57 protein-coding genes, 1 tRNA gene and 1 pseudogene (1 of these 59 cut by a window edge) are annotated in these 55,861 nt (G+C 58.8%); 37 read left to right on the top strand and 22 right to left on the bottom strand.

The annotated features are described in order from the left end of the window. A protein-coding gene (locus tag AC0V6L_RS00295) for a hypothetical protein (protein ID WP_486152077.1) crosses the window boundary here: on the top strand, positions 1-420 show its 3' portion. Its footprint begins 123 nt before the window's first position; only the last 420 of its 543 coding nucleotides appear in the window; the start codon falls outside the window, past its left edge; the stop codon is at positions 418-420. A 46-nt stretch (positions 421-466) separates the two neighbouring features. Here AC0V6L_RS00295 and AC0V6L_RS00290 read toward each other — a convergent pair whose 3' ends face one another. Then, positions 467-856, bottom strand: coding sequence for a DUF1489 family protein (locus AC0V6L_RS00290; RefSeq protein ID WP_486152075.1), 390 nt, complete (start codon positions 854-856; stop codon positions 467-469). Positions 857-928: 72 nt separating this feature from the next. Continuing rightward, a complete protein-coding gene (gene mgtE, locus AC0V6L_RS00285) occupies positions 929-2,371 on the bottom strand; it encodes a magnesium transporter (protein WP_486155024.1) in 1,443 nt (480 codons plus the stop codon). A gap of 231 nt (positions 2,372-2,602) precedes the next feature. Between mgtE and AC0V6L_RS00280 the strand changes: the two genes are divergently transcribed. From AC0V6L_RS00280 to AC0V6L_RS00245, 8 genes are all read left to right on the top strand, one after another. Continuing rightward, positions 2,603-3,064: a peptidylprolyl isomerase gene (locus AC0V6L_RS00280; RefSeq protein ID WP_486152073.1), complete on the top strand. Its 462-nt coding sequence runs from the start codon at positions 2,603-2,605 to the stop codon at positions 3,062-3,064. 70 nt (positions 3,065-3,134) lie between these two features. Next, positions 3,135-4,073, top strand: a complete 939-nt coding sequence (locus AC0V6L_RS00275; RefSeq protein ID WP_486152071.1) for a hypothetical protein — start codon at positions 3,135-3,137, stop codon at positions 4,071-4,073. Positions 4,074-4,107: 34 nt separating this feature from the next. Beyond that, positions 4,108-5,469 carry a tRNA (N6-isopentenyl adenosine(37)-C2)-methylthiotransferase MiaB gene (miaB, locus tag AC0V6L_RS00270; protein ID WP_486152069.1) on the top strand — a complete coding sequence of 454 codons (1,362 nt, stop codon included), beginning with the start codon at positions 4,108-4,110 and terminating at the stop codon, positions 5,467-5,469. 140 nt (positions 5,470-5,609) lie between these two features. Then, complete coding sequence (locus tag AC0V6L_RS00265; protein WP_486152067.1) at positions 5,610-6,668, top strand: PhoH family protein; 1,059 nt, start codon at positions 5,610-5,612, stop codon at positions 6,666-6,668. 291 nt (positions 6,669-6,959) lie between these two features. Further along, positions 6,960-7,943 carry a hypothetical protein gene (locus AC0V6L_RS00260; protein ID WP_486155023.1) on the top strand — a complete coding sequence of 328 codons (984 nt, stop codon included), beginning with the start codon at positions 6,960-6,962 and terminating at the stop codon, positions 7,941-7,943. Between the two features lie 292 nt (positions 7,944-8,235). Beyond that, positions 8,236-8,724 (top strand): rRNA maturation RNase YbeY, encoded by a 489-nt coding sequence (gene ybeY / locus AC0V6L_RS00255; RefSeq protein WP_486152065.1) that lies wholly within the window; start codon positions 8,236-8,238, stop codon positions 8,722-8,724. Between the two features lie 18 nt (positions 8,725-8,742). Beyond that, entirely contained in the window at positions 8,743-9,669 is a 927-nt protein-coding gene (locus AC0V6L_RS00250; RefSeq protein ID WP_486146968.1) for a hemolysin family protein, read from the top strand. A gap of 137 nt (positions 9,670-9,806) precedes the next feature. Further along, a complete protein-coding gene (locus AC0V6L_RS00245; protein WP_486146966.1) occupies positions 9,807-10,646 on the top strand; it encodes a LysR family transcriptional regulator in 840 nt (279 codons plus the stop codon). Positions 10,647-10,662: 16 nt separating this feature from the next. Here the strand turns inward: AC0V6L_RS00245 and AC0V6L_RS00240 are convergent, their stop codons facing one another. From AC0V6L_RS00240 to AC0V6L_RS00210, 7 genes are all read right to left on the bottom strand, one after another. Continuing rightward, positions 10,663-11,598, bottom strand: coding sequence for a lysophospholipid acyltransferase family protein (locus tag AC0V6L_RS00240; protein ID WP_486152063.1), 936 nt, complete (start codon positions 11,596-11,598; stop codon positions 10,663-10,665). Between the two features lie 3 nt (positions 11,599-11,601). After that, a complete protein-coding gene (locus tag AC0V6L_RS00235; RefSeq protein ID WP_486146963.1) occupies positions 11,602-12,024 on the bottom strand; it encodes a Fur family transcriptional regulator in 423 nt (140 codons plus the stop codon). 199 nt (positions 12,025-12,223) lie between these two features. Continuing rightward, positions 12,224-12,658 carry a Ros/MucR family transcriptional regulator gene (locus AC0V6L_RS00230; protein ID WP_486146961.1) on the bottom strand — a complete coding sequence of 145 codons (435 nt, stop codon included), beginning with the start codon at positions 12,656-12,658 and terminating at the stop codon, positions 12,224-12,226. A gap of 129 nt (positions 12,659-12,787) precedes the next feature. After that, positions 12,788-13,261, bottom strand: coding sequence for a GNAT family N-acetyltransferase (locus AC0V6L_RS00225; protein WP_486152061.1), 474 nt, complete (start codon positions 13,259-13,261; stop codon positions 12,788-12,790). Continuing rightward, a complete protein-coding gene (gene tsaB / locus AC0V6L_RS00220) occupies positions 13,258-13,926 on the bottom strand; it encodes a tRNA (adenosine(37)-N6)-threonylcarbamoyltransferase complex dimerization subunit type 1 TsaB (protein ID WP_486152059.1) in 669 nt (222 codons plus the stop codon). Before tsaB ends, AC0V6L_RS00225 begins: the two co-directional genes overlap by 4 nt. 72 nt (positions 13,927-13,998) lie before the next feature. Further along, positions 13,999-14,607: a malonic semialdehyde reductase gene (locus AC0V6L_RS00215; protein ID WP_486152057.1), complete on the bottom strand. Its 609-nt coding sequence runs from the start codon at positions 14,605-14,607 to the stop codon at positions 13,999-14,001. Positions 14,608-14,630: 23 nt separating this feature from the next. Further along, positions 14,631-15,212: a NifU family protein gene (locus tag AC0V6L_RS00210; protein ID WP_486146953.1), complete on the bottom strand. Its 582-nt coding sequence runs from the start codon at positions 15,210-15,212 to the stop codon at positions 14,631-14,633. Between the two features lie 109 nt (positions 15,213-15,321). On the opposite strand from AC0V6L_RS00210, the gene AC0V6L_RS00205 reads away from it, so the two are divergent. The 8 genes from AC0V6L_RS00205 to AC0V6L_RS00170 all read left to right on the top strand — a co-directional run bounded on the left by AC0V6L_RS00205 (position 15,322) and on the right by AC0V6L_RS00170 (position 25,507). Continuing rightward, a complete protein-coding gene (locus tag AC0V6L_RS00205) occupies positions 15,322-18,318 on the top strand; it encodes a M16 family metallopeptidase (protein ID WP_486155022.1) in 2,997 nt (998 codons plus the stop codon). Positions 18,319-18,473: 155 nt separating this feature from the next. Then, positions 18,474-19,859 (top strand): class II 3-deoxy-7-phosphoheptulonate synthase, encoded by a 1,386-nt coding sequence (locus tag AC0V6L_RS00200; RefSeq protein ID WP_486155021.1) that lies wholly within the window; start codon positions 18,474-18,476, stop codon positions 19,857-19,859. A gap of 101 nt (positions 19,860-19,960) precedes the next feature. Further along, entirely contained in the window at positions 19,961-21,031 is a 1,071-nt protein-coding gene (locus tag AC0V6L_RS00195; RefSeq protein ID WP_486152055.1) for a sensor domain-containing diguanylate cyclase, read from the top strand. Positions 21,032-21,201: 170 nt separating this feature from the next. Then, entirely contained in the window at positions 21,202-22,503 is a 1,302-nt protein-coding gene (gene egtB / locus AC0V6L_RS00190; RefSeq protein ID WP_486152053.1) for an ergothioneine biosynthesis protein EgtB, read from the top strand. A 4-nt stretch (positions 22,504-22,507) separates the two neighbouring features. Further along, positions 22,508-23,494, top strand: a complete 987-nt coding sequence (egtD, locus tag AC0V6L_RS00185) for an L-histidine N(alpha)-methyltransferase (RefSeq protein WP_486152051.1) — start codon at positions 22,508-22,510, stop codon at positions 23,492-23,494. A 10-nt stretch (positions 23,495-23,504) separates the two neighbouring features. Next, positions 23,505-24,458, top strand: coding sequence for an NAD(P)/FAD-dependent oxidoreductase (locus tag AC0V6L_RS00180; protein ID WP_486152049.1), 954 nt, complete (start codon positions 23,505-23,507; stop codon positions 24,456-24,458). 63 nt (positions 24,459-24,521) lie between these two features. Next, a complete protein-coding gene (locus AC0V6L_RS00175; RefSeq protein WP_486152047.1) occupies positions 24,522-25,283 on the top strand; it encodes an SDR family NAD(P)-dependent oxidoreductase in 762 nt (253 codons plus the stop codon). A gap of 47 nt (positions 25,284-25,330) precedes the next feature. Beyond that, positions 25,331-25,507 carry a C1orf53 family protein gene (locus AC0V6L_RS00170; RefSeq protein ID WP_486152045.1) on the top strand — a complete coding sequence of 59 codons (177 nt, stop codon included), beginning with the start codon at positions 25,331-25,333 and terminating at the stop codon, positions 25,505-25,507. A gap of 385 nt (positions 25,508-25,892) precedes the next feature. Here the strand turns inward: AC0V6L_RS00170 and AC0V6L_RS00165 are convergent. Next, a tRNA-Gln gene (locus AC0V6L_RS00165) sits at positions 25,893-25,967 on the bottom strand. 75 nt (positions 25,968-26,042) lie between these two features. Further along, entirely contained in the window at positions 26,043-26,900 is an 858-nt protein-coding gene (yghU, locus tag AC0V6L_RS00160; RefSeq protein ID WP_486152043.1) for a glutathione-dependent disulfide-bond oxidoreductase, read from the bottom strand. 173 nt (positions 26,901-27,073) lie between these two features. On the opposite strand from yghU, the gene AC0V6L_RS00155 reads away from it, so the two are divergent. Continuing rightward, positions 27,074-29,128: an NAD(+) synthase gene (locus AC0V6L_RS00155; RefSeq protein ID WP_486152041.1), complete on the top strand. Its 2,055-nt coding sequence runs from the start codon at positions 27,074-27,076 to the stop codon at positions 29,126-29,128. A gap of 29 nt (positions 29,129-29,157) precedes the next feature. Here the strand turns inward: AC0V6L_RS00155 and AC0V6L_RS00150 are convergent, their stop codons facing one another. From AC0V6L_RS00150 to AC0V6L_RS00135, 4 genes are all read right to left on the bottom strand, one after another. Further along, the gene (locus AC0V6L_RS00150; protein WP_486152039.1) at positions 29,158-29,586 is read right to left on the bottom strand and encodes a SpoIIAA family protein; all 429 of its coding nucleotides are present in this window, start codon (positions 29,584-29,586) and stop codon (positions 29,158-29,160) included. Between the two features lie 22 nt (positions 29,587-29,608). Beyond that, positions 29,609-29,986, bottom strand: a complete 378-nt coding sequence (locus tag AC0V6L_RS00145) for a SpoIIAA family protein (RefSeq protein ID WP_486152037.1) — start codon at positions 29,984-29,986, stop codon at positions 29,609-29,611. A 35-nt stretch (positions 29,987-30,021) separates the two neighbouring features. Next, the gene (locus AC0V6L_RS00140) at positions 30,022-31,101 is read right to left on the bottom strand and encodes a branched-chain amino acid aminotransferase (protein WP_486152035.1); all 1,080 of its coding nucleotides are present in this window, start codon (positions 31,099-31,101) and stop codon (positions 30,022-30,024) included. 625 nt (positions 31,102-31,726) lie between these two features. Beyond that, complete coding sequence (locus AC0V6L_RS00135; RefSeq protein ID WP_486152033.1) at positions 31,727-32,293, bottom strand: hypothetical protein; 567 nt, start codon at positions 32,291-32,293, stop codon at positions 31,727-31,729. A 34-nt stretch (positions 32,294-32,327) separates the two neighbouring features. Here AC0V6L_RS00135 and AC0V6L_RS00130 point away from each other — a divergent pair, with 34 nt between their 5' ends. Then, on the top strand, positions 32,328-33,101 hold the full coding sequence (locus tag AC0V6L_RS00130) for a TlyA family RNA methyltransferase (protein WP_486155020.1): 774 nt from the start codon (positions 32,328-32,330) through the stop codon (positions 33,099-33,101). Between the two features lie 108 nt (positions 33,102-33,209). Here the strand turns inward: AC0V6L_RS00130 and AC0V6L_RS00125 are convergent, their stop codons facing one another. Continuing rightward, positions 33,210-33,863 carry a DUF6969 family protein gene (locus tag AC0V6L_RS00125; protein WP_486152031.1) on the bottom strand — a complete coding sequence of 218 codons (654 nt, stop codon included), beginning with the start codon at positions 33,861-33,863 and terminating at the stop codon, positions 33,210-33,212. Between the two features lie 235 nt (positions 33,864-34,098). Here AC0V6L_RS00125 and AC0V6L_RS00120 point away from each other — a divergent pair. The 6 genes and pseudogenes from AC0V6L_RS00120 to AC0V6L_RS00095 form a co-directional block, all read left to right on the top strand. After that, positions 34,099-34,296: pseudogene (locus tag AC0V6L_RS00120) on the top strand (hypothetical protein); the annotation flags it as partial. 387 nt (positions 34,297-34,683) lie between these two features. Next, positions 34,684-35,232 (top strand): TspO/MBR family protein, encoded by a 549-nt coding sequence (locus AC0V6L_RS00115; protein ID WP_486152029.1) that lies wholly within the window; start codon positions 34,684-34,686, stop codon positions 35,230-35,232. A gap of 39 nt (positions 35,233-35,271) precedes the next feature. After that, positions 35,272-35,523 (top strand): accessory factor UbiK family protein, encoded by a 252-nt coding sequence (locus tag AC0V6L_RS00110; RefSeq protein ID WP_486146902.1) that lies wholly within the window; start codon positions 35,272-35,274, stop codon positions 35,521-35,523. A 15-nt stretch (positions 35,524-35,538) separates the two neighbouring features. Then, a complete protein-coding gene (recO, locus tag AC0V6L_RS00105) occupies positions 35,539-36,141 on the top strand; it encodes a DNA repair protein RecO (protein WP_486152027.1) in 603 nt (200 codons plus the stop codon). A gap of 7 nt (positions 36,142-36,148) precedes the next feature. Next, positions 36,149-37,207 carry a 3-isopropylmalate dehydrogenase gene (leuB, locus tag AC0V6L_RS00100; protein WP_486152025.1) on the top strand — a complete coding sequence of 353 codons (1,059 nt, stop codon included), beginning with the start codon at positions 36,149-36,151 and terminating at the stop codon, positions 37,205-37,207. Positions 37,208-37,216: 9 nt separating this feature from the next. After that, the gene (locus AC0V6L_RS00095) at positions 37,217-38,311 is read left to right on the top strand and encodes a glycosyltransferase (RefSeq protein WP_486152023.1); all 1,095 of its coding nucleotides are present in this window, start codon (positions 37,217-37,219) and stop codon (positions 38,309-38,311) included. Positions 38,312-38,447: 136 nt separating this feature from the next. On the opposite strand, the gene AC0V6L_RS00090 is transcribed toward AC0V6L_RS00095, so the two are convergent. Beyond that, positions 38,448-39,824, bottom strand: coding sequence for a phospholipid carrier-dependent glycosyltransferase (locus tag AC0V6L_RS00090; RefSeq protein ID WP_486152021.1), 1,377 nt, complete (start codon positions 39,822-39,824; stop codon positions 38,448-38,450). Positions 39,825-39,841: 17 nt separating this feature from the next. Beyond that, positions 39,842-40,240 (bottom strand): hypothetical protein, encoded by a 399-nt coding sequence (locus AC0V6L_RS00085; protein WP_486152019.1) that lies wholly within the window; start codon positions 40,238-40,240, stop codon positions 39,842-39,844. Between the two features lie 79 nt (positions 40,241-40,319). Between AC0V6L_RS00085 and AC0V6L_RS00080 the strand changes: the two genes are divergently transcribed. Further along, the gene (locus AC0V6L_RS00080) at positions 40,320-40,886 is read left to right on the top strand and encodes a TetR/AcrR family transcriptional regulator (RefSeq protein WP_486152017.1); all 567 of its coding nucleotides are present in this window, start codon (positions 40,320-40,322) and stop codon (positions 40,884-40,886) included. A 13-nt stretch (positions 40,887-40,899) separates the two neighbouring features. Next, on the top strand, positions 40,900-42,117 hold the full coding sequence (locus AC0V6L_RS00075; RefSeq protein ID WP_486152015.1) for a trans-sulfuration enzyme family protein: 1,218 nt from the start codon (positions 40,900-40,902) through the stop codon (positions 42,115-42,117). Positions 42,118-42,201: 84 nt separating this feature from the next. On the opposite strand, the gene AC0V6L_RS00070 is transcribed toward AC0V6L_RS00075, so the two are convergent. Further along, positions 42,202-45,567, bottom strand: a complete 3,366-nt coding sequence (locus AC0V6L_RS00070; RefSeq protein ID WP_486152013.1) for an amidohydrolase family protein — start codon at positions 45,565-45,567, stop codon at positions 42,202-42,204. A gap of 253 nt (positions 45,568-45,820) precedes the next feature. Between AC0V6L_RS00070 and AC0V6L_RS00065 the strand changes: the two genes are divergently transcribed. The 7 genes from AC0V6L_RS00065 to AC0V6L_RS00035 all read left to right on the top strand — a co-directional run bounded on the left by AC0V6L_RS00065 (position 45,821) and on the right by AC0V6L_RS00035 (position 51,970). After that, complete coding sequence (locus AC0V6L_RS00065) at positions 45,821-47,335, top strand: SulP family inorganic anion transporter (protein WP_486152011.1); 1,515 nt, start codon at positions 45,821-45,823, stop codon at positions 47,333-47,335. A gap of 65 nt (positions 47,336-47,400) precedes the next feature. Further along, the gene (locus tag AC0V6L_RS00060) at positions 47,401-48,021 is read left to right on the top strand and encodes a DsbA family protein (protein WP_486152009.1); all 621 of its coding nucleotides are present in this window, start codon (positions 47,401-47,403) and stop codon (positions 48,019-48,021) included. An 11-nt stretch (positions 48,022-48,032) separates the two neighbouring features. After that, entirely contained in the window at positions 48,033-48,803 is a 771-nt protein-coding gene (locus AC0V6L_RS00055) for a hypothetical protein (RefSeq protein WP_486152007.1), read from the top strand. Further along, positions 48,701-49,120 carry a phosphotransferase gene (locus AC0V6L_RS00050; RefSeq protein WP_486152005.1) on the top strand — a complete coding sequence of 140 codons (420 nt, stop codon included), beginning with the start codon at positions 48,701-48,703 and terminating at the stop codon, positions 49,118-49,120. Before AC0V6L_RS00055 ends, AC0V6L_RS00050 begins: the two co-directional genes overlap by 103 nt. A 1-nt stretch (position 49,121) precedes the next feature. After that, positions 49,122-50,207, top strand: a complete 1,086-nt coding sequence (locus tag AC0V6L_RS00045) for an Rv3169 family protein (protein WP_486152003.1) — start codon at positions 49,122-49,124, stop codon at positions 50,205-50,207. A gap of 183 nt (positions 50,208-50,390) precedes the next feature. Continuing rightward, a complete protein-coding gene (apaG, locus tag AC0V6L_RS00040) occupies positions 50,391-50,807 on the top strand; it encodes a Co2+/Mg2+ efflux protein ApaG (protein ID WP_486152001.1) in 417 nt (138 codons plus the stop codon). A 374-nt stretch (positions 50,808-51,181) separates the two neighbouring features. After that, positions 51,182-51,970, top strand: a complete 789-nt coding sequence (locus AC0V6L_RS00035) for a LysR family transcriptional regulator (RefSeq protein WP_486151999.1) — start codon at positions 51,182-51,184, stop codon at positions 51,968-51,970. A 19-nt stretch (positions 51,971-51,989) separates the two neighbouring features. Here AC0V6L_RS00035 and AC0V6L_RS00030 read toward each other — a convergent pair whose 3' ends face one another. Both AC0V6L_RS00030 and AC0V6L_RS00025 read right to left on the bottom strand, forming a co-directional pair. After that, entirely contained in the window at positions 51,990-52,751 is a 762-nt protein-coding gene (locus AC0V6L_RS00030; RefSeq protein WP_486151997.1) for a hypothetical protein, read from the bottom strand. Between the two features lie 15 nt (positions 52,752-52,766). Further along, complete coding sequence (locus AC0V6L_RS00025; protein WP_486151995.1) at positions 52,767-53,306, bottom strand: hypothetical protein; 540 nt, start codon at positions 53,304-53,306, stop codon at positions 52,767-52,769. Between the two features lie 109 nt (positions 53,307-53,415). On the opposite strand from AC0V6L_RS00025, the gene AC0V6L_RS00020 reads away from it, so the two are divergent. Continuing rightward, positions 53,416-54,249, top strand: coding sequence for a LysR family transcriptional regulator (locus AC0V6L_RS00020; protein ID WP_486151993.1), 834 nt, complete (start codon positions 53,416-53,418; stop codon positions 54,247-54,249). Between the two features lie 215 nt (positions 54,250-54,464). Here the strand turns inward: AC0V6L_RS00020 and AC0V6L_RS00015 are convergent, their stop codons facing one another. Continuing rightward, positions 54,465-54,905 (bottom strand): MerR family transcriptional regulator, encoded by a 441-nt coding sequence (locus tag AC0V6L_RS00015; RefSeq protein WP_486151991.1) that lies wholly within the window; start codon positions 54,903-54,905, stop codon positions 54,465-54,467. Positions 54,906-54,987: 82 nt separating this feature from the next. On the opposite strand from AC0V6L_RS00015, the gene AC0V6L_RS00010 reads away from it, so the two are divergent. Together AC0V6L_RS00010 and AC0V6L_RS00005 are read left to right on the top strand one after the other, a co-directional pair. Beyond that, positions 54,988-55,479: a methyltransferase family protein gene (locus tag AC0V6L_RS00010; RefSeq protein WP_486151989.1), complete on the top strand. Its 492-nt coding sequence runs from the start codon at positions 54,988-54,990 to the stop codon at positions 55,477-55,479. An 11-nt stretch (positions 55,480-55,490) separates the two neighbouring features. Beyond that, the coding region (locus tag AC0V6L_RS00005; RefSeq protein ID WP_486151987.1) for a hypothetical protein at positions 55,491-55,861 on the top strand (371 nt) is incomplete at its 3' end.

Below are 55,861 nucleotides of genomic sequence, written 5' to 3'. Positions count from 1 at the left end.
GAAATTCAGCGAGCCTCGGAACAAAGCACTTGTGAGAAGCAGTTTAATAACCGCGCCATAAGTGGTTGGGCCAAACGAATGGTTCAAGCTGACAGGGAGGGCACTGCCACTTTAACATATGTTGTGGACTTCCCTTTTGACGATCCGAAACGTCTGGAGAACGCTCTGGCCTTGCTACCCGGAGCCAGTCAGGAACTGAGTTTTCAGGACAATGGCTCAGTGCGTGCGGTCATAACCGGCATGAGCGTTCCAATTGCTGTTGTTTCATCGAATGATGGCAAAACCAATGCCGAAACACCGATCGCAAACACCCTCTGCGGGGCTGTCGCACAAGCAAAAGGATCGCTTGCTTTTGTGTCTGTCCATACGAAAGGCTACGAGATGGATACTGGCAAGCTTTGGCTTTCACCAGTTCCTTAGCTGCGCGAGTCTGGGATGACTGTAAGTGGCGACTGGTCCGTTGGCCCTAAATCAACCCCAACCGCTCCAACTTCCCCGCCAGTTTCCCCGGCAGCGCGTCGCCAATATCCTCGCCGGGGGCTAGATCGCGCGGCGGATCGCCTTTCAGGTATCGCCAGCCTTGGTGGGCGCGTTTGGGGCGGGGGTCTACTCGGATGAGTTCCGGCTCCAGCTCGATCAGCCAGCGCCCGCTATCGGTTTGCGAAAACCCGTTGATGACGGAGCGCGCGACAATGGCGTGCTGGTGGATCCAATAAAGCGATCCGCCAATGCAGTCCTCCCATTTGGTCGGGCGGTATTTGGTCGTCAGATAAGGACTGCGCGGCCCAGCATACCAGCTTTCAATATCGGCATAGCTGGTCGCGCCGAACGCGATCTTGGTCAGGTGAGTGGGCATGGGGCAAATGTAGCGATTGAATGAGTGCGGACAAGCAGATGCCCGTCAGGCTTGTCGATAAAATGCGCGCGCCTAAAGCGAAACCATACCGCTCAGCACCGCGAGCCCCAGAAACGCGAAAAAGCCCATGGAGTCGGTGATCATCGTCACAAACACGGAAGACGCAAGCGCCGGGTCTTGATCCAGCCGTTCAAACACCACCGGCACCAGCACGCCGGCGAGGCCCGCAACCGCGATGTTGATGACCATGGCAGCGGCAATCACCGCGCCCATCATCGGCGAATAAATCAGCCCCGCGGCAATCCCGATCAGAACCGCCACAGTAATGCCGTTGAGCACTGCAACGCGCAATTCGCGCCAGACCGTGCGCCAGGTGTTCGACCGGGTGAGCTGATTGGTCGCAATCGCGCGCACGGCCACGGCCATAGTCTGCGTGCCTGCATTGCCGCCAATGCTCGCAACAATCGGCATCAGCACGGCGAGCGCAACCAGCTGCTCAATCGCCGCGCCGAAAAACGCGATGATGGCAGAAGCGACGACGGCGGTGCCAAGGTTCGCGATCAGCCAGCGCACACGGCTGGAATAGGCTTCGCGGATCGGCTCGTTAATGTCGCCATCGCCCGCGCCCGAAAGCAAAAGCGCATCCTCGCCCGCTTCTTCGGAGATGATGTGGACGACATCATCCACTGTCATCTGCCCCACCAAACGCCCGCTTTCATCGACCACTGCGGCTGAAATCAGTGCGTATTTCTGGAACATCTTGGCGACTTCTTCCTGATCCATCGTGACAGGGATCAAGGTTTGGTCGCGTTTCATCACATCAGTAAGAGCGATGGTGCGCGGGGTGGTGAGTATCCAATTAAGCGAGCATGTGCCGACCGGATGATGGGCGGCATCAATCACGAAAACCTCAAAGAAATCGTGAGTTAGATCGCCTTCTTCGCGCAGGTAATCAATCAGATCGCCCACGGTGAGATGTTCGGGCACCGCCATCACATGGCGGTTCATCAACCGGCCAGCGGTTTCTTCCGGATAGGCGAGCGCGCTTTCCACGGCGGCCTGCGTTTCCGGCTCCAGTTCGGCGATGATGGCGCGCTGATCGACCTCGTCGAGATCTTCCAGCAGCTGCACCGCATCATCGGTTTCCAGCTGTTCGGTAATCGCGGCGACATCGACAGGGGCCAAGGCCTCCATCATATCCTCGCGCACGTGGTCGTTCAGCTCCGCGACCACATCCGAGCTCATCAGATCGGTGATCGATGCGGCGAGCTGCGACCGCTCATCCTTTTCCAGCAATTCGAGAAGGTCGGCGATGTCGGCGGGGTGCAGCGGTTCAACCCGGTCATAAACCTGCGCCTTATCCCCTGCATCCAGGGCATCGCGCACTGCGTTCACATATTCAGGTTTAAGCCTGTTTTCCTCATCATGACGCTCATCATCGACCCGGTCATCCGGGCGCACTGCCTCCGCTTCCATGGTGAGCGCGTCGTCATCAAGAGCGGAAGGATCGACCATGGATGCGGGTTTACGCAGCATCGCATCAAAAGCAACCGCTTACCGCAGGGGATTGAGGGCGTCGTGGGTGGGTGACATGCGCGCGTTTACTGCTTAAGAGCCGTCACACATTAACCCCGTTCGCCCTGAGCTCGTCGAAGGGCCGTCCTTTCTTTTTCCCACATTCAAGAGAAAGAACGATGCTTCGACAAGCTCAGCATGAGCGGATTTTTTTGAAGTTGGAGAAACAACATGGCCGATACACTCACATTCACTCTCGACACAGGCGATGGCGAGGGGAAGGATGTTGTCATCAAACTGCGCCCCGATCTGGCACCGGGCCATGTCGCGCGCATCACCGAACTGGCCAGCGAAGGGTTCTATGACGGCGTCGTGTTCCACCGCGTGATCCCCGGCTTTATGGCGCAAGGCGGCGATCCCACCGGCACCGGCATGGGCGGATCGGACAAGCCTGATCTGAAAGCGGAGTTTAACGCAGAACCGCACACCGAGGGCACCTGTTCAATGGCGCGTTCGCAAATGCCAGACAGCGCGAACAGCCAGTTCTTCATCTGCTTTGAAGATGCAGAGTTTCTGGATGGGCAATACACCGTGTGGGGTCAGGTGACGAGCGGCATGGAGCACGTTCACGCTCTGCCGAAGGGTGAGCCGCCGCAAGCTCCGGGCAAGATTGTTAAGGCGAGCGTGGCGTAACCACCCACAAGCCCGCTCATGCTGAGCTTGTCGAAGCATCGTCCTTCTTTTTGAGAGCGAGGTTCCCAAAGTGAAGTACGGCCCTTCGACAGGCTCAGGGCGAGCGTTTTTCTTATTTGCTCTGCTCCTCACCCTCTCCGCCTGCGCAACCTATCCCGACATCTCCCAATCCCGCTCGCCCTGCCGCCTTGAACCCGGCGGGTGGTGCGAATTTGTGCGGGAAGGGGCAGTAGAAGCCTACCCCTATGTGGTCGCGGCAACGCAGGCTTACCGGGGTGATGATGATGTGTTTGCCGATACAGGCCCGCGCCTAAGGCCGATTGCGCGCTCGCCGATTATGGAGAGCTATCTCGATAAAGGCTTCGGTTATGAGCTGTTCGAACAGTTTGAACGCAGCGGGGACAGCGAGCCAAAAGCGCGCATTCTCGCCTTTCGCGGGACCGATTTCGACGGGCTGACCGATATATTCTACGGCACGCTTCGCAATGATCAGATCGATATCGCGGTGCGCACATTTGAAGCCGAAGCCGCCCGGTTCACCGATGATGTCCCGTGGGTGGTAACCGGCCATTCGCTGGGCGGGGCGCTCGCCACCGAGGTTTCGATCAAATACCCCGAAGTGCGCGCGTTCATGTTCAACACCTCCCCCTTTTACGGCGGAGAGGACATGCAAAACGACATCCGCCGCACCGTCTTTAACGAACGCGGCGAAGTGTTGCGGCGGCTCGCCAAATTCGACGCTGCGCCTGCCGCCGATGTGTATGAGCTGAATTGCTCACCTCAAAAAGATGCGCTCTCCAAGCACAAGATCCGCCCGCTGGCCGATTGTCTGGTGTGGATCGCCGCCTATGAGGATAAGGGAGCACTTGAAATCGTGAAAGCCAACGCTGTTGCCAAGCCCGCGGTGGAATGCGGCCCCGACGATAAACCGCATCCGGGCATACAGCGCGGCCCGGTAAAGCCATGCGTGCATATCGCACGGCGGGCCAAGGGTGATGACGCCGATTGAACCCTCGTGCGTTCCCCGCTAGGTGCGCTGCACAATGAAACCGACAACTGAACCCAGAACCGCTCCCGGCGAGACGCCCAAAACCTACCGCGTCAAAAGCTTTGGCTGCCAGATGAACGTCTATGATGGCGAGCGTATGGGCGAGCTGCTTGATGCGAAAGGCATTAAACCTGCAGCCGATGGTGAGGATGCGGATCTGGTGGTGCTCAACACCTGCCATATCCGTGAAAAGGCAGCGGAGAAGATTTACTCCGATATTGGCCGGCTGACCAAAGGCAAAACGCAGGAAAAAGCCCCGATGATCGCGGTGGCGGGATGTGTCGCTCAGGCAGAGGGTGAGGAGATCATGGCGCGCGCGCCTGCCGTTTCCATGGTCGTCGGCCCGCAGGCCTATCACCGCTTGCCCGATATGCTCGACAAGGCGGTGAAGGGCGAACGCGCGACCGACACTGATATGCCCGCGATTGCCAAATTCGGCGCGCTGCCGGGGCGCAAACGCCGCGCTCCATCGGCGTTTCTGACCGTGCAGGAAGGGTGCGATAAATTCTGCACCTATTGCGTGGTGCCTTATACGCGCGGAGCAGAAATATCGCGGCCTTTCAGTGATCTGATTGATGAAGCTCACAAGCTGATCGAAGCGGGCGCGCGCGAGATCACACTGCTTGGCCAGAATGTGAACGCATGGGCGGGTGAGGATGACAAGGGCAGGGCGGTTGGCCTTGCAGGGCTGATCCGCGCGCTTGCTCCATTGGATGGGTTGGAGCGTATTCGCTACACCACCAGCCACCCCAATGACATGGAAGACGACCTTATCGCCGCGCATGGTGATGTGGCGAAATTGATGCCGTATCTCCATTTGCCCGTGCAGTCAGGCAATGACCGCGTGCTCAAAGCGATGAACCGCGCGCACACAGCAGAGAGTTATCTGCGGCTGCTCGAACGCTTCCGCGAAGCGCGCCCTGATATTGCGCTGTCTGGCGATTTTATCGTCGGCTTTCCGGGAGAGACCGAGGCTGAATTTGAAGACACTTTGGCGCTCGTGGATGAAGTGCGGTATTCGCAAGCCTTCAGCTTTAAATATTCCCCGCGCCCAGGCACGCCTGCGGCCACCATGGAAAACCAATTGCCGCGCGAGGTGATGGATGACCGGCTCGCCCGCCTGCAAGCGCGCCTCAACCGCGATCAGCGCGCGTTCAACGATGCGCTCGAAGGGAAAAGCTGCACCATCCTGATCGAACGCAAAGGCAAGCTGCCCGGCCAATGGCTCGGCAAATCGCCCTGGCTCACCAGCGTGTGGTTTGCCGAGGAAGAAGACGGCGGAAGCGCGATTGGCGATATGGTCGAGGTGGACATGGTCGAGGCGGGGCCAAACGCCATGCGGGGCGTTCTGCGATAGCGCTTTCGCCCCCACCCGCAGTCCGGGCCGCTATGACAGCCGCGTGACTTTCCACCACCATAACCCCCGCCCAAGCTTGCTTTGCGCACGGGGGCGCTTACCTTTCCGACTCGACAACAGGGCCAGATGCAAAGGAACTTATGGGCCGCAGACCAACCCGCTCGATTGATCCGGCAGTTTTGCCCGATCCCATCCTCGCCGAAAAAGACGCCGCGCAAAGCGCCGCTGTTATCAAGGCGGAAGCAGGGCGCGCGAAAGCTGAGCTGAGCTTTGAAAATCAGGCCCATCTGGGCGCGCTGTTTGGCGAATTTGATGCCAATCTGGTGCAGGTGGAAAACCGGCTATCCGTGATGATCCACGCGCGCGGCGATAAATTGCTGATCGAAGGGGGCGAGGACAATGTCGCGCGCGCTCGCGATACGCTGACGACCATGTATGACCGGCTGGCGCAGGGGCAGGATTTGGATGCGGGCGCGATTGAAAGCCTGATTGCGATGTCGAACGAGCCGACATTGGAAGGCATCATTTCGGGCGATGATAAAGATCCGCCCATCATGATCCGCACCAGGCGCAAAACGATTGTGCCGCGCTCTGCCACGCAGATCACCTATATGCGCAGCCTTGTGCGCGATGACATCATCTTTGCGCTGGGCCCGGCAGGTACGGGCAAGACGTATCTCGCGGTCGCGCAGGCGGTGAACCAGCTGATGACGGGCAGCGTTCAGCGCCTGATCCTGTCACGCCCGGCGGTGGAAGCTGGCGAGAAGCTGGGTTTCCTTCCCGGCGATATGAAAGACAAAGTCGATCCCTATCTGCGCCCGCTTTACGATGCGCTGTATGATTGCATGCCGCCCGAACAGGTGGAGCGCCGGATCGAAAGCGGCGAGATTGAGATTGCGCCGATTGCATTTATGCGCGGGCGGACACTGGCCGATGCGTTCGTGATCCTTGATGAGGCGCAGAACACCACGCGCGAACAGATGAAGATGTTCCTCACCCGCTTTGGCCAGAACAGCCGAATGGTCGTATGCGGCGATCCGCGGCAAGTCGATATCCCCGGCGGTGACCGGATGAGCGGGCTGGCCGATGCGGTGGAAAAGCTGGAGCATACAGACGGTTTCGGCACAATCCGCTTCGGCGCAAAAGACGTGGTGCGCCACCCGATCGTGGGCCGCATTGTTGAGGCGTATGAAGGGTAGGGCGGCAAGCAATCCGCTGATTTAAGGGCCGCTAAAGGTGCTTTGTTGCGATATCAGGAACGGCGCGAATTGGGAGTGGAAGCGGGCTACTTTGGCTCGAGCTTTCAATCCCTTCACTAAAGCGAGCACCAAAACTTCCTTGTGAATTGTCCGCCAGTCTGTTCAGAAAGCCCCGCTGCACCAATAGCGATTAGGCGCAAGCGCACGATAATTTACAAGTTTCTATCATTTGCTGCGATATAAATACGCAAGATGGCATTCTATTATTCTTTAGTAGTCAAGTTGACTGCGATGTTTGCTGCATTCTTCGTGCACTCGATAGGCCATGCGCAATCCACAATTGTGTACCAAGACGATTTTGAGGGCACTGTAACGGGCTGGACTGTCAACAATACGGATTTTGACGCTGACGTTACGACCTTTCTCGGCCGCTTTGACAATTCGCCCAATTCGACAAGCCGCACCTTTGCTATTCCTCCCAGCACTGACCGCGTCGAGATCGAATTTGATTTCTATCGTTTCGATAGCTGGGATAATACCGCCCGCTGGGGCTTTGATAGGTTTCAGGTCGATATAGATGGCATCCAGATTTTTTCACTTCCATTCCCCAATCCGCAATCGGCGCGCTCAGGGAGCCTCGGAAATGTTGACTGGTCGCACATACCTTTGACAGGCACAGTGGAGCTAGCTTTTGGCACGGGTCAGTTTTGGTTCGACCAACTTCACCGATTTACAATTTCGATTGATGACCCTGGACCAACGCTAGATCTGACCTTGCGTTGCGCGCTGAACCAAGGTGGCAATGATGAGTCGTGCGGCTTTGATAACATGACCGTCACGGCATTTCCTGTGATGCCAGCCATTGCAGCGCAAAAGGTATCCGCCATTGTTGGTAACGGGTTCGCTATTCCTGGTAACTTAGTTAACTATACAGTTTCGGTCAGCAACACCGGCGGCCAAGCAGATTCAAACTCTGTGGTGATCGTTGACTCGTTACCTCCTGAATTGACTATGTTTACCGGAGATTTTGATGGCTCAGGAAGCCCGGTTCAGTTCATCGATTCCAGTACGCCCCCATCTGGTCTAAGTTGCTGCACGTCTGCCCAAATCGAATATTCTAATTCGACTACATTTCCGCCAGTATTTGGATACATCCCTGTTTCAGAATTTGATCCGGCCATCACCTACTTTAGGATCACTCCCAGTGGCACCTTGCGAGATGCTCAACTCGCGCCAGTCGATGTAGATTTTGTGTTTAGGGCAATGATCAAATAGCAACATGAATGCGCGCGCGGGTTTTGTCTTACGCCGGAACGGCGTGGCCGCGGATTCTGGGCGGGTAGCAAAATCTCAGTGTATGCCGGCGTTATCGCGCTTTCCTACCTGATCCAACCTGCCTTATAGCACCCGCCATGACACCTTCCGCCGCCATCCTGTCACCTCTTCAGATTGCCGAGGTGGGCGCAGCGCGTTTTTCTTCTCTTGGACCGTGTAACATGCGGTCCATGTCTTTGGCCATGTCTCGGCTAACTATCTGTAATCGCGTGACAGAGGCGGGGGCCGCTTGATGAATCTCGACATCGACATCGAAGGCTGGCCAGCGGGCGATTGGGAGGCGTTGGCCGAGGGTGCCAGTGAGGCCGTGTGCGGTGTCGCGCCCGAACTTGCCAATCAGCGCCTGTCCACCAGCCTGCTGTTCACTTCCGATGCTGAAGTCCATGCTCTCAACCGCGAATGGCGTGAGCGCGACAAGCCGACAAATGTGCTGAGCTTCCCCATGCTGGAGCGCGAGGCGCTGCTGGGTCTCGCTGCCGATGGGCCGCCCGAAATGCTGGGCGATATCGCGCTCGCCTTTGAGACCTGCAAGCGCGAGGCGGCGGACAAATCCATCCCGCTTGAAAACCACGCAGCCCATCTCATCATCCACGGTTTGCTGCATCTGGCCGGCTATGACCATGTGACCAGCGAGGCAGAAGCCGAAGCAATGGAAGCTTTGGAGATAAGCGCTCTTGCAAAACTGGGTATTCCAGACCCATATAACGACAGATCTGCATAGGAGTGATCAGTAGGGGCAATGCCCGATTCCCAATCCACCGCCGGAGAAGCGGAGAGTAGCAGCGGGCTGTTGTCCGCATTTCGCAAATTGCTAAAGCTCGACGATGGCGATCGGTCTTTGCGCGCGCAGCTCGAAGAGGCGATTGACGAGCACGAGGACGAAAACGGCAACACCGCGCCCGATGATGGCAGCGGAGCGGGCAATGGCGATCTGCTGGCGGTTGAGCGGCAGATGCTGCGCAATCTGTTGCACTTTTCCGATCATGATGCCGATGATGTGGCGATCCCGCGCGGCGAGATTGTCGCAGTGGATGCCTCGATCAGCTGGGACGAACTGGTCGCGACATTCTCGCAGCACGGTCATTCGCGCATTCCGGTGTACCGCGAAACGCTGGATGATGTGATCGGCATGATCCATATCAAGGATGTGTTTCCCTTCCTTGCAGGGGGCAAAACGCCGCCAAGGGATTGGACGGTGCTGATGCGCCAGCCGCTTTATGTGCCGCAATCGCGCGGGGCGCTCGACGTGCTTGCCGATATGCGCAGCCGCCGGGTGCATCTGGCCATTGTCCTTGATGAGTTTTCCGGAACAGACGGCATCATCACCATCGAAGACCTCGTCGAAGAAATCGTCGGCGAGATTGAGGATGAACACGATGAGACGCCCGAGGCCCTTATTGTGCCCATAGGCGAGGGGATGTGGGACTGCGCAGCCCGCGCCGAATTGGAAGATGTTGCCGAAACAGTCGATCCGCGCCTTGCCGAAGTCACTGAATCGGTGGACACTTTGGGCGGGCTTGCATTCGTGCTGGCAGAACAGGTGCCGCAAGTGGGCCGGATATTGGAGCATCCCTCGGGCTGGCGGATCGAAGTGACAGCGGGCAATGAAACGCATGTGAAGCGCCTGCGATTGCACGCGCCTTCAGTTGAGAATGACTTGCAATAATTGCATTTAGCGCCGCCGCGCGCACATTTTCCTTCGATTTTTTGCATCCATCAGTCTCGACAACCGTAGCTCTTTCGTCAAAGGAGCAAAATCATGCCGTCACGTCGTCTTCCCCCTTGCGCGCGCTCGAAGCGTTTATGCGCACTGTCCGTTTGGGATCAGCCCGTGCAGCGGCTGAAGAGATTGGCCTGTCGCCTTCGGCTTTGTCGCGCCGGATCACCAATCTGGAGGAATTTGTTGGCAAAAAACTGTTCACCCGCGCGCGCCAATCCATGCAGCTCACCGATGAGGGTCAGGCGTTTTACGAAGCGGTGAACCCGCATATGGAAGCGCTTGCGCGCGCGGTGGAAAGCCAATCGGACAACATCTCGCTGCTGCGATTGCGGCTGGGCGTTTTGCCGCTGTTTGGCAGCCAGCGCCTGTTCCCGCGCCTGGGCGAATTGCGCAAACGCCATCCCTTGCTCCATATTGATATCGACACCGGGCCGCATCTGGAAGACCGCGTGGGCGATACTCTGGATGCAGCGATCATCCTGTCACGCGGGCCTGCATCGGGTTTGCATGCGGTGCGGCTTGACCACAATCTCGTCCATGCGATCTGTTCAAAGGACGTGGCGCGCACGGTTGGCGATCATGTGAACGCGCAGAGCCTCGCCAAACAAACCTTCCTTATTCACAACGAATTGCCCGAAAGCTTTGTTGCGTGGAAAGCCGCGCATCAGCTGGAGGATATGGAGCCTTCTGCGATTGACCATTACGATTCCGGGCAATTGATGCTGGAGGCGGCAGCGCAGGGGCTGGGCATTGCTATCATGCATGATGATCACATGCGCCGCGCAGCCGATAACCGGTTGACCGAATTGTCGAAAAAGGACGTCGAGAGCCCGTACAGCTACTGGTTTGTGTGCAAACCCACTGCGCTTGAGACGCGGCCTGTGCGGCTGTTCCACGATTGGCTGGTGCGCGCTGGGCTTTAATTCAGCGCGTCACATGTCAAACCTGTGTGTCGTCGGGCACTTTGGGGCTGGGCGGCGCTTCGTATCGGATCGGCGGCACAGTGTGCGCAAAATCGCGCAGCGGCCCGCCTAGCGCATCGATCAGAGCCTCTTCGATCCGGCGGCGCGCTTCTTTGCCAATGGCTTTCCGGCCGCGAAAATCTTCGGGGCTGAAGGGTTCGAGGAAATTGACGCGCAGTTTGAAGGTGCCCTTGCGTGCCAGCACACGTTTGGCGTTGTTCAATCCGCCTTCCTCGCCAATCCATCCGATCCATTCGGCAATATCGCCGTAATCGAGCAGAACCGGCTGAACCAGAACGCCGGGCGGGGGCGGTTCGAGCACGCTTAACATGCTGGTTTTGAACGGTAGCAGCGATCGGCCATCGGTTGTCGTCCCCTCAGGAAAGACAGTGACCGACCAATTGTCCGCCAGCGCCTCTTTTAGCAGATTGATCTGATCTGCCACGCCCAGACGGTGTTCGCGCTTTACGAAAACGGTGCGGTTCAGCGAGGCAAGCCAGCCGACCAGCGGGGATTGTTCCAGCTCTGCCTTGGCGACGAACGCGGTGCCGCTTGCCCCTGCGAGCGAGAGAATATCGATCCAGGACACGTGGTTTGACACATAAAACACATCGCGTTTGAGATGGGTGCCAATCGTCTCAACCCGTGCGCCTGAAACGCGCGCGGCATACCGCAGGAACAGCATGGGAAAAGGCGAGCCATAGGCAAAGATACGGTAAGCAAAGTGCAGCGGCACAAAGATCAGCATCAGCACGGCAAGCGCGGCAACCCGCACCGACAAACGCAGCCATCCGCCCAATGAAATCGGGGTGGTTTCCCCGCGGGCAGCGCCGACGCGCAATTCCCAATCGCGGGCCTGTGCAGCGGATGCAGTCAGCGGTTTGTCGCCAGTTGGGGTGGGGGAGGATGACACCCCTTAATCCTCACGCGAGAGGCGCACGCCGTACAATTCCATGCGGTGATCGACCAACCGGTAACCCAGCCGTTCCGCGATTTGGCGCTGGAGGCTTTCCACTTCGGGATCAACGAATTCGACCACTCTGCCGGTTTCCACATCGATCAGATGATCGTGATGCGCCTCGGGCACGGGTTCATAACGCGAGCGGCCATCGCCGAAATCGTGGCGATCCAGAATGCCCGCCTCTTCAAACAGGCGAACGGTGCGATAGACAGTGGCGATAGAGATTTTGGGATCGACCGCTGATGCGCGGCTGTGAAGCAGTTCCACATCGGGGTGATCATCGCTGTCAGACAAGACCTTGGCGATAACACGGCGTTGTTCTGTGATGCGCAGGCCTTTTTCTGCGCATAATTGTTCAAGGTCAATTTTCTGGCTCAACTCACAAGCTCCATTTCACAGCGTGGCCGTGCAGGCCAGCATAACGCTCCCTTGGCAACTGTCCTTAGCCAGACCGGGCGCGCTGCTCAAGGGATGGTGATCGAGCAGAGTGAGGGGATGTGCAAAACCGTGCCACGACGCCAAAGGAGCGGGCTGCGCCCACCGCTCCTTTAGCGTTGTGTTTAATGAGTGAGAACGCTCAGCCTTTATTGCGTCCGCGTCCGCTCCCCGGTTTACGGCCAAGGCCGATTTTCTTTGCGAGATCGCGGCGTTTTTCTGCATAGTTTGGCGCCACCATCGGATAATCGGCAGGCAGGCTCCAGCGTGCGCGATATTCCTCCGGGCTCATATCATAATTGGTGCGCAGATAGCGTTTGAGCATTTTCAGCTTTTTGCCATCTTCGAGGCACACCAGATAATCCGGCTTTACCGAAGCGCGAATAGACACTGCCGGTTCGGGCAGCACTTCTTCTTCGGCTTGACCATTTCCCAAATGGGACAGGGCGCCGTAAACGCTGGTAATCAGCTCAGGCACATCGTTTACGGTCACGTCATTATTGCTGACATGAGCCGCCACGATATCGCTGGTGAGCGTGATAAGCGTTTCTTTCATCTCCATTTCCAAATCTTGCATGAGTTCCTCTTAAGTTATCTACTCGGATTTTTCCGATAAATAGCGCATGAACCACGAATGCACTCATTGCAATATGATAACGAATGAAACCGGATGTTTATCTGTCGAAAAAGCGATGAATAGAGATAATCATAGTGACTTTGCAAAAGTAATAGCATCTATTCTGGAGCCATTGGACATACGGTAATATTGGGAGCGCTCACCAATAGGCTGAAATCCGGCCTTGAGATATAAGTGCTCCGCCGGATTACCGCGCCGCATTTCGAGGAAGACGCGGGCCGCACCGCGCGCTTTTGAAGCGGCAAAAAAGGCCTGCATCAGCGCATCACCCAGGCCTGTGCGGCGAAGGTCTGGCAGGACTGCAATCAGCAGCAATTCTTCTTCGTCGGCTGCATGGCGTGACATGACAAAGCCCGCCGCATCCTGCGCTGTTTCTCCATCGGTGATTGCGGTGCCGCGCGCATCAATCAACAGGGCATGCGTGCTGTGCAGCGACAGGGCATCTGCGACCTGCCGGCTATTCCATGCCTCGCCAAATGCGGGATCAAAGGCGGCTTCCATCACCGTCATGATGTGACCGACTTGGGCGGTGCGCGTCATCATTGGGCGGCTTTGCCGGCGGGCTGGGGAGGCGACTGGAGAGGCGACTGGGGGGCGGGTTTTTGCGGGGTCGCATCGGGCGCGCGGCCATAAACGGGCGCGAGATTGGCGGTCAGCACCTCATCGCTTAGCAGATGCGCGTGACGTGCATCGGGCAGGGCGAGGATTGACTGTTTGTGAGGGGTAAACAGCTTTGCACAATCATCGGCGCGGTTGCCGACAATGATTTCGTGCGCTTGCATTTGTGCAGCCGCCTCAGGACGCAGGGACTGCGTTTCGGTTTCGGCTCGCCTCTCGGCATCAAAGTTCTGCATGAACCATTCGCCATGCCCGCCATTCATGCACACGGTCAGCGCGGCGCGCTTTTCCCCCGATGCGCCCGCCGCCAGCAATGCAAGCGTGGGATAGCCCAGCACCTGGGCGCCCCAGGCAAAGCCCAATGCGCGTGCGGCCGCGATGCCGATGCGGGTGCCGGTGAAACTACCGGGCCCAAGCGAGACAAGGATACGCTGCGCACGCCCTTTATCAGGCAGCGCAGCAATCATCGGCACCAAAGCTTCGGCATGGCCGCGGCCCAGTACGCGGTGATCATGCGCGACCAGACCTTCGCTGCTGAACAGGGCAACAGAGCACGCTTCACTGGCGGTTTCGATGGCAAGTGTCCGCATCGACAAGCCCGATGCATCAAGGCGGCGGCGGCTGCAAGCGCGGATGCGCATGCAGGTTTTACCACACCCGAATTACACGATGGCGTTGAACGTCTCAAAATCGGGGCGAGGGGAGCGATCAAAAATGCTCTCCGGATCGCCATAGCCGATAGAGCAGATGAAATTCACCCGGTGGCGCGGTTCATCGGAAAAGAACGCAGCATTCACCGCATCAGCATCAAAGCCTGACATCGGCCCGCAATCCAGCCCCACAGCGCGCGCGGCCATAATCAGATACGCGCCTTGCAAAGCGGAATTGCGAAACGCACCTTCCTTTCGGCCTTCCTCGTCGCCTTCGAACCAGCTTTTGGCATCGGTATGCGGGAACAGCCAGGGAAGCTCTTCGTGAAAATCAATGTCATAGCCGATGATCGCGGTAACCGGCGCAGCTTTGATTTTGTCTTTATTGCCATCGGATGCGCACTGGGCGAGCTTTTCCTTTTGCTCATCCGATTTCACCCACACGATACGCGCCGGCTGCATATTGGCAGACGTGGGCGCCATCTTCATCAGATCCCAGATCGCGCGGCACTGTTCATCCGAAACAGGCTTGTCCAGCCAGTCATTATAGGTGCGCGCTTCGTTGAAAAGCTGATCGAGCGCGGCGTTGGAAAGCACGGTGTCGTGGAATTGCGTGGTCATGGAAATCCTGTGTTTGAAATGAGTTAGGCTGCTCTCACTTCAACAACTTGCGGCACATAATGTTTCAACAAACCTTCAATGCCGTGTTTCAGGGTCGCGGTGCTGGATGGGCAGCCCGCGCATGCGCCTTGCAAAGTGAGGTAGACGACCCCGTCCTTGAAGCCGCGATAGGCGATATCTCCGCCATCGCCTGCAACCGCCGGTCGCACCCGGGTTTCGAGCAATTCATGAATGGCCGCGATGGTTTCGGCATCCTCTTCGCTGTCTTCGACGGCCATCTGCTCGTCTTCGGCGGGCACTTGAATGCCATCGGCGCTGCCGCCTGCAAACAGGGGCGCCTCGGATACGAAATGATCGAGCAGGATTGCAACGACTTGCGGTTTCAGCGCGCTCCAGTCGCTGCCCGGTGCCGCCGTTACCGTCACAAAATCCCAGCCAAAGAACACGTTGACAACCTCGCCTGTGTCAAAAATGGCCTGAGCCAGCGGGCTTGCCTCTGCCGCTTCGGGTGAGGGGAATTCGCGCGTGCCGCTGGGCATGACGGTGCGGCCCGGCATGAATTTGAGGCTGGACGGGTTGGGCGTGGTTTCGGTTTCGATGAACATCCCAGTAATCTAGTGCGCGTGAGGCCGCGCGGCAATGGCGCTTGTCGCAATTTCGCCTTTGCGCACACATTCACTATCCCTTCAGGCCCGCCTCGCCTATATGGGCGCTATGAACGTTTTGAACCGGGCGACAGCCGCCCTTGCCTTGCTCGCAGCGCCTATTGCGCTGTCTCTCCCCGCCCACGCTCAAGAAGCGGCTCAGCCCCAGGTTTATGGCCAAGGCGTGCCAGAGGCGCGCAGCCTGCAAACCGGCGATGAAACCCCGTGGCTTTACCGGGGCAGCGATGTTCCGGTGGATGATCAATGGCTGTTTGGCGAAATGGACAATGGCCTGCGTTATGCCGTGCGCCGCAATGGCGTGCCGCCGCAGCAGGTTTCGATCCGGGTGCGCGTGGATGCAGGCTCTTTGCATGAACGCGATGAGGAACAGGGATTTGCCCACCTGTTGGAACATATGCTGTTCCGCGAAAGCAAATATCTTGGCCCCGCCGAAGCGATTGCCGCGTGGCAGCGGCTTGGCGCGACCTTTGGCAGCGATGCGAACGCGGAAACCAGCCCCACGCACACCGCGTACAAACTCGACATTCCCAATATCGACCCGGCCAAATTGTCTGAGAGTTTCAAGCTGCTTTCCGGCATGATCCGCGAACCCGTTTTGAACGATGTCAATGTCGCGGCGGAATTGCCGATTGTGCTGGCGGAAAAGCGTGAACGCGGCGGCGCATCAGAGCGCGTGGCAGACCTGTCGCGGCGCACTTTCTTTGCCGGACAAAGACTGGCGACGCGCAATCCCATCGGCACGGTGGAAACATTGAACGCGGCGACAGGCGCCAGCGTTCAGGCGTTTTATGACCGCTGGTACCGACCTGAAAAAACCGTGATTGTCGTTGCCGGCGATGCCCCTGCCGAAGTGCTTGCTGGCCTGGTTGAGCAATGGTTTGGCGATTGGGAAGGCACAGGCGAAGCAGGCACCGCGCCCGATTTTGGCGATCCTGTGCCCCCTGCGGGCAGCGACGGCGCTGACGCTACGCCAATCGGCGAACTTGCCGTGGGAGTGGAAGCGGACTTGCCGCGCAATCTGACCTATTCGATCCTGCGCCCGTGGCGGCCCGTTCAAGATACGATTGTCTATAACGAAGGCCTGCTGCTTGATGCGGTGGCTCAGGCGATCATCAACAGGCGGCTGGAAACGCGCGCGCGTGCCGGGGGATCATACCTTTATGCGCAGGTGCAACAGGACGATATCTCGCGTTCAACCGATGCGACATTTGTATCCTTTGCGCCGCTGTCTGATGACTGGCAGACCGCTTTACGCGATGTGCGCGGAGTGATCGCCGATGCGGTCGCCAATGCGCCAACGCAGGAAGAGATCGACCGCGAAGTCGCCGAATTTGACGTGGTCTTTGCCAATCAGGTCGAGCAGGAAAGCGTGCAGGCTGGATCAGAGCTGGCTGACAATATCGTCAACGCGGTCGATATTCGCGAAACGGTCGCCGCTCCTCAAGTGGTGCTGGATGTGTTTCGCGGCATGAAACAGCGTTTGAACCCGGCAGAAGTGCTCGAACGCACGCAGAAACTGTTCGATGGCGATGTCATGCGCTCTGTCTATGTGACGCCTGCGGCAGATGAAGCGGATGCGGCAAGTTTGCGGCTGGCGCTCGCGCGGCCAGCGGTCAGCGACAGTTCTGCACGGCTGGCAGCGCAAACCATATCGTTTGACGAATTGCCCGCCATCGGCACGCCGGGCGAGGTTACCTCGGCTGAGCCTTTGGGCATTCTGGATGTGGAGCAGGTCAATTTCTCCAACGGCACGCGCGCTTTGCTGTGGGCGAACAATGCAGAGCCGGGCCGGGTCACGGTAAAGGTCCGTTTTGGTGCCGGTTACCGCGCTTTTGATGAAAGCAATGCGGTTTATGCGCCGCTGGGCAATATGGCGCTGGTGGGATCGGGGCTGGGCGAGCTTGGCCAGAACGAGATTGACCGGCTGGCCACCGGGCGCAAGCTGGGGTTTGATTTTGCGATCAGCGATGCGGTGTTCACTTTTACTGCGCAAACCCGGTCTGATGATGTGGCGGATCAATTGTATCTGTTCGCCGCAAAACTGGGCATGCCGCGCTGGGATGCGGACCCTGTGATCCGCGCCAAGGCTGCGGGCGAATTGGCCTACAATTCCTATGCCACCAGCCCGTCAGGCATCCTCAACCGCGATCTGGAATATATCGCCAGCGGGCGCGATGCGCGCTTTGCAACGCCGGGGCCCGATGCCTTGCGCGATGTGACGCCCGAACGCTTTCGCGAAGTGTGGGAGCCGTTGCTCAAACAGGGCAATATCGAAGTGCTGATTTTCGGCGAATTTGACCGCGATGCGATCGTTCAAAAATTGGCCGAAACCTTCGGCGCTTTGCCCGCGCGCGAACCCATTGCGGCAGATATTGCCGCGCGCATTCCCGGCTTTCCTGAGGACACCAGCAGCCCCACGGTTCTGAAACATCGCGGCGATGACAATCAGGCGGCTGCGGTTATCACGTGGCCATCGGGCGGCGGCATGAAAGCCATTCGCGAATCGCGCCAGCTTGAAATCCTCACTCAGATTTTCAACAACCGTCTGCTTGAGGCTTTGCGTGAAAAGCTGGGCGCGAGTTATTCGCCGCAGGTCTTTTCGCGCTGGCCCACCGATATTGCTGGCGGCGGCAGGATCACTGCGCTCGCTCAGATGGAGCCTCAATTGGTGCCAATCTTCTTTGCCGAAGCCGACCGCATCGCGCGCGATCTGGCAGCCAATCCGCCGACACAGGACGAATTGGCCCGCGTGACAGAGCCGCTGGCGCAATTGGTGCGGCGCGCTTCGACCGGCAATCAGTTCTGGCTTTACAATCTGGAAGGCGCGAGCACCGATCCGCAGCGTGTGCCGCTGCTGCGCACTTTGCTCCAGGATTATTCGCAGACCAGCCCGCAGATCATGCAATTCCTGGCTGATCGGTATTTCGCGCAGCGTTCTCCGCTGAAACTCGCAGTGATCCCCGAGGGGCAGGAATTGGCGCAAGGCACAGCGGATGGTATCGCGCCGTCTGCTCCGCCCACTGCCGATGCTGTGTCCGGGCGTTGATCGGATCGTCCGATCAGTGATCTGAATGGAATAAAGTTGCGGTGCGCTGCCAATACGCTTTACAAATAGAACCCGCACCGTGTAGCCGCGCGCTCCTGAAGCGATAACTCGCCGTTACAGGCCGCACCCGAATGAAAGAAAGCGAACCCACTCCCATGGCTCAAACATGGACACCTGAAAGCTGGAAAGCCCACGAAGCGCGCCATTTGCCGCATTATGAAGATGCAGCTGAGCTGGCCGAGGCTGAAGGGATACTCGCCGCTTATCCCCCGCTGGTGTTCGCAGGCGAGGCGCGCGCGCTCAAAGCGGACCTGGCCGAGGTTGCCCATGGCAAGGCGTTCTTGCTGCAAGGGGGAGACTGCGCGGAAAGCTTTGCCGAATTTCACCCCAACAATATCCGCGATACTTTTCGCGTGCTGCTGCAAATGGCGGTGGTGCTGACATTTGCGAGCAAGCATCCGGTGATCAAAGTCGGACGCATGGCGGGCCAGTTTGCCAAGCCGCGCTCGGCAGCGACCGAAACCATCGGCGATATGACTTTGCCGAGCTACTTTGGCGATAATATCAACGGGATAGAATTCACTCCTGAACAGCGCCGCAACGATCCGATGCGCATGGTGCGCGCCTACAGCCAGGCGGCATCAACGCTGAACCTGCTGCGCGCTTTTGCAGGGGGCGGCTATGCCAATCTGCGCCGGGTGCACCAATGGACGCTCGATTTCATGGGCCGCACGCCCTGGGCGGATAAATTCTCCCAAACAGCGGGCCGCATTGGCGAAGCGCTTGATTTTATGGAAGCGTGCGGGGTTGATCCGGCCACCGTCCCGCAATTGCAGGGGACCAGTTTTTACACCAGCCATGAAAGTCTGCTGCTGCCTTACGAACAGGCTTTGACCCGGCAGGATTCGCTGACAGGCGATTGGTACGCGACATCGGCGCACATGTTGTGGATTGGCGATCGCACCCGGTTTGATGGCAGCGCGCATATCGAATTTGCGCGCGGCATCGGCAATCCGCTGGGCATGAAGTGCGGACCCTCGCTGGAACCCGATGCCCTGATCCGTTTGCTGGACAAATTGAACCCTGACCGCGAGGCCGGGCGCATCACGCTCATCAGCCGGTTTGGCCATGACAAGGTGGAAGACGGCCTGCCCAAACTGGTGCGCGCGGTTCAGCGCGAAGGGCACCCGGTGGTGTGGAGCTGTGATCCGATGCATGGCAATGTCATCAAATCCGATAGCGGTTTCAAAACGCGCCCCTTCGACCGGATCCTGACAGAAGTGAAAGGGTTTTTCGCCGTTCACCGCGCAGAGGGAACCCATCCCGGCGGCATCCATATTGAGATGACCGGCCAGGACGTGACCGAATGCACTGGCGGCGCGGTTGAAATCACCGATGAAGCATTGGGCGACCGTTATCGCACCCACTGCGACCCCCGTTTGAATGCGGAACAATCGCTTGAGCTGGCGTTCCTGATTGCCGAAACGCTCAATTCAGAAGTGGGCGAAAAACTGGGCGCGCCAGCCGCCGATGCGGCCTGATCGAGCGCTGGGTTAAACCGCCGTTTCGGAGGTAAACTACGTAATTGCCCGCAGGGAGACTTGCGCAGGCTCACAAGGGTAAGTTCCTAAAGCTTGGGGCGATGCAAATCGATCTCGCCCCTTTTGCTGGTTCCGGCATGTTGCTCGTTCTGTCGCTTGCGCTGATTTGCGTGGCGGCAGTGGCGCTTGTCACGGTGTTCACCGCAAGGCGCGAGACGCAAACGGTTGCCCGGCTGGCGCGGGAACGCGCGCGCAAGATGAGCGAATTGCTGCGCACCATGGGCATGGCTGAGAAAATCGCAGGGCTGGGCATCTGGCAATATGATCCGGCCTCAGGCGCGCAGCAATGGTCACCCGGAATGCGCGAAATGTTTGGCGTGCGCCACAGCGATCCGCTGGTCGAAGGCGATGCGGAAACGCTGCTTTATGCCAATGATGTGGATCTGATTGGCAATGTGGCGAAACGCGCCAATGTCGATGGGCCCTACACGCTTAGCTTTGACATCCACAGCTATGATGGCGGGATGCGCACATTGCGGGTGGAGGCGTGCAATCTGCGTGGGCGCAGCGGCGCGATCAGCCGGGTGGTCGCAGTTCTGCGCGATGTGACCGATGAAAAAGAACGCGTGCGCGAGCTGGAAAAATCGCGCCTGATTGCGGTGAAGGAAGCCAACCACGCGCGCAATCTGGCCGATACCGATGCGCTTACAGGATTGGCCAATCGCCGCCGTGTGATGGCAAAGCTGGATCATCTGGTGGTCGCGGCGCGCAAGAAACAGCATTCGCTGGTGCTGGTGATCTTTGACATCGATCACTTCAAATCGGTGAACGACACCTATGGCCATCCTCAGGGCGACAAAGTGCTTAAACGGGTTGCGCGCATTGCCTCGCAGCAGGCGCGCGATGGCGATCTGGTGGGGCGCGTGGGCGGGGAGGAGTTCGTCTGGATCGTCCCAGGCGCAAGTCGTCAATTTGCCAGCACCATGACAGAACGCCTGCGCAAAGCGATATCGGCTGGCAGCGCAGTGGGCGATGTGCCGCCAGTGACAATCAGCATGGGCTATGCCGATTTGATGGACGATGACACATCGCTGACCCTGTTCGCCCGCGCGGATGAGGCGCTGTATGATGCCAAGAATTCGGGCCGCAATAAGGTGTGCATGGCGGCTTAGAGGCTGCTTACTTGTGCGCATGGGCAGCAAGAGCTCACCACATATTGAACCCTTTCAATTGCTTGCAAGTTGCTCCATGGCTTTACGGACGCGCTGCGCCTCTGTCCCGTTTCGGGATTCGCCCGCAGGACAGGCCGATGCGCGCGAACGGAGAAGCTCCGGAGAACCCCATGCCTCTCACTCAACAGGCAACCTCTAGCGGTCATGACCAATCTTTATCGGCACGCTTTACCGCCACGCGCGCTTTAACGCAGGCGCTGGTCCAGCCGTTAAGCGATGCCGATGCGAGCATTCAGTCGATGGAGGATGCCTCGCCTGCGAAATGGCATCTGGCGCATACGACATGGTTTTGGGAGACATTTCTGCTGCGCGAATATGCGCCGGGTTACCGCCTGTTTAACGATCAATATCCGTTCCTGTTCAATTCCTATTACGAAGCGGAAGGCGCACGCATTGCGCGCGGATCGCGCGGGATGCTTTCGCGTCCGGCGCTTGATGAGATTTTCGAATGGCGCGCGCATATCGATGCTGCGATGGCGCGGCTCTTGGATGATCCGGGCTGCACCGATCTCATTGAACTGGGCATCGCGCACGAACAGCAGCATATCGAATTGCTGCTGACCGATATCAAACACGCATTGTTCCAGAACCCGCTTGGCCCCGCCATGTGGGATGCCGGCCTGCTGCCTTCTTCTGAGCCGCTGAGCCAAATGGGCTGGCATTCGCATCCCGGCGGCGTTGCGCGCATTGGCCATCAGGGGGAGGGGTTCGCCTTTGACAATGAAGGGCCTGAGCACCGCGTTCTGCTGGAACCCTTTGCGCTGGCCGATAGGCTGGTGACCAATGGCCAATGGGCCGAATTTATCGCCGATGGCGGCTATCGGTCCGCCGCGCTCTGGCTATCCGATGGCTGGGGCTGGGTGCGCGAACACGGGATCAACGCGCCGCTTTATTGGGCGGAAAATGGGGCGGAAGGAGGCGCTGGGGATAAAGACACCTGCCAGCACTTCACCCATCAAGGCTGGCAAAAGCGCGATGCCCATGCGCCCGTCACGCATATCTCGTATTACGAGGCAGATGCCTTTGCGAGCTGGGCGGGATACCGCCTGCCGACAGAATTTGAATGGGAAGCGATCGCGCGCGGACAGGATGCCGCTGGCAGCGCGCAGGCGCATGATGCGGCGCGTGGCTATCAGCTGGATGGCGCCGCGCCTCCGCTGCCCATAGGCGGCACTGACCTGTTCGGCGATTGCTGGCAATTCACCCGCTCTGCCTATCTGCCGTTCCCAAAATTTGAAGCTGCCAAAGGCGCGGTTGGCGAATATAACGGCAAATTTATGAGCGGGCAGTGCGTCTTGAAAGGCGCAAGCTGCGCCACGGTGCGCGGGTCTTCGCGCGCGTCATACCGCAATTTCTTCTACCCGCATCAGCGCTGGCAATTTACCGGCCTCAGGCTTGCAAAGGACGTATAACCGTATGGCAGACAATGACGGCCTGATGCTGGTCGAACGCGATGAAGCGGGCGTAGACACCGCTTTTCGCAAAGATGTGCTGGCGGGCCTTGGCCAAGAGCAAAAGGCGATCCCTGCGCGCTGGCTCTATGATGATGCCGGATCGCAGCTGTTTGAAGATATCACCCAGCTGCCCGAATATTACCCGACGCGGGCTGAAACCGAGATTTTGACGGCGCGCGGCGGCGAATTTGCACAGCTGATCGGGCCGGGCCGCGCGGTGGTGGAATTTGGTTCAGGCTCGTCGGTGAAAACGCCTTTGCTGCTCAAAGCGATTGACCCGGCCGCCTATGTGCCGCTCGATATTTCGGGCGATTTTCTTAGAGCCGCCGCGCGCGATCTGGCGGCGAAATTTCCCGGTCTTCCGGTCTATCCGGTAGAGGCGGATTTTATGCGGCAGGTTGCTTTGCCAGATGCGAGCGCTGCCATGCCCAAGCTGGGCTTTTTCCCCGGCTCCACCATCGGCAATATGGTCGCGCGCACTGCGGTCGATCTGCTGCGCAATATGCGGGAAACTTTGGGCACGGGCGCGCAGCTTTTGATCGGGATGGACCTCATCAAGGATGAAGATGTGCTGGTTGCCGCTTATGATGATGCAGCAGGTGTCACAGCCCGGTTTAACACCAATCTAATCGCGCGCATCAATCGCGAGCTGGAAGGCGATATCGATCAAAGCGCGCTGCATCATGAGGCGCGCTGGAATGATGATTATGCGCGGATCGAAATGCATCTGGTCGCGGACAAGGACATCAGCTTTGCTGTGTCGGGGCGCAGCTTTGCGATGCGCAAGGGGGAGACGATCCACACCGAAAACAGCCATAAATTCAGCCGCCGCACTGCCAATATGCTGCTGCTGGCATCCGGGTGGGAGCCGCAAATGCGCTGGACCGATAGCAAGGATCGTTTCTCGCTGATCCTCGCCGAGGCGCGCCCCAATCGCAGCGCGCCGTAGGGGACCAGATATGAGCGATATTGTGATCATCGGCGCGGGTATGGCGGGCCTTTCCTGCGCGGGCCAGCTGGCGGGCGCCGGGCATAACGTCACCGTGCTTGATAAAGGGCGCGGGCCGGGCGGGCGCATGGCCGCGCGCCGGGCGGAGATTGCAGGCGAAAGCGTGGGGTTTGATCATGGCGCGCAGTTTTTCACCGCGCGCGATGAGGGATTTGCTGCGCAGGTCAGCGAATGGGAAGCGCAAGGCGTGGTCAAGCGCTGGGCGGCGGCGGAAACCGGCAAGGATACCGCTTGGGTCGGCACGCCGGGCATGAACGGCCCGATCCGCGCGATGGCTCAGGATTTGGATGTTCACTGGGGCGTGCGGGCAGAGCGGATTGCGCGCGAAGATGGCCGCTGGCGAGTGGTTGCAGGCGATGATGTGTTCACCGCCGCAATTCTCCTCATCGCCATTCCTGCAGAACAGGCAGCCGCGCTGCTCGCCGATGCCGCGCCCGATCTTGCGACCATCGCAGCAGGCGTTGTGTCGCAGCCTTGCTGGGCGGTGATGGCCGCTTTTGACGAACCGCTCGCCATGGTCAGCGACGCCATAAGCGATCCGCAAGCACCGATCAGCTGGGCCGCGCGCAATTCTGCCAAGCCTGACAGGGCGGGGACAGAGACATGGGTGCTGCACGCGGGCCCTCAAAAATCGCGCGCCATCATTGATATGCCAAAGGAAGAGGCTGCGGCGCATTTGCTCGCCGAATTTTTCGCGCAAACAGGCACTGCGCCTGCGCGCCCCATTCACTGCGCCGCGCATCGCTGGCTGTATGCCATGCCCGCCGCTGCCAAGGGGGAAAGCGCGCGTTATGATGCCGAGGCACGGATCGGGATTGCAGGCGATTACCTCTATTCTCCCCGCGTCGAAGGAGCGTATATTTCGGGCACGCAGCTGGCGGCAAAAGTGCTTGGCTCCTCATAACGGCTAGTGGACGCGGGCGCGCGCACGGCTCAATCCTTCCCTCACATTGATCGGAGAGAGCCCATGCAAGACTTGTTCGACCTTACCGGCAAAACCGCCATCGTTACAGGCGCGGGCCGCGGCATTGGCGAGGGGATTGCAACCCTGCTGGCCGAAGCGGGCGCAAATGTGGTGTGCGCGGCGCGCTCTGCTGACCAGATCGAGCATACGGCCAAAGTGATCAATGATGCGCCCGGCGCAGCGCGCGCGGTCACGCACAAAACCGACGTGTCCAGCCGCGCCGATATGCTGGCGCTGGCCGCGCGCGCGGTGGAGGAATTTGGGCGGATCGATATCTGGGTTAACAATGCGGGCGGTTCGCTGGTGTCTGCGCCCTTGGCAGAGCTTGATCCTGATGAATGGGACAAAACGCTGGCGGTGAACCTGTCTTCGGTGTTCTACAGCGTTCAGGCCGCCGTGCCGCATTTGGGCGAGGGCAGCGCGATGGTGAACATCTCTTCGCTCGCAGGGCTGGAGCCATTTCCCGGCAGCGCGCATTATTCGGCTGCCAAAGCGGGCGTGAATATGATGACCAAGACGCTGTCGATGGAGCTGGGGCCAAAGACGCGGGTGAATGCGATCATGCCGGGTTTTGTGCCGACCGACACGGTGAAAAAGGCGCTCAATATGTCGGATGAGGATTTTGGCCCGCTGCTGGAACAATTGCAGCTGCCCGCAGGCCGTCTTGGCACGCCAAGGGATATTGCAGGCCTGGTGCTGTATTTGGTCGCGCCCGCGTCTGAATGGATTACGGGTCAATGCATCGCGATGTCGGGTAAGCCCTAAAAGGCAGCTTGATCTGATGCGCTGATCCCGCTTTAGCAGGCCGCGCTATGAGCGAACCCTCCTACCAAGCCCTCCACGAGGCCGCCTGCGCGCGCGGGGAGTTGAGCTATACCGATCCTGAAACGGGATACATGGTGTTCACCCGGCTCGCCCACGAAAAGCGCGGCAAATGCTGCGGCTCCAAATGCAGGCACTGTCCGTTTGAACATGTGAATGTGAGGTAGAGAGGGGTTTGAGTTTTTGTTGTCCGCACCCCATCCGGGGTGCGAAATCCTCGCTCACACGGCCTAAAGGCCGCGTCGCTGCGGGCGGCCTTGCAGGTGGCCTTTGGCCAGCTGCGTCTTCGACTTCGCTTCCGCCCTTGCGGCGGCTGCGCCGCCGTGCTCCGCGACCAAGCCGATGGCTGGCACCAAGCGTCAGGGGGCAACGGGTCTGACGGGCGGTGATTGCGAGGCGAAGCCGAGCCAGAGCGCGACTGCGCGACCGCAGGTGCTCAAAGCCGGACGAAGCCCGGCTTTGAAACGGCACCGAGGGAGTCGAAGACGGGCGTAGCCCACCAAGGCGCGGATGCGCCTTCGCAACACAAAAACCCACCAATACAAAAAATTCTGGCTGGGGCGGCAGGGATCGAACCTGCGAATGCCGCTACCAAAAAGCGGTGCCTTACCACTTGGCGACGCCCCAGCAGAAGCGCGTCATATAACGCGCCTTTTTGATATGTGAAGGGGAAACCTCCTCGCAATGGAGGAAGTTTCCAGATCAATCCAGTTTCTTGCCTTCAAAATCAGCTGCCGAATGCCGTGTCCGCAATTGCGTGTCCTCATCGCCCCACACCTTGTTGACGATCCGCCCGCGTTTCACACCGGGTCGTGCGGCGATCTCATGGACCCAGCGTGCGACGTTTTTATATTCGTCAATGGAGAGGAACGTTTTCGCCTCGTTATAGATCACGCCGAACACAAACGGGGCGAGCCATGGGAAATTGGCGATATCTGCGATGGTGTATTCGTCGCCGCCCAGAAAACGGCTTTGCGCAAGGCGTTGGTCTGCAACGCTGAAAATACGCTTGGTCTCCATCGCATAGCGGTTGATCGGATATTCATACTTCTCAGGCGCATAGGCATAGAAATGGCCAAAGCCGCCGCCGATGAAAGGCCCGCTGGCGACCTGCCAGAAAGTCCAGGACAAAACCTCGGCGCGCGCGGCGGGATCGGTGGGCAGGAATTCGCCAAATTTCTCCGCCAGATGCACCAGGATAGCGCCCGATTCGAACACGCGAATGGGTGTATCGCCCGAATTGTCGATCATGGCGGGGATTTTGGAGTTCGGATTGATGCCGACAAAGCCGCTGGTAAACTGTTCGCCTTCGCCGATATTCACTGTAAACGCGTCATATTCCGCGCCCGTGTGCCCGGCTTCCAGCAATTCTTCGAACATGATCGTGGCTTTCACCCCATTGGGCGTGGCGAGCGAATGCAGTTGGAATGGATTGTCGCCCTTGGGCAGTTCCTTTTCCTCTCGCGCGCCTGCCGTGGGGCGATTGATCGAGGCAAAGCGGCCGCCATTTTCGGTGTCATTGGTCCAGACGGCGGGCGGGGTGTAAGTGGGATCGGCCATGATGTGCGGCTCCTTTGAAAAGGCAATTTTCGGTTGAGCGGTATTTGGGGGTTCGCCTTCCTGCGCGCAAGGCAAAGGCGCTGACCTGCGCGCGCGGTTTTCCTCGCAAGGGTGAAAGCAAAGCTTTGCGAGGGCGCTAGGAACGGTAAGAATTTGCGGCTAAAGCCATCCGCATGACCGATCAGACGCACCCCTTTTACGATATGCATACCCAGGGCTTTGTCCGGGTGGCGACTTCCACCCCGTGCGTGCATCCGGCTGATGTGCCGTTCAACACGGTCAGCATCATCAAACAGGCGCAAGCGGCGCACGAACAGAACGTCGATCTGCTGGTCTACCCCGAGCTCACTGTGTCGGCCTATGCGATTGATGATCTGCATTTGCAGAACGCTTTGCTGGACCGGGTGGAGACGGGAATTGCCGAGGTTGCCGAGGCGAGCGAGGGATTGATCCCGGTGCTGGTGATCGGCGCGCCGCTGCGCCGCAATGGTAAGCTTTACAATTGCGCGGTGGTGATTGCGGGCGGGGAATTGCTGGGCGTGATCCCCAAAAGCTTTCTGCCCAATTACCGCGAATTTTATGAAAAGCGGTATTTCGCGCATGGCCGCGGGATTGAGGATGCGTGGATCGCGGTGGCGGGCGAAGAGGTGCCGTTTGGCACGGACCAGATATTTGCCGCCTCCAATCTACCCGGTTTCACCTTTGGCGTTGAGATATGCGAGGATTTCTGGGCGCCCAATCCGCCCGGCACCAAAGCGGCGCTCGCAGGGGCGCAGATCCTGTGCAATCTGTCTGCCTCGCCCATCACCATCGGGCGCGCCGAAGACCGGCATATGCATTGCCGTTCGATGAGCTCGCGCGCGATGTGCGCCTATGTCTATTCCGCCAGCGGCCACGGCGAAAGCACGACAGACCTCGCCTGGGATGGGCAGGGCGTTGTGTATGAAATGGGCACGTTACTTGCCGAAAGCGTGCGCTTTGATCGCGAGCCGGAATTGTGCGTCGTCGATGTGGATCTGGGCAAGATCGCCGCTGAACGCATGCGCAACCAGACATGGGGCGATGCGGCAGAGGCGGCAGGCAGGCCCGAGGACACCTATCGCAAGATTGTGTTCGACCACGCATGTGAGGCGCGCGATATTGGTCTGATCCGTCAGGTGCGCCGGTTCCCCTTTGTGCCCAATGATCCCAAAACGCTGGATGAAGATTGCTATGAGGCGTTTAACATTCAGGTCGATGCCCTGATGCGCCGTATTGAAGCGACGGGTGCGAAAAGCCTTATCATCGGTATTTCAGGCGGGCTCGACAGCACGCATGCGCTGATCGTGGCGGCAAAGGCGTGTGATCGCCTTGGCCTGCCGCGCACTGCCATTCGCGGCTATACTATGCCCGGATTTGCGACCTCGGATGACACGAAATCGAATGCGTGGCAGCTGATGAAGGATTTCGGCATTACCGCTGAAGAGATCGACATCAAACCGGCGGCCACTCAATTGCTGACCGATATGGGCCACCCCTTTGCCAAGGGTGAGCCTGTTTACGATGTGACCTTTGAGAATGTGCAGGCCGGCCTTCGCACCGATTATCTGTTCCGCCTTGCGGGCCAGCATGCAGGCTTTGTCGTAGGGACGGGCGATTTATCCGAATTGGCGCTGGGTTGGTGCACTTACGGCGTGGGCGATCATATGAGCCATTACGGCGTCAATTCAGGCGTGCCCAAAACCTTGATCCGCTATCTGATCCGCTGGACCGTGCAGACAGAGCAATTCTCCGATGCTTGCGGCAAAACGCTGATGGCGGTCTATGATACGGTGATATCGCCCGAATTGGTGCCAGCAGGCGAAGATGGCGCGATCCAGGATACAGAGGCGCATATTGGCCCGTATGAGCTCAACGACTTCTTCCTCCATCACACGATCCGATATGGGCAAAGCCCGTCAAAAATCGCGTTTCTCGCCTTTCATGCATGGCGCGATGCGAGGGCGGGCGATTGGCCATCCGGCTTTCCCGAACATCGCAAGAACCAATACACATTGGACGAGATTGCAGACTGGCTGGAGAAATTCGCATGGCGGTTCTTTGCCTTTTCGCAGTTTAAGCGCAGCGCGATGCCCAATGGTCCCAAAGTGTCTTCGCACGGGGCCTTGTCACCGCGCGGCGATTGGCGCGCGCCCTCGGATGCAGTGGCCGATGTGTGGGTAGAGGAACTGCGCGAAAACCTGCCATAGATGGCGCGGTTGGCGCTGCTAGACCGCTATCATCTGCTCGCGCGTAGCCACGCCAACCCGTCTTGTTTGGATGCGAAAAATTGAACGTCCATGCCTTTGCTCAGGCGGGTGTACTGCACTTTGACGAGGGCTGATGCGCCGACAATGGCGATGCGTTTAAGGCCGTGATCCTTCACCGCCATAAGATGGTTTGTAATCGCTTCACCCGTGGCGCGCGACTGGGCGACGAAATCGGACATATCACCAAGCGCATAGATCGGCTTGCCTTCGCCGATCAGGGGCATCCCCTTGGCGCTCATATCGCGCAGGAATGCTTTCATGTCTTCGGTTTTCCAAAAGCCTGACAGGCGGAAATGCACTTCTCTCAGGTCAAAATCCACGTTGATCGAGGAGTTCGGGGTGAGCGAAATGTCATCCGACTTTAGAGCTCGAGAGCTGGTAGCTTGATTGCTTGCCATTGTGCTTTTCCTTAAATTCGGGTCAGCTGCGTAGCCAGTCCAAGGCCTCGTCTTTGTCTTTGAAAAACTGGCAATCCAGCGCCTCGCTCGCGCGGCGGAATTGCTGCATTAGCAACACCGAAGAGTAGACAATCGCCATTTTATCGACGCCCACTTTGGCTGAGGTTTCCTGCGAAACGCGGATTTGCTCGCTGATTTCGCGGGTTTGGACAACAAATTCCCTGAGATCGCCCAGCACCCTAAAGCCTTTGCGATCTTCGACGAACGGCTGCGATGCGCTCATCAGCGCGGGGAACAGTTTCGATACGTCTTCGATCCTGAACAGGCCGGTTAAAGTGTAGTGCACTTCACGCCGCGACACATCGCGATCAACAGTAAAGGTTGGGGCAAGCGTAGTCATCCATGTTGCATACCAAGCAACTGGTAAATAACCGGTTAGACTTTCGTGACCCAGCCGCGCTTGTCGTCTGCGCGGCCATGTTGAATATCAACCAGCCGCTCCCGCATTTTTTGGGCCATCTGGCCGATCCCGCCAGTGCCGATGGTAAATTCGCCATCTGGTGAAGCGACGGTGCCAACCGGGGTCACAACAGCAGCCGTGCCGCAGGCGAGTGTTTCGAGCAATTCTCCGCTTTCAGCCTCGGCCCGCCATTGCTCGATCGAGTAGGGCTCCTCGCGCACGTCCAGCCCTTCTTCGCGCAGCATTGTGATCAAACTACTACGGGTGATGCCGGGCAGGATTGTGCCGGTGAGGGGAGGGGTGATGACGCTGCCATCTTTGCGGACGAAGAACAGGTTCATGCCGCCCAGTTCTTCGACCCACTTGTTTTCAGCTGCATCCAGAAACACGACCTGATCGCAGCCTTGCTCAATCGCTTGGGCCTGAGGCACGAGGCTGGCGGCGTAATTGCCGCCCGTTTTCGCAGCGCCCGTTCCTCCGGTGGCCGCGCGGACATACCCTTGTGCGACCCAGATTTTGACAGGGTTTACCCCGCCTTTGAAATAACTGCCCGATGCGCACACGATCACGACAAATTTGTATTGCTTGGCAGGGCGCACGCCCAAAAATGCCTCGGATGCGAACATGAAAGGGCGGATATAAAGCGATCCGCCATCAACCTGCGGCATCCAGCCTGCATCCGCGCTGACCGCTTCGCGCACGCAGGCGAGAAACAGGTCTTCGGGAATTTCGGGCATCGCCATGCGGCGCGCGCTGGCATTAAAGCGCTGCGCATTCGCCTCTGGCCGGAACAGCGCCAGCCCGCCATCTGCATGAGGGAACGCCTTCATCCCCTCAAACACTTCCTGCGCATAATGCAAAACGCTCGCCGCCGGATCGAGCGCGATGGCTTCGCGCGGGCCGATAACGGGTGTCTGCCAGCCGCCTTTGGCCTCGTCATAATCGATCACCACCATGTGATCTGTAAAAGCGGTGCCAAAGCCGGGATCGGCAATGGCAGCGGCGCGGTCTGCGTCAGACGTGGGCGAGGGGTGCGGGATGCGGGTAAAATTCATGGGAATGCGGGTAATAGGACTGGGCGCGGGGGGCAAGAATGAAAAGGGCTGCAACGCCCTTCGGCGCGCAGCCCTTTCATGGTCAGCGGCCGTAAAGTGCCGCTCACGAAACCTCACTCGGTAAGGAGATTACCGAATATGCTCCGTAGGGATCTTCACCGACCTCGCTACTGAACCATGAGACATCGGATCACCTCCTTTCGCGCTATTTAGCCAAGACCTCTTACCTTAATCTGGCCGTTTCACCGGCGGGCCAAGAGCTGCGTTCCCCGCAGCTCTTGACGCTATGTTTGAATCAAGCCGCACTTTTGCACAAGTCTTGTATTTATTTTTTCCCACGTCATACTTTTGCGCTCTTGAGCTGGCGGAATGTGGGGCGCTCTCGGCGGGAACGAGGGCGTTTTTGCGTTTGGGGCGTTGGTTTAGCGCCGCCTGCGGACTGCTTGTGCAAACCACGTGCAAAACCCTGTGGATATTAACGGATAGAATCGGGGTGTCTTGGTGTTTCGCTTGCCCGTCCGGGCAATCGTCCTCGCTAGACGCGCAGCACAGCTGCGCCCGCTGCGGGCGCGCTTGCGGACTCTAATAGGTCCGAGCTTTCACACCTCTGAGTTGAAATGAAAGGCTACCGGCAATCCTCAATCACGCGGCTGATTTCGACCCAAGCGGGGAGGTAGAGGGTGCGTTCGCCTTCCACTCCAACAGCAATTCGCCCCTTTGTGATCGCCATGGCATCGAGAATGGGATCGTTAGGGTTTAGCATTGCGTCATGGCCAGCGCCTTTGCCTTGCATCGCGATCGATCGAGTGGCCGTTTCCGTCGTGATCGACGCGGCTCTCCGGCCTTGGCCATTTGTCTTTCTGAACACCATGATGCCGGGGACAACGCGGTCGCATTCCAGCATGAATAAAGCCGAGCCATCACTCGCGTAATACAATGCCATTCCGCCATTGCTTTGATTTTCGTAACTCCAAGTCCCCGGCGTTTGCGGCGCATCGAGGTAATTGTCGTAGGTCCGCTCGTTCACAATGGGCGCGGGCGCAGGCGCGGGGCTGGGCGCAGGTGCGGGCGCTGCCACAGGGGCGGGGGCGGGCGTCGCGGTTTGCACGGGCGCTTCGACCGAAGGGATGCAGGCGCAGGCCGACAGGCTCATCATCAGCGCGGTCACGGTTTTCAACTGGATCACTTTCATGCTCGCTCAATGCAAGCTATCGCCTGCATCGTCCATGACCAATTCGACCGATCCCCCCAAAAAACCTGTAAAAGCCAAAAAGATGCGCGCCGATCAGCTCTTGGCCGAGCGCGGCCTTGTTGAAAGCCGAACCCGCGCTCAGGCGCTGATTATGGCGGGCGTGGTGTTTGCGGGCGAGGAAAAGGTAGCCAAGCCCGGCCAGCAGATCGCGCAAGATATGCCGCTGGAAGTGCGCGGGCGCGATCACCCGTGGGTCAGCCGGGGCGGGATTAAACTGGCGCATGCGCTGGAACACTTCGCGATTGATCCGGCAGGGGCAGCGGCGATGGATATCGGCAGTTCAACAGGCGGATTTACCGATGTGTTGCTGCAAGGGGGCGCGGCGCATGTCTTTGCCGTGGACAGCGGCACCAATCAGCTCGCGTGGAAACTGCGCGAAGACCCGCGCGTCACTGTGCTGGAACAAACGAGCGCGCGCATCCTGACGCGCGATCACATCACGCAAAGCTGCAATCTGGTGGTGTGCGATGCGAGCTTTATCGCGTTGTCCAAAGTGCTGGAGCGTCCGCTGGAGCTCGCCGCGCAGGAATGCCGGCTGGTCGCGCTTATCAAACCGCAATTCGAAGTCGCAAGAGCAGAGGTCGGCAAAGGCGGCGTGGTGCGCGACACCGCATTGCATCAGCGCGTCTGCGGTGAGGTTCGCGAGTGGTTAGAAGGGCTTGGCTGGGATATTGAAGGTATTGTGGAAAGCCCTATCACCGGCCCGCAAGGCAATGTGGAGTTCTTGATCAGTGCATGCCGGGGCTAAATTACCCAATCGGCCGAAAGGCCGCAAGGGCGACCGCCCGCCCGCAGGTGCCCGTAGCGTAGCGTAGGGACAGCACCGAGGACGCGCGCCCGGATGGGCGTTCGCATATCATATGTCCATGCCGCCAATTTTTGCATCCAGATCAATCGGTATAACGCCCAGCACTTCTGCGCCGCTGGCCTTTTCGTAACCCTTTTCGCCATGCTCTGCCACCAGCTCCGCCTGGCGCGCATCCCGGGTTCGCAAAAGCTCAGCAATTTCATCGCGGTACAGCGCAACCATGGCCGTGACAAAGCGGTTGACCAGATCATCGGCTTTGGTGTCATCGACGTTGAAATCGGGCAGGTGATCGATCATCACATCAGCCGGATAGAGAAATTCGTTGGTGACATAGCGGTTAACGGCAAACCAGCTTTTGGGAATGCCATTGGTGTCTATCGACAGGCCAATCAAATGCGTGACATGCGCTTTTGCATCCTCACCCTGCGGCGGCCACACTTTGGGCTCAAGGCCATCCGGCAATTGCTTGCGGTGCATGAACAGGTGGAAATGCCCATGCTCGTTTTCATCTCGGCTGTTGTCGGCATGCACGTGGTAATACCAGCGCGATTGGCACTTTTTGCTGCGCGCATCGCCTTTGGGATAGTGCTGCCAAAACTTCGCGCCTTCTTCGGGCACAACGCGCAGCATGAGCGGTTTTTGCTCCTGCGCCATCTGCGTGATGGTCTCGATGACGGTGAGTGCGGCCTGTTCCGGTGTCATGGGGAGAAGTTCTAATCAGTTGGAGCAAAAGTTACAGGGCAAAAACGCCTGCAAATTAAGGCGGATACAAAACGGCCGACAACAGCAGACGCTGCCATCGGCCGAATTGTGTCAAACCAGAATGAACTGGCCTGCCGTCTGATTACTCAGCAGCTTCGCAACCTTCAGCGGCGCAAGCTTCTGCTTCGCAACCTTCAGCGGCGCAAGCAGCGCAACCTTCAGCGGCGCAACCTTCAGCAGCGCAACCTTCAGCGGCGCAACCTTCAGCGCCACAAGCGCCGCAATCGGCACCGCATGCAGACGCTTCAACAGAAGTTTCGTCAGCAGCAGTTTCACCAGCTTCTTCAGCAGGAGCCGAGCAAGCAGCAGTTGCAAGTGCGAGACCGCCAGTGACAGCGAGCATGGATGCAAAGTTGGTTTTTTTCATCTGTAAATTTCCCCGAAAATGAGCCCCTTATCGAAACTCATATATCAACTTGAGGCGCGATGGATTTGCAATCTTGCCAGGGCGCGCCCCGAATCACGGCAAGAATGTGGCGACGCTATCACAATGATTGCGAAACGCACATGGTCTTCGTGAACTTTTGTAAAACAGCCGGTTTTTTAACGCATTGCCGTAGCTTAGAGCGCTAAGCTCATCCGGCTGGCGATAAGCCGGTGGGCGGCAATTGGCGCTGATGCCGTGCTGGTGTAGGACAACGCGCGGTGTCAATCAGGCGAATCGCGTAGTGGACCTTGGACAGTCGAGCATGACTTCAAGGCCATCAGCGCGTTACAAAATCGCCAGCGGGCACGCATAGGGGCAATATTTGAGGTCGTGATGAACACTCTTGCATCCAAATCGCAATTACGCGCCAGCCTGATGCGGTGGTCGCTGTTTTTGATCCCTCTTATCATCCTGCTCGGCTTTCTTTCCGCGCAATTGGGCAGCCCGCAAACCGCGTGGTTTCAAAACCTGAACAAACCGGAATTTTACCCGCCCAACATCGCGTTCCCCGTCGCCTGGTCGATCCTGTATGCGATGATCGGTTTCGCGCTTGCACTGGTGGTCAGCGCATGGGGCGCCAGCGGGCGGGCGCTGGCGATCATTGTCTTTGCGCTGCACTTTATCGGCAATCTGGCATGGACCCCGGTGTTTTTCGGCATGCAGGATATGCAGACGGGGCTGTATGTGGTCGGATATATGGCGGTCAGCCTGATTGCAGTGATGATCGTCTTTGCCCGCGTGCGCAAAGCGGCGGCGCTGATGCTGCTGCCATATCTGGCATGGACCTGTTTTGCAGGCTTCCTCAATTACACCATGATCGAGCTGAACCCCGTAGATGGCAGCACGAGCGAAAGCGGCGCAGCGGTCGGAGTGGAATTATAGGGGTTGAGTTAAGCGCTTAGCATCGCCAAATACCGAGTCATGCAAAGCGAAAACCCGATCATCGCCGACTTCGTCAAACTCGCCAATTCCGCTGCTGGCACCATGGCCGGCATGGGCCGGGAGGCGCGCGAGAATGCGCGTGAGAAAATGCGCGAGGCCATGGGGGGCATGGATTTCGTCAGCCGCGAAGAATTCGACACGGTGAAAGCTATGGCGCAAAAAGCGCGCGAACAGGCCGACGCGCTCGAAGCGAAAGTGGCCGAGCTTGAGGCGAAACTTTCAAAGAAGTAACAGCGGGGCAGCGGCGTGAACTTTTCCGCCCCTGCAATCCTTGTGTCATCGCGAACCCACGGCGAAACCGCGTGCATTGCGCGGTTGCTTACGGCTGAACACGGCCTCGTCGCCGGCTTTCTCGCAGGCGGACGCGGGCGGCAGATGCGGCCCGTTATGATCCCCGGCAACCGTGTGGCGCTGGAACTGCGCGCGCGCTCCGCATCGCAATTGCCTTTTGCCAAAGTGGAGCTGGAGCAAAGCGTTGGCCCGTGGATGAGCGAGCCTTTGCCCGCCGCCGCGATCACGTGGGCCTGCGCGATCACCACGTCCGCTTTGCCCGAACGCCAGGCCTATCCCGGTCTTTACGAAGCGCTCGATGCGCTGCTCACCGCGATTTGCCATGCGCCATCGGCGCGCGGGTGGCTGGCGGTGATGGTCGCCTATGAAACCATGCTGCTGCGCGAAATGGGATATGGCGGCGAGCGCCCGGATATGGAGAGCGATTTTGATGCGCAGTTCGAAGCGTTCCGCCAGCTTCATAAACCCATTGGCCACTACCTGCTTGCAGACAGAACCCGGACTGTTATGGCCGCGCGCACCGCTTTAGGAGAGCGGCTGGCGCGAATGGCGGGGTAAGATCGACATGAAAATAGCAGTTCTGGCAGGCGACGGGATCGGCCCTGAAGTGTGCCGTGAGGCAGTGCGGGTGCTTGAGGCGCTGAGCTTGCCCGGCCTGACCCTGTTCGAAGGCGATGTGGGCGGCGCGGCCTACCACAAGCATGGCCATCCGCTGCCGGATGAAACCTTGATGATGGCGCGCGAGGCGGATGCGGTGCTGTTTGGCGCGGTGGGCGATCCGAGCTGCGATGCGCTGGAACGGCATTTGCGCCCCGAACAGGCGGTGCTGGGCCTGCGCAAGCACTTGGAGCTGTTTGCCAATCTGCGCCCCGCCAAAGTGTTTGCCGGGCTGGAGCATCTCTCACCTTTGAAACACGAGGTTGCAGGCGCGCTGGACCTGCTGATCGTGCGTGAGCTGACGGGCGATGTCTATTTCGGCGATAAAGGCATTCGCGACACTGACACAGGCGAACGGGAAGGGTGGGACATGATGTCCTATTCCGCGCCCGAAGTGCGCCGCATTGCTGATGTTGCTTTCAAAGCGGCACAGGCGGCCGGCGCGGGCCTTACCAGCGTTGATAAAGCCAACGTGCTGGAAACCAGCCAGGTCTGGCGCGACACGGTGATCAATCAAGCCGCGCAATACCCCGATGTCGCATTGTCGCACATGTATGTCGATAATGCCGCGATGCAGATCATCACAAATCCTGCGCAATTTTCCGTCATGCTGACGGGCAATCTGTTCGGCGATATTCTGTCCGATTTGGCCAGCGCAGCGGTTGGTTCTATCGGCCTTTTGCCCAGCGCAAGCATGGGTTCGCGGCAAACTGCGCATGGCACATTCGGCATGTACGAACCCATCCACGGCAGCGCGCCCGATATTGCGGGCGAGGGCAAGGCAAACCCGATGGCGATGATCCTTTCGCTCGCCATGATGCTGCGCCATTCCTTTGGTATGACTGAAGAGGCCGCGCGGGTTGAGGCGGCCGTGGAACGCGCATTGACCGATGGCATTCGCGGCGGCGATCTGGGCGGGACGCACGGCACGGCGGCAATCGGCGATGCGGTGTTGGAGCGTTTGTGAGCGCCGTTTATGCCGCTCAATCTCGCCATAATTTTGCCCACGCTGAATGAAGCGGGAAACCTTGCGCCTTTAGTCCAGCGTATTGAAACCGCGCTTGGCTCAGATGGCTGGGAAGTCCTTATCATCGATGATGACAGCAAAGATGGCACTGCGGATGAAGGCCGCGCTCTGGCCGCGTCGGACCGGCGGGTGCGGGTCATCCAGCGTATCGGCAGGCGCGGCCTTGCCAGCGCCGCGATCGAGGGGTTTTGCGCAACTGCGGCAGATTACGTCGCGGTGATGGATGCCGATCACCAGCATGATCCGGCGCTGCTGCCGCAAATGCTGGATGTGCTGCAATCGGGCGAGGCGGATATCTGCGTGGCCAGCCGCTTTGCAGAGGGCGCAAGCACCGATGACTGGGACAATCCCGAACGCGAGCGATTGTCCGGTTTTGCCAATGGCATCGCGCGCCGGATCACGGGCGCCAAGCTGACCGATCCGATGAGCGGATATTTCATGCTGGCGGCCAAGACCGCGCGCGATCTGGTGCCGCGATTGTCCGGCATAGGTTTCAAAATCCTGCTCGATCTGCTCGCCACATCCAAACCAAAGATGCGAGTGCGCGAATTTCCGCTGAATTTCGCAGCGAGGCGAGAGGGGCAAAGCAAGCTTGATCGCGCGGTTCTGTTCGACTTTATGGCCGGCCTTTACGACCGGATACTGGGGGATATCATTCCAACACGCTTTGCCCTGTTCGGCACAGTCGGCGCGGCAGGCGTGCTGGTGCATTTCACGGTTTTGACAAGCCTATTGTTCGTTTTTGAAGAGGCGTTCACAGGCGCGCAGGCCGCCGCTGTGCTAACCGCGATGAGCTTTAACTTCTGGCTCAACAACTGGCTGACTTACCGCGACAAACGCCTGCGCGGATTTGGCGCGGTGCTGCGCGGCTGGGCCGGATTTGTCGCGACATGCGCGGTGGGCGGCTTTGCCAATGTGGCAGCGGCGACATTTCTGGAAGGCAGCGGCGTGCACTGGGCGATGGCGGCGTTGGCGGGCATCGTGCTGGGATCGGTGTGGAATTACGCGCTGTCGAGCCGGTTTGTATGGGGCCGGTTTGGGTAGACCCGATTCGTCATTGCGAGCGGAGCGGCTGGTTCTTGGTCACGGCAGTCAAAGGGCGACCGCCCGCCCGCAGGGGGCGCAGCTTTGCTGCGCGTCTAGCGAGGACGCGCCCCCGGATGGGGGTGCACAAACAAAATCACCTCCACCCCGCAATCCATGTCCATTTCTCAAAGCTCATCGCCCCGTCCAGCGGCGCTGCGGCGAGCACCTTATAGAACAGCGCAAATATCCCGGCGCTCGCGGCCAGTACGCCGTAACTCCATTTGCCCCAGCCAACCTTGCGCATCTCGCTTAAACACAAAGCAAGCGCGGCGAGCAAAAACACGCTTGGCATCATATAATGGTAGTAGAACTGCACAGGTTTGGGCGCGATCAGCCACAGGCCCAGGCTTACCGAAAAGCCGACCACTGCGCCCAGTTTCGCCCAATCCGCGCGCACAACACCTGTGCCAAGGCACCACGCCAAGGCGGGCAATCCCAGCAGCATCGTTACCGGATTGCCGATCAGCAAAATGCCGCGCTGCGCGCCATCTGCGAATTCGTAAAAGTACCAGATCCCCCGCGTATTGAGCACCCATTGATCCCAGGTGCTTTGATAAGTGTGCGGCGTAAGCACTTGCTGCTGAAGCGATAATATCTCTTGATGCAGCCCGATCAGCCCGCGCTCTGATAGCATGGAGGGGCGCAGATATTCGCCCATCCAATAGCCCGGCGCAAAAGTCAGCGCGTACACACACAAAGGCACAATGCCGAGCCACACAAATGCCTCTGCCAAAGATATGCCCGGCACCGGAATACCGCGCGTGCTGATGATGAGGCGGCGGCGGCCCGCAGACAGGCGGCTTGCAAAAAAGGTAAGTCCCGGCACCATGGCAAGCGGCACCGCATTCCATTTGCTCGCCAAAGCGCATCCAATCGCAACCCCGCAAAGCGCCAGCCGCCAGCGCCCCGTCTCTGGCTCGCGCATGGCGGCGGCAAATTGCCACGCAGCAAGGCTGAGAAAGGCGGCCATAAAGATATCGAGCATTGCAATGCGTGCGTGGATGAACAGGTGAAATCCGGTGGCAATCAGCACGCCAAACGCGATCACCGCAAACCGGTCATAGCTCGCGTGCCACAACGCGCGCATGCCAGCGCCCACAGTGATCGTCCCAAAGATCAGCGGCATAATCCGCCAGCCCAGCGGATTGTCGCCAAACAGATAAATCCCCAGCGCGATCAACTCCTTACCCAATAAGGGATGTTCAGGGTTGAGATAGCGCGCCCCGTGCAGTGATCCAATCGCCAGCAATTCGCGCGCGGCGGGCAGATAATGCACTTCATCAAAATAAGGCGCAGACGGTATCCCCAAACCAATGCCAGCAATCGCTGCGAACACCGCAGGGATTGCCAGACACCAAACCCATGGATCAGCGGGGCGAGGCGGCGGGCCGCTCGTTTCGGCAAGGATAGCAGGGGAAGGATCAGCCTGAGACATGGCGAGGCCCGCTAAAGCAAAGCGGACCTGCGCCATCAAGTCAATTCAGCGCCTTATGCGCCCGCCTGCCGATCCATGCGGGCCTCCAGCCAGAAAAGCCGCGCGCACATTGCGAGAAGGCCAATGCTGGCCGTGGCGGCGACAAACAGCGCCCAGCCGATCACATTCATCCCCTGAGCGCGGGCGCGCGGGGCGATGAAGAAGAACGCAATCACAACGCACATCACCAGATCCCACCACACTTGCAGCCCGGTAAGATTGGCCGAATGGTTGGTGAAGAACATCACCGCGCCCTCTCGCGCGATCTGGACAAAGGTGTAGGCTGCAAAAACAAGGCCAAGCAGACCAGCGAGTGCCGCATTGCCCTTTACCGGTTTGGCGATCAGAATATACGCGCCTGCAAGCGTGCCTGCGCTGATGATGACGAAGAAGAGGATTTGCAAAGCGTTCATCGGTCTGACTCCATTTGTGTAGCGACTGCTACGTGCCTTGTTAATCCAATGTAGCGATTGCTACAATAGAAAAGTGATCATGCCTGCTCCAAAAGCCACCCAGAAAGCCAAACTGTCCAAAGAGACGCTGCTGCCGCTGCTCGCTGCGCATGTGCTTAATCATGGATTGGGGGAGGCAAGCCTGCGCCCGCTGGCAAAAGCGGCGGGCACGTCTGACCGGATGCTGATCTATCATTTCGGCAATAAAGAAACGCTGATCACCGAACTGCTCGATCATATTGCAGGCATTTATTCCGCCGCTCTCAATGCCGCGATGGGCGTTGATAGGCCGAAAACCCGCGCGGAGTGCTTTGCGCGGGTGATCGAGCAGGGCCGCCACCCGATGATGCAGCCTTTTATGACGATCTGGTGGGAGATCGTCGCAGGCTCCGCGCGCGGGCTGCCCGGATATCGCGATGCAGCAGAGGCGATGATTGCCAAACAGCTCCTTTGGCTAGAGGGGCAAATGCCCGCTGACGATCCCGATCCCGCCGGCGGCGCGCAGTTCCTGCTCACTCTTATGGAGGGCACTTTGATGCTCGACGCTGTCGGGCACGAAGGCACAGCGCGCGAAGGTCTGCTTGCTAGCGATCTGCGAGAGCGTTAAGCGCGGCATCCTTATGAAAAAAACCACAGGCATGAACCGCGCCGCAACGCGCAAATGGCGTCCGCAAACGCAGGCCGTGCGCGGCGGCACTTGGCGATCCGAGCATGGCGAGACGAGCGAGGCTTTGTTCCTCACATCAGGCTATACCTATGACGATGCGCAAACCGTGGCGGACCGATTTGCGGGCGATGCCGACGGTATGACCTATTCGCGCCTCCAGAACCCAACGGTTGCGATGCTGGAAGAACGCATTGCATTGATGGAGGGGGCAGATGCGTGCCGCGCTCAGGCCAGCGGGATGGCGGCGATGACCGCATCGCTCCTGTGCCAATTGTCCGCAGGCGATCACTGCGTGGCGGCGCGCGCGGCGTTTGGATCGTGCCGCTGGCTGGTTGACAATCTGCTGCCCCGTTTCGGCATTGAAACCACCGTGATCGACAGCGCGGACAACGCCGCATGGGAAGCGGCGATCCGGCCCAACACCAAGGTTTTCTTTTTCGAGACACCCGCCAATCCGACGCTCGACATCGTAGACCTGCAATTTGTCTGCGATCTGGCGCGCGCCCACGGCATCACCACTGTGGTCGATAACGCGTTCGCCTCGCCCGCTTTGCAGCGGCCGATGGAATTTGGTGCGGATGTGGTGGCGTATAGCGCGACCAAGCTGATGGACGGGCAGGGCCGCGTGCTGGCCGGCGCGATTTGCGGGAGCGAGGAATGGATCAACGAAACTTTGCTGCCATTCCAGCGCAACACCGGGCCAAACCTGTCGCCGTTCAACGCATGGGTGGTGCATAAGGGGCTGGAGACGCTGGACCTGCGCGCCCGGCGGCAAAGCGGCAATGCCGTGAAGCTGGGCGAATTTTTAGAGCCGCGCATAGCGGCTGCGGGCGGGCGCATGCTCCATCCGGGACTTCCCAGCCATCCGCACCACCAATTGGCACTGGATCAGATGGAGGCAACAGGGCCAATCTTTGCCTTTGACGTGGGCACCCGCGAGAAAGCTTTTGCGCTGCTCGATGCGCTGGAACTGGTCGATATCTCCAACAATATCGGCGATACGCGCAGCCTGATGTGCCACCCGGCCAGCACCACACATGCAGGCATGGAAGAAGAAGCCCGCGCGCAAATGGGCGTTACCGAGGGGCTCTTGCGGATCAATGTGGGCCTGGAGGATGTGGCCGATGTGATCGAGGATATGGACCAGGCGCTCGGCGCGGCGGGGATTTGACCGGGGCTGGATAAGCGCAAGCGAAGAGGGGAGGATGGGTGCAGAGTGGCCGCCCACCAACCATCCGCCAGCCACCCGCTCCGCTCAATAAGAGTGGCTGCCTCCTTCGCCGTCTCCGTCGCCGTGATTGTGGCCTGCGCCGTCATGCGTGGCGCGCGTTGATCCGCCAGCATTGCCGCCCTGGCCGTTTTCCCACCAATAAGCGCGCCTGCCGCCAGTGCCGGTTGCGACCTCTGCCATGGTTTTCGCATCATACATGCGCCCGCCCAGCATAACGCTTTCGATTTTGTCGCTGTCGCGCACATTGGCGGTGGGATCAGCGGAAAGCACAATCAGATCAGCCAGCTTGCCGACTTCAAGGCTGCCCACATCCTTTTCCATGCCGAGCGATTGGGCAGGGTAGATCGTCGCGGTTTTCAGGGCTTCGACTGCGCTAAATCCGCCGCGGTAAAAGCTCCATATTTCCCAATGCGCGCCAATGCCGGGTTGCTGGCCGTGCGCGCCGATGGATACCTTGATCCCGCGATCTGAAATCTTCTTCGCCTCGCGCGCGGCATTGTCATCGACAAACGCCCAATCGGGCGCTTTCACGCGGCGTCCGGTTGCCGCGAGCAGCACTTTGGGCGGAGTGTGAATCATTAAAGGATGATCGAACACGTCTGTGGCCTGGCGCCAATAGGGGTCGCCCGCCAGCCCGCCATAGGTGACCGCCAGAGTGGGCGTGTAATTGGTGTTTGATTGGCCAAAGAATTGCAGCACGTCTTCGTAAAAGACATCGCCTGGCACATTGTGCTCCATCGTCGAATTGCCATCAGCGATCAGGTTCATATCCATCCCGAACAGCGATCCGCCCTCGGCCACCACCAGCATGTTTTCTGCTGCCGAAGCGCGCGCCACCATCTGGCGCTGTTCGCGGCGGGGCTGGTTGTAATTCTTGATCGAGATGCCGCCTTGCGCCTTGATCCGGCGAACATGGGCAAGCGCCTCTTCGTAAGTGTCGATCCGCGCATAGACGCTGGGCGCTTTCGCGCCGTAGACGATCTCTCCGGTGGAAAAGATGCGGGGGGCAAGCAGAGTGCCCGCCATCTGCCGCTCCGCCGAGGCGAAGATCAGGCTCGCATCGCTTGACGGGTTGTGCGTGGTCGTTGTGCCCAAAGCAAGATCCTGAATAAGGCTCCAATTCTGCTGGGGGATAAGCTCGCCCGTGCCGTGCGGGCCGTGATGGTGCGCATCGACAAATCCGGGCATCACCACTTTGCCGCTGGCATCGATCATGGTCGCGCCTTGGGGAATGTTCACATCGCCTGCCGCGCCAATCGCGGCGATCCGGTCGCCTTCAATCACGATCACGCCGTTATCGATGACGCCTGCGTCTTCTTTATCGAGGCCTGCTGCCATGGTGAGCACTTTGGCCCCTGTGATAACCAGCGTTGCGCTGGGAGCCGCTTTATTGACTGTGACCGCCATCGTAATGGCGCTGCCGGGCGTCTCGTAGCCGCCCTTGTCACCCTTGCCTTTGGGTGCGGAGGCGAAGAAATCGCTGACCTGCGCCTGTTTAAGGTTTGGCCCAAGCGACCAGAACAGGGTCTCACCCCCGCGCGCCCAGCCGATAAAATCCGCCCCGCCATCAGAAACCTTGGTGATGGGGATGGGGCCTTTTGCCTCGTTCACATCGACAGGTTTGCCCCCCGGTATCATCGGCATGGCGAACACTTCGTAGTTTTGGCGAAACGCAATCGTCTTGCCATCAGGCGCGATGCGGAAATCATTGACGAGGCTGCCGGTTGCATGGGTGCGCATCTTTTCGCCATCGAGATCAGCCGATTTGAGCGCCAGTTTCTCACCCGACCTTGCGACCATAAACACCCGGTCACCGCCTGCGCCAAATTGCGGGCTTGATCCTGAACGCGTTACCATCACCGGATCGCCGCCGCTTACCGGCTGGAGGTAAATGCCCGGATTTTCCGATTGCTCTGGCGCGGTAAGGTATCCGCCGGTGCGTTTTTCATACGCGATCATCTGGCCATCGGGAGACCATGCAAGGCTGGCATAATGGCCGGGCATGGGCGAAACCGTGCGCGCGTTCTGGCCATTGGCATCGGCCACCACAATTTCGCCAAGCCCCTTATCGCTCCAGCGGACAAAGGCGAGACGTGATCCATCGCGGCTGTATGCCGGGTATAGTTCAACCGTATCGCTCGCATCACCTGTCATAGGCCGCGCGCCATCGCGCCCGCGCGCCGATTTGGTGTGCAATTTGCCCAGCGTTTCAAACACAACGGTGCTGCCATCGGGCGATAGCGTGCCGAATTTGGCCATCTTGGTGGTAAACCGGTCAGGCGATACCTCGATCACCGGATGAGGCGCATCGGCGATGCCGCGCGTGTCTTTCACGGTAAAGGGGATGACCGCATGGTTTGCCCCGTCACGGTCCACCCGGTTAAGCTTACCGCCGGCCCAAAACACAATAGACGCGCTGTCAGGTGTCCAATCCATATTGGGGTAGACGCCGGTAACCGCCCAAGTCTCTTGCACATCCAGATCAAGCGCATCGTAGATCATCCGCTCGCGCCCCGATGCGATATCCTTGGTCCACAATTGCGAGCTATCCTTGTCGCGCCGGACAAAGGCGATCTGTTTGCCATCAGGCGAAGGGGCAGGGCGCACCGCGCCGCCATAACCGTCCACCGCTGTGGTCACTTCGCCTGTTTCAAGGTCGTGTTTCTCAATCGCAAAAATCCCTGCATTGGAATCCTGCGCATAAATAAAGGTGTTCCCGCCGGTTGTGTTGCGGGTGTAATAAATCGCTTTGCCATCGGGGGCGAAAATGGGTTCGCCCAGTTCCTTTTGCAGCGAAGTGTCGCGCCGTTCGACCACCTGCACGCCGCCGCCGCCCGATACGTGATACATCCAGATCTCACCCGTGCCGAGCGAACGCTGCGTGGTGAAATGCTTTTTAGCCGCAATAAAGCGACCATCGGGCGACCATGTGGGCTGGTTGAGCAGGCGGAAGCTTTCTTTCGTCAGCTGGCGTTTGTCAGACCCGTCCGCATTCATAATCCAGATATTGTTGCCGCCGCCCCTATCGCTCGTGAACGCGATGCGCGTGCCATCGGGCGAAAAGCGCGGATGCACTTCCCATGCCATGCCTTTGGCAATCCGCCGCGCGCTGCCGCCGGTGATGGGGACGGTGTAGATATCGCCGAGCATGGTAAACGCGATTGTCTGTCCATCAGGCGACACATCGACATCCATCCACGTGCCTTCGTCGGTTTGGATGGGGACTTGTTTGATCTTTGCCCCCTTAGGCGCCTCGATATCCCATGCCTTTTTGTCTGCGGCTGTGTGATCATCGGCCAAGGCCGCGCTGGCGCTGGCAAGGAAAGAACCCGTTAGCAAGACGGCTGCAAAGCGGCGTGTGCCAGAGAAACGTGTGGCGGAATGGCGCATGTGACAAACTCCCGTATAAGACCCCGAAACGAAGGCCTTACGGTCCGCGAAAGCGATTGTCACGATTTGCTGCGCGGTGACTGTGCGGGCCTGTACCATGGGGGCGCACGGCGTGCGGAGCGCGCGCGCTGGCTGGCGCGGATGGCCCCGCGCACTTGTGCATTGCAGCATAAATCCCTAGGCGCGTCGCGCAATCTCTTAAAGCGGTTTTGATCCATCCAAACCCGCGCGGCCCATTTTCAGGAAACGCCCCATGGTCCAAGACCGCTCTTTTGCAGCGACATTCAAACGCGATTGGCTCGCCCAGCCGCGCGCCGATATTCTGGCAGGCATCGTGGTGGCGCTGGCGCTGATCCCCGAGGCAATCGGTTTTGCGCTGATCGCTGGGGTGGACCCGTCGGTTGGCCTTTATGCCAGCGTTGCGATTGCAATGATTATCGCGCTGACAGGCGGGCGGCCCGGCATGATTTCCGCCGCGACCGCTGCGGTGGCCGTGGTGGTGGGGCCATTGGTGCGCGAACACGGGGTGGAATACCTGTTTGCCGCCACCATTTTGATGGGAATTTTCCAAGGGATTGCTGCCGTCCTGCGGCTTGATCTGCTGATGCAATTTGTTTCGCGCAGTGTGATCACAGGCTTCGTCAACGCGCTCGCTATCCTGATTTTTATAGCGCAGATACCGCAATTAAATCCGTGGAATGAAGGGGTTGGGCTGGAAACCTATATCATGGTCGCAGCTGGCCTTGCGATCATTTACGGCTTTCCCCGCATCACCAAGGTTGTGCCAAGTCCGCTGGTCGCGATCATCCTGCTGACAGCGGCGGCCGTGTACTGGAACCTGCCTGTCAACAATGTGGCGGGCGAGGGCAAATTGCCCGACGGCCTGCCATCCTTTGCTTTGCCGAATGTGCCGTTAACGCTCGAAACGCTGCAAATCATTGCGCCTTATGCGCTGGCGATGGCCGCGATTGGTCTGCTGGAAAGCCTGCTGACCGCGCAAATCGTTGACGATATGACGCACACCGACAGCAACAAACAGCGCGAAAGTGCAGGCCAGGGCGTTGCCAACATCGTTGCCGCTTGTTTTGGCGGGATGGGCGGCTGCGCGATGATCGGGCAATCGGTCATCAACATCGCATCAGGGGGCAGGGGGCGTTTGTCGACCTTTACCGCGGGCGCGTTTTTGCTGTTCCTGCTGACAGTGCTGGGCAGCTATGTCGGCCAAGTGCCCATGCCTGCGCTCGTCGCGGTGATGATTATGGTGAGCATTGGGACCTTCAGCTGGAATTCGATCCCCAATCTGCGCATTCATCCGCCGTCCAGCTCGCTGGTGATGATCGCCACCGTTGTGGTGGTGGTGTGGACGCACAATCTGGCGATTGGCGTGGTTGTCGGCGTGTTCATGTCAGGCATATTCTTCGCCAACAAAGTCCGCTCGCTTTTCACAGTGGAACGCGTGCGCCGCCCGCATTCAGCAGTGTATCACGTGACTGGCGAGATATTCTTTGCAAGCTCTGACAAGTTCCAGAACATGCTTGGTCCCGAAAGCGAAGAGGAAGACCCCGCCGATGATGTCATCATCGATGTCGCCAAAGCGCATTTCTGGGACATTTCCGCCATCGGAGCCTTGGAAAAAGCGGTTGACCGGATGCGCCGCAATGGCCGCCATGTGCGGATTGTGGGGCTCAACCGGGCAAGCGCCGATCTGGTTGACAAATACGCTCTGGAAGATCGCACCGGTCTGGAAACGGGCCTCGCGCCGCATTGATGCTTTTCGGCTTGTGAGTTGCAGGCCGCTATGCCACCCCTCTGCCGAAGAGGGAGGGATACATCATGACAAACCGCGCCGAGCTGATTTTCGATTTTGTCAGCCCCAATGGCTATCTTATCTGGTGGCCGCTGCGCGATCTTGTTCGGCGCACGGGCGCTGAGCTTGATATCACGCCTGTTTTCCTCGCCGGGATGCACAAGCTTACAGGCAATGCTCCGCCGATGATCCGTAACAAGGATGTCGCGGGAAAGGTCGAATACGATATCCTCGAAATGCAGCGCTTTATCGAAGCGCACAAGCTGACGAAATACCGGCTCAACCCGAAATTCCCGTTCAATTCGATCACGTTGCAGCGCATGCTTTTCGCCGCCGATCAGGACGGGCGCGGCGTTCAGTTCGTCGAGGCAATGCTGCCCGCGATCTGGGAAGATGCAGCTGATGTGACCGATCCCGATGTGCTGGGCAAAGCGGTGGATGCCGCCGGATTTGACGCAGCCGACTTGTTCGCGCGCAGCCAGACAGACGAAGTCAAGCAGGGCCTTGCGGGCAACACCGATCACGCGGTGGCGCGCGGGGCTTTTGGCATTCCCACCGTTTTTGTTGGCGAGAAAGACGGCAAAACCGAAATGTTCTTCGGCAAGGAACGCCTTGGCCAGATCGAGGATGAACTGACCAAAGCGTAAGGAGGCGCGCGGTGGACCATTTTCCGAAAAGCCCCGATGCCGTCACAGCCGATTGGCTGAACACCGTTTTGGCGCAGGGCTTTGCCGATCAGCCCGAAAGCCCGGTCCAAAGCGTCACGTTTCAGCCCATCGGCACCGGGCAGGTCGGCGACAGCGTGCGGTTCGAATTGCTTCACGCCGATGGTTCATCAAGCACTCTTGCTGGCAAATTCGCCGCCGCCAATCCAACCAGCCGCGCCACCGCAGCGATGATGGGACTGTACCGCAAAGAAGTGCTCTTTTACCGCGAGATTGCGGATGATTTGGCTGTGCGCACGCCGAAAACCGCCTTTGCCGAGGTGACAGGTGATGGCAGCGAATTTATCATCCTGTTCGAAGATTTGGGACCGGCGCGCATTGGCAATCAATTGGAAGGATGCAGCCTTGCAGAGGCGCGCGCGGCGATCTGTCAGGCCGCCGCTATTCACGGATCCAGCTGGCACAAGGACGCAGTGTTAAGCGCGCCGTGGCTGAAAACACCGCAGCAGGTGACCCAGCAAATCGATGCATTATACCCGCAGGCACACAGCGTTTTTCGCGAACGATACGCAGATAGCATTGAGCCGGAATTTATGGCGCTGTGCGATGCCATCGCCGCGCTGCCCAAATTGTCGGACATTCGCCTGCCGCGCTCCCCGGGGTGCCCCAATGCCTTGTCCATGGCGATCTGCGTCTGGACAATATGCTGTTCGATATCAAAGGCGGCGCACAGCCCATCGCTGTGCTCGATTGGCAGACGGTAACGGCGGGCCATGCAATGACGGATGTCGGATATCTGATGGGCGCTGGATTTGGCGATGATCTGCGCCGCGCGCATGAAGACGAATTGCTGGATCTGTACCGCGAACAAATGGCCGTGCACGGTGTGCATCTCACTCGCAGCGACATCGCGCGCGATTACGCCATCGGGGCGCTGCACGGGGTCAGCACAGCGGTGTTCAGCGCGGCCTTTGTTGAACGGACCGAGCGCGGCGATGCCAATTTCCTGTCCATGGCGCGCGGCGCGTGCGCGCTCGCGCTTGAGCACAATTCGCTGGCGGCATTAAAGGAGCAAAGCTGACATGGTTCTATCGCGCGGCGATGATTACCCCATTCACCAAACGCCTGAACCGGTTGCCTATTCCGGGACGGATCGCAATTTTTACGATCGCTATTTCTTCAACGGATATGCCCCTGATGGCAGCGGCTTTTTTGCGCTTGCATTCGGGGTGTATCCGCATCTCGACATTGCTGATGCGCATTTCAGTTTTATCCGCGGCACCGCTCAATATTGCCTCCATGCCAGCTGCGTTCTGGGAATGGAGCGTATGGCGCTGAAAGTGGGGCCGATTGCCATCGAAGTGATCCAGCCGCTTCAGCAATTGAAAGTGACGATTGAGGAATGCGAGGGGATCGCGGGCGAATTTATTTTCGATGCGCGCGCTGCTCCGATTGAAGAGCCGCGCTTTATCCACCGGATCGGTCCGCGCGCTTTTATGGATTACACCCGGATGACACAGAACGGGCGCTATACCGGCTGGATTTCACTGGATGGCAAGCGGGAGGAATTGGCAGCGGGGACGCTGGGCACGCGCGACAGAAGCTGGGGCGTGCGCCCGGTTGGCGCGCGTGATCAGCAGCCGATCCCAGGGGTTATGGCGCCCAATTTCTTCTGGCAATGGACACCTGTAAACCTTCAATCAGGATCGCTGTTCTTTCATGTGAACGCCGATACTGACGGCACTGCGTGGAACACGCGCGCGGCCTATGTTGCGGATGGCGGATTGCCCGGTGCAATCGCGGAAGGGACGGGCGCGTTAGCCTGCGAATTGGCCGCAGATACGCGCTGGCCCAGCGGCGCAGTGCTGGACTTTGATGTCGCAGGCGCGCCACAGCGCATCACGCTGACCCCGCTACGCAGGTTCCAGATGAAAGGCCTTGGCTACACTCACCCTGTCTGGGGCCACGGCGCTTACCACGGCGAGCTTGCAACCGAGCGGGAGGATTATGACCTTGAGGCGCTGGACCCTGCGGCACTTGAAAACCGCCACGTCCAGATGATCTGCGCGGTGAAAGCGGGCGAAAATGCGGAAAAACCGCAGGGTATCGGAATATTTGAACAGCTTATTCTTGGCCCCTATGCGCCGTTGGGACTTGAAAACTATTAGCCAGAAGGCTGCAAGAATAAGGGCTTAGTTTACTATCAATCTGATTTTTCAGCAGCATTGCGTGTTTATACGCGGGCAGCATTTATACAATTTGTAACAATCGCAAGATTTCCGGGATACAGCCGGGATTAAGGGCGTTTAGGCTCTTGTGACTGAAACCAGAATCGTTACCTTGGATCTTGTATGAAAGAACTGTTCCAACACGCCGCCACCACCGAAGGCGTGACCGTGCGTGTCGCGGTCAATTTCCTGCCGGAACAATCGCATCCTGATGCGGGTAAGTGGTTTTGGGTGTATCACATCCGCATTGAAAACGGCGGCTATGAAACGCTGCAACTGCGCACACGTCACTGGCGGATCACCGATGCGCGCGGCATGGTCAACCATGTCGATGGCGAAGGTGTGGTGGGCGAACAGCCGCTGCTCGAACCGGGCGAAAGCCACGATTATGTGTCCGGCTGCCCGCTGACGACGGCGCATGGATCGATGGAAGGGTTCTACACCTTCTTCCGCAAAGACGGCACCCCTGTAGAAGTGCGCATCCCCTTCTTCCCACTAGCCGCCCCCGAAACCGCCGAAGGACCATCGTCTGCGGCTTGAGCTTTGGGTGCGGATTGCACCTGTGTGCAATCCTTGGTGCCTGATCTCGCGTTTTTGTTTGTCCGCACCCCATCCGGGGTGCGAAATCCTCGCGCCTGACTGCGCTGCGACCGCCCGTCGGCGCTTATGCGGCGGAGCCAAGCGGGCCGGATGGCCCGCGCCCGGCGATTGAGGGACCAAACAAAAAACACCGCGAGCCGCAGGCCCGCAAGGCCGACCGGCCGCCCGCAGGTGCTCAAAGCCGGACGAAGCCAAGCTTTGAAACAGCGCCGAGGACGAAGGCGCGGATGCGCCTTCGTAAAACCAAAGACTCACCAAACATCAAACCAACAATCTTGCAGCGCACCGTCCAAGCGGTTAGGCCCCGCGCTGCTATGAAACGCACCCATCTCCCTTTGAACGCTTTGCGGGTTTACGATGCTGCCGCGCGGCATTTGTCGTTTACGCGCGCGGCGGATGAGCTTGCGGTGACGCCTGCTGCCGTCGGCCAGCAAATCCGCGCTTTGGAAGATCATTTGGGCGTTGTCCTGTTCCGCCGCACGTCCAAGGGGTTGGAGCTGACACCGGAGGGCGCGGCCGGCCTTGATCCTTTGCGCGAAGGGTTTCTGCGCTTTGAAGAGAGCGTGCAGGCCATGCAGGCGGGGCAATCTTCGGACCGCTATACCATTGCCGCGCCGCGCGAATTTTACGCCGAATGGCTCGCGCCGCGCCTTGCTGAATTTCAGTCTGGCACGCCGGGAGTTTTATATTCGTTTGTGGCGGATGAAAATGCCGATTTTACCGAGGCCAATCTCGATCTTGCGATCCGGCTGGTTGATGGACCGGGCGATCTGGAAGGTGTGCAACTCGCGCCGGCTGAGCGGGTGACCGTAACCGCACCCGATGCGCGAGAGGCGTGGATCGACTGGCCCGGTGCCGCTTTGCCTGAAGACGTAAAGCCGTGCATCAAAGCGGGCTCTGCAGGGCAGGCGTTGTCGTCTGCTTTATCGGGTATGGGCAAAACGGTGCTGCCGATGCCGCTGGTTGCCAATGCGCTGGAAAGCGGGGCGTTAACGGCGCTCGATGCGCCGCAGGAAAGCCGCCGCGCCTATTGGCTGGTCGCCCCAACACCGCAATGGCGCAGCAAAAAGGTGAAAGCCCTGGTCGCGTTTTTGACCGCCTGAGGCATCGCCCATACGGGCTTTACTCGCCCGCTTCGCTGTCTTTATCCTCATCCTCGCCTGCCAAACCCAGCAATTCGCGCGCGGAACTTGGCGCGTCATCCGTGCCCGCACCCGCACCCGCACCCGCACCCAAAGCCGCCTCGCATTGCTTGCCCGCCAGATAGCCTTTGAGGAAACTGCGCCGGGCAAAGCCTGCATTGATCGCCGCTTCCCATTTCTTCGCCTGAGCATTCGCGCCGGAAATCTGCCGCACTATCCCGCGAAACGGGATCAGCCCGCCCAGCATTTTGCCGCCCTGGTTTAATCCCTTGCGCAATAGGCCCGCTTCATCCGGCGCGCTGTCGGCATCGGGGCCAAGCACTTCGTCTAGCCGCGCAATCTCACCAAACACCGCTTGGCAATCGGGCAGCGCTGCAAGATCATAGGGCGCGGCCTCAGCAATGCGCAGGATGAGAGGGATATCCTTGCTGCGCAGGTTCAGATCGGCCATCGGCTGGGTCACAGCATCCAGCGCGGCATTGCCCAGATTGTCCTGCTGCGCGCGGTCCTGTGCGGATGCAGCGGCAGGCCAGAATGCAAGCAAAATCGCCGATGAAAGGGCCAGATACAGCGTCAGGCGAAGCGCCATAAACAAGGCCAGACGGCGGGCCAGCCTTAGAGTTAAAAACAGCGCCGGAGAATGGCTTTTCCCCGGCACAGAGCGCGCAAAAGCGGCAGCGGGAAACAGGTTTCCCCGCCCTGTCCCGCTGCCTGGCTGCCTAAATGCTGATCCGCGTTGCATATGCAGCAGCCCTATTTACTGTGCCGAGGCGATCAGCGTGCTCGCCCGCTCGGCATCGGCCATCATGATGCGGCCCTTATCGACTTTGCCTTGCGCTTTATCGACGGCGGCCTGCGCAGAGGCAGCGCGCTTTTGCGCTTTGGCCAGATCCTTGGCCGCATCATCGCGGCGCTCTTCAAATTTGCGCCAGTCTGATGCCGCGCTGTCCAGTTGCTCGGCCCATTTCGCGGCTTCGGACGCGCTGACAGGGCTGGGGCGAGCGATCAGGCTGTCAAAGGTTGCCCGCGCATTGTCCGCCCGGCTTTGCGATGTGTCGCGCAGGTCTTGGGCGTTCACCACAGCGGCGCTGTATTTAACCAGATTGCGCTGCGATTTTTGCAGATCGCGCAGACCTTCAGCTTCGAGCGTATTGCCGCGCTGCCAGTCTTTCTGAAACTCGCCCGATACGACGATTTCGCTTGTCACGGGCGCGGTCTCTGCGGTGTTCGCCAGCGCGATGTTCGGCGCGGTAAGCGAAGCGAGGGCGAGGGTGGAGGCAATAAGGAAAGTTTTCATTGTCATGCTCCTTGGTCGAAGTGGCTGTGTGTTGCAGCCTCTCTAGGTGCGAAAAATAATTTAGAGAAACGCGATTGTCTGAATTATAAATTTGGATTATCCAAAGTGAATGGACATCACAGCCTTTCAAACCTTCCTCGCTGCGGCCGCCACGGGCAGCTTTGCGGGCGCTGCTGCGCGCGTGAATGCCAGCCCATCAAGCGTGACCGAACGGATCAAGCAGCTTGAATATCGCCTCGGCACTGCGCTGTTCATCAGGGACAAGCGCGGGTGCCAGCTGACATCGGCGGGTGAGCGGTTTCTGGCCCCCGCACGCCAAGCGGTGCGCGCATGGGAACTCGCCCGGCACGAGGTCGCCCTGCCAGAGCGGTTTGACCATTCGCTCAGCTTTGGCGGGCAGTATTTCCTGTGGGACCGATTGCTTTTGCGCTGGCTCGACGATGTGCGCGGGGCGATCCCCAATCTGGCTTTGCGGGTCACGGCAGGGGCATGGGCGAGGCTCAACCGCGACATCGCCGAGGGTGAGCTGGATGTGATCGTAGTTCACGATCCGGTCTTTCGCCGCGATATTGCCGCGCAAAAACTGTTTGATGACAGGCTGGTGCTGGTAACAGCAGGCGATCCAGCGGCGTGGAAAGAGGATTTTGTGCGGATCGATTGGGGCCGCAATCTGGGGCTGGAAATAGCCTCGCGGTTAGGGATAGCGCCAGAGGCAGGCCTGGTGCTCGATCTGGGACAAAGATCCGCGCGCTGGCTGATCGCAAACAGCATGGCAGGCTATGTGCCAGAACGCTTGGCAGAGCCCTTTGCGGCATCAGGCGAGCTAACCCGTATCGACAAAGCGCCCGATTTCGATTTTCCCGCCTATGTGTGCTGGCGGCGCGATGTGGATGAGAATGTGGCAGAGGCTTTGGTGGAGAGCTTGCAAGCGGCGGCGGGGTAGGTGCGGGGATACGGGCTTGGGTGTGCGGTTAACGTGATGTGCTGTTATGCATACTGACCCTACAGTGGCCGTGGTACCTGACTCCAAAAATTTGACTCACACGCGCGAAAGAAGCTGGTTCCACATTCTGACGATTTGACCGATTTCTCGCCATAGGTTTCCGAAAGCTGTCATTTGGTTGGCGACCCAAAGGCGGACGCCGGAAAATTCTCGTTTTAGAGTGACTTCAAACGTTCGTGTCTGTCGGCCTCGCATTCAGAGTGGTCATTGATCGCAGCCATGACTTGGCACCCACCAACTTTGCCGCCTTGGCAATTCTCGATCATGCGTTTTAACTCACGCTCTAAGGCTTCAAGCTGAGTAAGCCGCTTTTGCACTTCAAGAAGTTGCTTCTGAGCGATTGTGTCTACAGCTAAACAGTCTTGATCGGGCTCGGTCTGCAATCCAATCAAATCTTTGATTGCTTCCATCGAGAAACCAAGGTCACGGGCATGCCTGACAAATGACAGGCGCTCCACATCAACGCTACCGTATATTCTTTGACCGCTCGCGCTGCGCTCTGGAATGCCCATCAAGCCGATGCTTTCATAATAGCGAATGGTGGTCACTTTGACGTTTGCGGCGTTAGATAGACGGCCGATTGTCATTGGTTTCATAAATATGTGCTTTTCCCGCTTGCCTCTACAGTCGCTGTAGACCGTATCACCTACATCGAATCATTTTCAAGTGAGTGAAACGATGACCAAACCTTTCCATAATGGGCCTACAAAACAGACCCAAAGGCTCTATTTTCCGCCACTCGTGCAATTCGCCATTTATGGCATTGCGAGTTACTTTTTGGCGGTGAACATCCCATTCCTAGCCATCCAATCCACAGTATTCTTTTGGCTATCGGTGCCGTTGGTTCTGGCTGGCTCGCTAGTGCTGCTATTGTCTGTAAGATCATTCACAAGGGCGGGGACAACGGTAAATCCGATTGAACCCGAAAAGGCGGAGCGGCTGGTAACAACAGGTCTGTATCGCTTCACGAGAAACCCGATGTATCTCGGCATGCTGTTCGTCCTACTTGGTTTAGCCTTCGCCTTACAGAACATCGCCGCGCTTGGCGGGGCATTGCTTTATGCACTTTCCATGACCGTCTTTCAGATCATTCCGGAAGAGCGTGTTCTTGAAAAGAAGTTCGGAAATGCCTTTGCCGCATATCGCAAGCAGACACGGCGTTGGCTATAGGAGCAACACTGATGATCAACCTTCCTTCGTCAACGCCTTGGATATTATTTGGCGTATCGGCCTGCGCCATTTCCGCGATAGTCATCCTGTCTGCATTTGCGGCCTTGAGTCGTAAATTCAAGTTCTTCCCGCCACCGTCAAAAGAGGGTTGGCAGCACCGAACCTTCATGACGCTGTTTCGCCTGTTTCTTTATCCACTGGCGGCGCTTTCGCTTCTATTTTTCGAGCCTGTGCCTCCCGCGTCCTCCTTCCCGCAATATTCGATTGGCACTTTATTGGTGGTGATTGGGTTCTCGCTTGCTTTCTGGGTCACTTTCCAGATGGGCTGGCGCAATGCCTTTGGCGAAAAGCATGGCCTCAAGACCCGAGGCTGGTTCAGCGT

This window comes from Erythrobacter sp. JB1-15 (assembly GCF_057365035.1).
Note: the sequence above shows the minus strand (reverse complement) of the source record. Positions and strands in the feature narration are given on the sequence as shown.

Excerpts from the sequence above, each read along its gene's own strand:
- AC0V6L_RS00045 (WP_486152003.1), top strand. The coding sequence starts at position 49,122 with ATGGTTCTATCGCGCGGCGATGATTACCCCATTCACCAAACGCCTGAA.
- AC0V6L_RS00060 (WP_486152009.1), top strand. The coding sequence starts at position 47,401 with ATGACAAACCGCGCCGAGCTGATTTTCGATTTTGTCAGCCCCAATGGC.
- AC0V6L_RS00095 (WP_486152023.1), top strand. The coding sequence starts at position 37,217 with ATGCCGCTCAATCTCGCCATAATTTTGCCCACGCTGAATGAAGCGGGA.
- AC0V6L_RS00155 (WP_486152041.1), top strand. The coding sequence starts at position 27,074 with ATGACCGATCAGACGCACCCCTTTTACGATATGCATACCCAGGGCTTT.
- AC0V6L_RS00065 (WP_486152011.1), top strand. The coding sequence starts at position 45,821 with ATGGTCCAAGACCGCTCTTTTGCAGCGACATTCAAACGCGATTGGCTC.
- AC0V6L_RS00205 (WP_486155022.1), top strand. The coding sequence starts at position 15,322 with ATGAACGTTTTGAACCGGGCGACAGCCGCCCTTGCCTTGCTCGCAGCG.
- AC0V6L_RS00035 (WP_486151999.1), top strand. The coding sequence starts at position 51,182 with ATGAAACGCACCCATCTCCCTTTGAACGCTTTGCGGGTTTACGATGCT.
- AC0V6L_RS00170 (WP_486152045.1), top strand. The coding sequence starts at position 25,331 with ATGAGCGAACCCTCCTACCAAGCCCTCCACGAGGCCGCCTGCGCGCGC.
- AC0V6L_RS00110 (WP_486146902.1), top strand. The coding sequence starts at position 35,272 with ATGCAAAGCGAAAACCCGATCATCGCCGACTTCGTCAAACTCGCCAAT.
- AC0V6L_RS00010 (WP_486151989.1), top strand. The coding sequence starts at position 54,988 with ATGACCAAACCTTTCCATAATGGGCCTACAAAACAGACCCAAAGGCTC.
- AC0V6L_RS00075 (WP_486152015.1), top strand. The coding sequence starts at position 40,900 with ATGAAAAAAACCACAGGCATGAACCGCGCCGCAACGCGCAAATGGCGT.
- egtD (WP_486152051.1), top strand. The coding sequence starts at position 22,508 with ATGGCAGACAATGACGGCCTGATGCTGGTCGAACGCGATGAAGCGGGC.
- miaB (WP_486152069.1), top strand. The coding sequence starts at position 4,108 with ATGAAACCGACAACTGAACCCAGAACCGCTCCCGGCGAGACGCCCAAA.
- AC0V6L_RS00225 (WP_486152061.1), bottom strand. The coding sequence starts at position 13,261 with ATGATGACGCGCACCGCCCAAGTCGGTCACATCATGACGGTGATGGAA.
- AC0V6L_RS00135 (WP_486152033.1), bottom strand. The coding sequence starts at position 32,293 with ATGAAAGTGATCCAGTTGAAAACCGTGACCGCGCTGATGATGAGCCTG.
- AC0V6L_RS00180 (WP_486152049.1), top strand. The coding sequence starts at position 23,505 with ATGAGCGATATTGTGATCATCGGCGCGGGTATGGCGGGCCTTTCCTGC.
- AC0V6L_RS00080 (WP_486152017.1), top strand. The coding sequence starts at position 40,320 with ATGCCTGCTCCAAAAGCCACCCAGAAAGCCAAACTGTCCAAAGAGACG.
- AC0V6L_RS00230 (WP_486146961.1), bottom strand. The coding sequence starts at position 12,658 with ATGCAAGATTTGGAAATGGAGATGAAAGAAACGCTTATCACGCTCACC.
- AC0V6L_RS00090 (WP_486152021.1), bottom strand. The coding sequence starts at position 39,824 with ATGGCGCAGGTCCGCTTTGCTTTAGCGGGCCTCGCCATGTCTCAGGCT.
- AC0V6L_RS00015 (WP_486151991.1), bottom strand. The coding sequence starts at position 54,905 with ATGAAACCAATGACAATCGGCCGTCTATCTAACGCCGCAAACGTCAAA.
- AC0V6L_RS00210 (WP_486146953.1), bottom strand. The coding sequence starts at position 15,212 with ATGTTCATCGAAACCGAAACCACGCCCAACCCGTCCAGCCTCAAATTC.
- AC0V6L_RS00215 (WP_486152057.1), bottom strand. The coding sequence starts at position 14,607 with ATGACCACGCAATTCCACGACACCGTGCTTTCCAACGCCGCGCTCGAT.
- AC0V6L_RS00145 (WP_486152037.1), bottom strand. The coding sequence starts at position 29,986 with ATGACTACGCTTGCCCCAACCTTTACTGTTGATCGCGATGTGTCGCGG.
- AC0V6L_RS00195 (WP_486152055.1), top strand. The coding sequence starts at position 19,961 with ATGCAAATCGATCTCGCCCCTTTTGCTGGTTCCGGCATGTTGCTCGTT.
- yghU (WP_486152043.1), bottom strand. The coding sequence starts at position 26,900 with ATGGCCGATCCCACTTACACCCCGCCCGCCGTCTGGACCAATGACACC.
- ybeY (WP_486152065.1), top strand. The coding sequence starts at position 8,236 with ATGAATCTCGACATCGACATCGAAGGCTGGCCAGCGGGCGATTGGGAG.
- AC0V6L_RS00290 (WP_486152075.1), bottom strand. The coding sequence starts at position 856 with ATGCCCACTCACCTGACCAAGATCGCGTTCGGCGCGACCAGCTATGCC.
- tsaB (WP_486152059.1), bottom strand. The coding sequence starts at position 13,926 with ATGCGGACACTTGCCATCGAAACCGCCAGTGAAGCGTGCTCTGTTGCC.
- AC0V6L_RS00280 (WP_486152073.1), top strand. The coding sequence starts at position 2,603 with ATGGCCGATACACTCACATTCACTCTCGACACAGGCGATGGCGAGGGG.
- AC0V6L_RS00085 (WP_486152019.1), bottom strand. The coding sequence starts at position 40,240 with ATGAACGCTTTGCAAATCCTCTTCTTCGTCATCATCAGCGCAGGCACG.
- AC0V6L_RS00070 (WP_486152013.1), bottom strand. The coding sequence starts at position 45,567 with ATGCGCCATTCCGCCACACGTTTCTCTGGCACACGCCGCTTTGCAGCC.
- leuB (WP_486152025.1), top strand. The coding sequence starts at position 36,149 with ATGAAAATAGCAGTTCTGGCAGGCGACGGGATCGGCCCTGAAGTGTGC.
- AC0V6L_RS00200 (WP_486155021.1), top strand. The coding sequence starts at position 18,474 with ATGGCTCAAACATGGACACCTGAAAGCTGGAAAGCCCACGAAGCGCGC.
- AC0V6L_RS00245 (WP_486146966.1), top strand. The coding sequence starts at position 9,807 with ATGCGCACTGTCCGTTTGGGATCAGCCCGTGCAGCGGCTGAAGAGATT.
- AC0V6L_RS00020 (WP_486151993.1), top strand. The coding sequence starts at position 53,416 with ATGGACATCACAGCCTTTCAAACCTTCCTCGCTGCGGCCGCCACGGGC.
- AC0V6L_RS00265 (WP_486152067.1), top strand. The coding sequence starts at position 5,610 with ATGGGCCGCAGACCAACCCGCTCGATTGATCCGGCAGTTTTGCCCGAT.
- mgtE (WP_486155024.1), bottom strand. The coding sequence starts at position 2,371 with ATGGTCGATCCTTCCGCTCTTGATGACGACGCGCTCACCATGGAAGCG.
- AC0V6L_RS00125 (WP_486152031.1), bottom strand. The coding sequence starts at position 33,863 with ATGACACCGGAACAGGCCGCACTCACCGTCATCGAGACCATCACGCAG.
- AC0V6L_RS00175 (WP_486152047.1), top strand. The coding sequence starts at position 24,522 with ATGCAAGACTTGTTCGACCTTACCGGCAAAACCGCCATCGTTACAGGC.
- egtB (WP_486152053.1), top strand. The coding sequence starts at position 21,202 with ATGCCTCTCACTCAACAGGCAACCTCTAGCGGTCATGACCAATCTTTA.
- AC0V6L_RS00140 (WP_486152035.1), bottom strand. The coding sequence starts at position 31,101 with ATGAATTTTACCCGCATCCCGCACCCCTCGCCCACGTCTGACGCAGAC.
- AC0V6L_RS00150 (WP_486152039.1), bottom strand. The coding sequence starts at position 29,586 with ATGGCAAGCAATCAAGCTACCAGCTCTCGAGCTCTAAAGTCGGATGAC.
- apaG (WP_486152001.1), top strand. The coding sequence starts at position 50,391 with ATGAAAGAACTGTTCCAACACGCCGCCACCACCGAAGGCGTGACCGTG.
- AC0V6L_RS00250 (WP_486146968.1), top strand. The coding sequence starts at position 8,743 with ATGCCCGATTCCCAATCCACCGCCGGAGAAGCGGAGAGTAGCAGCGGG.
- AC0V6L_RS00115 (WP_486152029.1), top strand. The coding sequence starts at position 34,684 with ATGAACACTCTTGCATCCAAATCGCAATTACGCGCCAGCCTGATGCGG.
- AC0V6L_RS00130 (WP_486155020.1), top strand. The coding sequence starts at position 32,328 with ATGACCAATTCGACCGATCCCCCCAAAAAACCTGTAAAAGCCAAAAAG.
- AC0V6L_RS00025 (WP_486151995.1), bottom strand. The coding sequence starts at position 53,306 with ATGAAAACTTTCCTTATTGCCTCCACCCTCGCCCTCGCTTCGCTTACC.
- AC0V6L_RS00030 (WP_486151997.1), bottom strand. The coding sequence starts at position 52,751 with ATGCAACGCGGATCAGCATTTAGGCAGCCAGGCAGCGGGACAGGGCGG.
- AC0V6L_RS00260 (WP_486155023.1), top strand. The coding sequence starts at position 6,960 with ATGTTTGCTGCATTCTTCGTGCACTCGATAGGCCATGCGCAATCCACA.